Source organism: Leucobacter sp. BZR 635 (assembly GCF_048061935.2).
GTDB lineage: Bacteria > Actinomycetota > Actinomycetes > Actinomycetales > Microbacteriaceae > Leucobacter.
In genome coordinates this window covers 1-55,404 of sequence record NZ_JBLUNZ020000067.1, presented here as the reverse complement: position 1 = coordinate 55,404, position 55,404 = coordinate 1, and the positions used below count along the sequence as shown (strand labels likewise).

Below are 55,404 nucleotides of genomic sequence, written 5' to 3'. Positions count from 1 at the left end.
CGCCGCCGCGAGCACGAGTGCCATGAGCGACAGGTATGGCAGGGGCTCTACCGCGGCTGTGTGCTGCCCCTTGCGCGGGAGGGCCTTGAGCGCCACGAAACCGAGCACGACTGCAATCGCCGCGAGCGCGCCGTACGCTGATCGCCACGCCTGCAACTCGGCGAAGATGCCGCCAAGGCTTGGCCCGACGAGGGCCCCGATCCCCCACATTGCCGACACGAGCGCCGAGGCTTTCAGCCACAGCGCGCGCGGGAGCGCCGATCGGATCACCGCAAACCCGAGTCCGGCCAGCAGGCCGCCACCCATTCCCTGCAGCACCCGGCTCGCGACAAATAGCTCCATGCCGCTGCTGAGCGCTGCCGCTGCGGAGCCGAGCGCGAATCCGCCGAAGCCTAGCAGGTAGGCTCCGCGGGCCCCGAGCCCGGCGATAGCGCGGGCTACCAGCATCGACGAGACGACAGCGGCGACGAGGAAGCCCGTCGCCACCCAGGCGAACAGGTGTGCGCCGCCGACGTCAGCGACGATCGACGGCAGGAGCGCCGCCGTGAAGTAGAGGTTCATCGCGTAGAGCACCGTTCCACCCGCGAGGACGGCCACGGTGGCGGAGTGGCCGCGGGAGAAGAGTCGCTCTCGGGGATGGTTCGCTGCGGCGGCGGCAATGGGGATCGAACTGGTGTTGGGGCTGGATGTAGTCACACGAGCTACACTAAAACTTCAAGTGCACTTGAAGTCAAGCGAGGCCAGAATGCTCGAACGCAAAACACCGACCGACCTGCTCAGCGTGGGCGAGGTCGCCGAGCGGGTCGGCATCGCCACCTCCGCCGTCCGCTTCTACGAGCAGGAGGGCCTCATCGCGTCGATTCGCACGGCGGGCAACCAGCGGCGCTACCCCAGGCACGTCCTCCGGCGACTCTCGATCATCAACTACGCCAAGCGTCTGGGGATCCCACTCACCGAGGTGGCCGAAGTGTTTGCACAGCTACCTCCGGATCGGATGCCGTCGAAGCGCGACTGGAAGCGCATTTCCCAGCGCTGGACCGCGCTCCTCGATGAGCGGCGCCGTCGGCTCGATGCGCTGCAGGCTGAGCTCGCCGCGTGCATCGGCTGCGGCTGTCTCTCGCTCAACGACTGCAACGCGCTCAACCCCGGCGACGTGCTCGCCGGCCAGGGCGTTGGCGCTGTTCGCCTGGACGAGGACTTCTCCGACAGCAGGCCACCCACTCGCCGAGGCCCCGTTCAGTAACGCTTCGCGTACGTCACCGTCCGGTCCCGCTCACGAAAGCCCAGCCGCTCGTACATCGCGAGCGCACCGCTCGGGTTCGCGGCATCAACGTCGAGCACTGCGCTCGCCAACCCCCTGCGCCGGTACGCGCGCAGTGCCCGAGCAATCACGGCGGTCGACAGCCCCGCGCCACGCCACCGGCGAACCACGCCGATCGTCGCCAGGTATCCAAAGCGCTCGCCACGCAATCGCCACTCGCTCCGGTGCAGCTCCGTGAGCGCGAACGCAGCGACGCGAAGCGGCTCGTGCGTGGCGCCACCGCCCTCGACGGCGAGAACCGAGAGGCGCGGAGCGAACCCGCCGACCGCGCTCTGCCTACGCCACTCCGTGCGACCAATCGGGGCAAAGCCCCAGTGGTCCCGAAAGGCTTCGTTCAATGCGATCCGCACCGCCTCGCTATGCCCGAGGCGAAACGGCACAAGGCGTATCCCCGCCGGCAACTTGCGCTCGGGGAGCCCCGGTTCGACCTGCCGCGCAAGCGACGCCCATGAGCGCTCCAATCCAAACCCGGCGCTCACGTAGAGCGCGGTGGCTGCCACACACGCGGTACGGCTGTGCACCGCGAGCAGCCCAGGCAACGTGCTCCGCGAGGTCGCGAGGAGCTGAAGCCCGCGGGCCTCCTGCCAGGCGAGCAGCTGGCGACCGACGCCTCGCCCCCGCAGGTCGGGGTGCACCACCCCGGACAGCGCCACTTCGAGGTGCTGCGGCACGCCGCCAGGCATTGCCGACTCCGGCTCCTCACCGAGGCTCGCGTAGCCCGCGGCAAGCGCCTTGCCGTTTGGCCCGAGCCCAATCACCCCGTCACGTTGGGGGTCGAAGCGTGGCGCGCGCAACTCGTGGCGCACCGCGCCGACGCTTCCAGCATCAGCGGGGTGGTCGAGTTCACCGGCCGCTGTCTGCAGGCCGTGCAGTCGGCGCGCGTCACTGCGGCGCAGCGGACGCCAACGCAGCGGGACGTCGCCCGCCAGCGCTGGCAGCGGCGAGAGCGCCGCGGGCGGGATGATCCGATCCGACAGGGCGGGGCCGTCACTCATGAGCCACTCCTTCTCCCGCCGATTCGCGCCGGGGGAAGCAAACCTATTGAGCGTGATACGATCGTGTCAAGTTCGATAGTTACACCGAAGGAGCGATGTGGATACACCCCAGCAGCCCACAAGCGAAACAGTGCTGCGCATGTCCGGCGGCACCAAAGCACTCGTCTGGCTCACCCTTGGCGCCGCAGGCGCAGGTCTTGGGTTCGCGCTCCCGTGGCTACTGCAGCGCATCGCGACCTGGCCGATCCCCTACATCGACGCGCTGAAGTTTCTCGGCTCATTCGATGCGCCACTCATGGTCATCGGCAGACCGGCAGTACTTGCCCTCATTGGGCTCGCCATCGCATTCTTCATCACCTACGAGGCAGCCGAACTCACGATCAGTGACACCCAGATCCGCATCCGCGAGGGCGATGACGCCCGCATTGTCACGCGCGCGCAGGTCGGCGGCGTGTATCGCAAGGGCGGAAAACTGCGTATCGAGTCGGTCGAGGGCCGCATCCTCTTCAACGACGACGTCGAGGGCGGCGGCGTAGCGATCGAGCGCGCCTTCACCAAGCACGGCTACCCCTGGGAGGGCGCAGCATGAGCGCGCTGCCCAGCGCCGTCTCGGCCCGCACCATCATCGAGGGCAGTTTCGATAAAACCGGTCTAGCCGAGCTCGCGGGCGTCTACGATGTTGGACTCGCGCTCGGGGTTCCCGAGCAGACAGTGCGGCTCGCGATCCGCCGCATGGCGGCCGCTGGAGAGCTCGTTCAGGAGGGGCGCGGGCGCGCCGGGCGGATCATTCGCAGCAGCGATGCGCTGCGCCGCAGCCGCTCCGAGTCTCGGCTGATCGACTTCGCGTTCGCGCAGGACGCGGGCGCGCACCCCTGGGACGGCAACTGGCGACTCTACGCCTTCTCGGTTCCGGAGTCCGCGAGGCCCGAACGCGACGCGCTCAGGGCCGGGCTGACCGCGTTTGGTGCGGCACCAGTCGCATCGGGCCTGTATGCCACCCCGCACGATCTGCGGGAGGGGCTGCTCGACTATCTCCCGCCCGGGGTGGTCGACCGCTGGCTCATCTCCGCCGCGACGCCCGACCTCGTGCTGCCAGGCCGCCACAGCACAACCGCAATCGTCGAGCTGCTATGGCCTGCGGGCGAAACCCTCGCGGCCTACGAGCCGCTCGCGAACGTACTCGCTGGTACTGAGATCCCCCGCACCTCTGACCCGGTTGCCGCGACCGCCGCGGCGCTGTTGCTCGCCGAGGGGCTCGACAGGGCGCTGAGCGTGGATCCGCTCCTGCCGGGCGAGCTCAGACCAAGCGACTGGCCGCCAGCCACCCTGCGCGCACGCTTTCTGCACAGCTGGGAGCAGCTCCGGGCGCTGGGGTCGACGCTTCCCGTGTTCGCATAGCCGGGCGTACCGTCCGCCGTCCCCACCTGACACCTGCCGATCCAGCGCGCGTGCCCCCAGAGCACTATGCCCACCGCTCGCTGACGCGTGGCCGCCTAGGCGTCGCGCGAAACCGGACCCGCAAGGCATTCCGAGAGCGCAGCCACGAGCCAGGCACCCTTCGCGGCAACGCCAGGCACGTTCGAGGCTCGGCCAACGTCACCCGCACCGGGAAAGTGGGCGGCAACGTGGCCGTCGGGGCGCACCAGCAGGGCATCGCCCGCGCCAAGCTGGGAAAGCACCGCAGCCCCAGCGCCCGCGAGCTCCCCAGCACCCTCGCTGCCCGCAGCAAGCTCGAGCGCGACATAACCAACGGGGAGCGCCAGCGGCGCTGCCGCGATTGCCGCGATCCATTCCGCGTCCGCACCTCCCGTGACCACGCGAAACTGGCCAGCGGCCCCGTCGAGCGAGGAGGCGTCCCGACCTTCGAGCCACGCGTGCGGCAGTCGCCTGCCGAGCTCCGCCGAGGCCGAGTACACTCCCGGAGCAAGCGGGCTTGACGGCGGGTACCCGGTGCCGAGCAGTAGCTCGTCATCGATCCCGTACGCACGTGTGCTGTTCCCGAGCGATACCTCGATCACAGCGGCCCCGACCGGGCGACGCTCGACCGTATACCGGTCGAGCAGCGCTGTGCTCGCTTCGCCGCGCACCACCGCGCCGAGCTGCCACGCGAGTGTCTCCGCGTCGCCGATACCGACGTTCATGCCGTGCCCGCCCGTCGGCGGTGTCTGGTGCGCCGCATCACCGGCGAGCAGCACCCGCCCCGCGCGGTAGGTGTCTGCGATTCTGGCGTCCATTTGCCACACCATCGTGTCGCGGATCTCCAGGTGTAGTTCGGGATCCCCCACGGCGTCGCGAATCAGCTCCGTTATGGCCCCACCGTCGGCGCGCAAGGCACCAACATCCACTCCGGCACCGACCGGGTACTGATAGACCCATTCGGTGTCGTTGTCGACGGCCAGAAAGCCGCCTTTTCCACCAGCAATGAAGTACGAGGTCGCCTCGCGCCCGCGCATTGCTTCCCCGAGCGGCGCGCTGAAACGCACGGACAGAAACCTCGCAAGCCCGGTTTCCCCGGTAAGGCCGATCCCAACGGCGGCGCGCACAAGACTCCGCGCCCCGTCGCAGCCCACCACATACGCCGCGTGGTGCGACTGCTCATCCTGCGCGGTCGGCGACGAGCGCGGATGCGCCCGCACTGCGACGCCGCTCGGCCCCGGCGACAGCGACGTGACACGCTGCCCGAAGCGCACATCTGCCCCCGCGGCGGTTGCGGCCGCAAGAAGTACCGGCTCAAGCCGGTCTTGCGAGCACAGCGCGCCAGGGGCCGGCGTGTGCGGGGTGTCGGCACCCGAGAGGGGTGGACCGAGTTCGGCATTTGGGTCCAATAGGTTCGCGCCCCGGAAGAATCTCACGTGCTCACCCGGGAGCGAAGCCGCGCGTACCGCTTCCTCGAGTCCGAGCGACCGGAACGTCTCCATCGACCGCGCGGAAATTCCGCGCGCCTTGGGGTGCATCGATGTGCCGGGGTGCGCCTCAAGGACGCGGACGCTCAACCTCTCGCGGCTCAGCAGGGAGGCAAGCGTCAGCCCCACCGGGCCCGCCCCAACGATGAGAACGTCAATCTGGGCGTCTGCAACTGTAGTCATTGGGAATATCGTAACGCCTTTTTCGCGTTTTGTCGTTACACTAGTGTGATGCGCACGAAATCTCGCCCGTCGGCAACTGCGAACTCGCGGTGAGCCCCGCACAGCCTCGACAGGCTGCCAACACCGAACGCCCGCGCGGGCTACATTTCGCCGTTGCGCTCGCAAACTCAGCCCACCCCGCAGTCGAGTGGGCTGGCCTCGCGAGTGCCCACGGTGACAGCGAACTCGGCGCACGCAGAGTCGACTCTGCAGACCTCGCGCGGGCTGTCGCCGAGATTCGTGCGGTGTTCGCGATCACCGACAACACCCTCGCCGCGACCGCACTCAACCTGCTCATGGCCTCGTCCGATAGCCCGGGCGCGATAGTGGGCAAGGAAGCGCGGCCGCGAGGTACGGAGCTGACGCAGCTGGAGAATGGGCGGTGGGCCCTGCGCCCCCGGACTACCGCAGAGGAGACAGCCGCCGCGGTGTATCGCGCGCTGACGGCGTTCGCCGTCGCGGAGTGGCTCGCAGAGCGTGGCCGCTGCGCGTGGGGCGTCTGCGCCGCGGAGACGTGCACCAACGTCTTCGTTGACGAGGGTCGGCGCACGCCGCAACGGTTCTGCTCGACCCCGTGCGCGACGCGCACCCGGGTCGCGGCGCACCGCCGGGCAAGCAGCACGACCGTAGGCGAAGCACGACGGCACGCAAAAGCCGCCAGCCCCAAAGGGGGACCGGCGGCTTGAGCAGACACAGCGAGCTTACGGAATCGGAACCGGTGTGATCCCGAACTGAGCGAGACCTGCCGCTCCCCCGTCCGCCGCGGTGAGCACCCAAATTCCTTCGGCATGCACGGCAACGCTGTGCTCCCACTGCGCGCTCATTGAGCCATCCGCAATGGTCACGGTCCAGTCATCATCCTGCACGACCGTGTCGATCGTGCCCGCCGAAATAATCGGTTCGATCGCGACAACCAGGCCGGGCTTTACCTCGGGCCCGCGGCGCTGCACTGGAACGTTGAACACCGGCGGATCCTCATGCATGCTCCGGCCGATGCCGTGCCCGATGTAGTCCTCGAGCACCCCGAAGTCGCTGTGCTTGCGCACGTAACCCTGCACGGACTCGCCGACCTCGTTGAGGTGCTTCGCACGTGCGAGCCGGGCGATGCCCTGCCACATCGCCTGCTCGGTGACGTGCGAGAGCTTCTCGTTCGCCTCGGTGAGTTCGGGGCGCGAAGGATCAGGAATCACCGCGGTGAACGCCGCATCGCTGTGCCAGCCGCCAATGACCGCGCCAACGTCGAGCGACACGACGTCGCCGGGTTCGAGCGGTCGATCCGTAGGGATCGCGTGCACGACATCGGCGTTCACGTTCGCGCAGATCGTGTGCGTGTACCCGGGCTCGAGCATAAAGTTCGGCTCTCCCCCGCGGGCGCGAATCGCTGCCTCAGCGAGCGCGTCGAGCTCGAGCGTCGTAACGCCCGGGCCGACAGCCGCCCGCATGGCAGCAAGCGCGTCAACGGCTGCGAGGCCAGGCTCGACCATGAGTCGAAGCTGCGCAGGCGACTTGTAGATCGACCGGCGCAGAAATCCGCGTCGTGACACTTAGCGTCCCAGCTGCGCGTTGAGTGCGCTGGAGATGCGCTCAGCAACCTCGTCGATGCCGCCGAGCCCGTCAACGCTCACGAGGATGCCGCGCTTGGTGAACAGCTCGATGAGCGGCTCAGTCTGTTCTGCGTAGACGTTCTGCCGGTGGCGAATGACGTCCTCGGTGTCGTCAGCGCGACCCTCGAGCTCTGCACGCTTGAGCAAGCGGGCCACGACCTCATCGGTGTCAGCCTCGAGCAGCACGACAGCGTCAAGCGAGTCGCCCTCGATCATGCCGTCGAGCGCCTCGACCTGCTCCACGTTGCGGGGGTAGCCGTCAAGGAGGAAGCCGGATGCCGCGTCTGCCTGCTGCAGCCGATCCTGCACGATCTCGTTGGTGAGCGTGTCCGGGACAAGCTCACCGGCCTCGATGATCGCCTGGACGCGCTGGCCGAGCTCGGTACCGCCCTTGATGTTTGCGCGGAAGATGTCGCCCGTCGAGATCGCGGGGATCTCGTAGGTGGCGGCGATCTTCGCAGCCTGGGTTCCCTTGCCCGCGCCGGGAGGGCCGATGATGAGAAGACGGGTTACTGTCACTTGAGAAGTCCTTCGTAGTGGCGCTGCTGCAGCTGAGCGTCAATCTGCTTGACGGTCTCGAGGCCGACACCAACGATAATGAGGATCGACGCGCCACCGAACGGGAAGTTCTCGTTCGCGCCGAAGAATGAGAGTGCCACCAGCGGCATCAGCGCAATCGCGCCGAGGTAGAGCGAGCCGGCGCTGGTGATGCGCGTCAGCACATAATTCAGGTACTCGGCGGTCGGGCGGCCTGCACGGATGCCAGGAACGAAGCCCGAGTACTTCTTCATGTTGTCGGCGACCTCTTCAGGGTTGAAGGTGATCTGCACGTAGAAGAAGGTGAAGCCGATCACCAGGAGGAAGAACACCAGCATGTAGAGAGGCTGATCGCCGTACACGAGGTTGTTCTGAACCCAGACCACCCAGGCGGCAGGCTCTTCGCCAACCTTGCCCTGGTTGAACTGCGCAAGCAGCATCGGGAGGTACAGGATCGCCGAAGCGAAGATCACGGGGATCACGCCCGCCATGTTCACCTTGATCGGGATGTAGGTGCTCGAGCCGCCGTAGGTGCGACGCCCAACCACACGCTTCGCGTACTGCACCGGGATACGGCGCTGGGACTGCTCAACGAAGACGACCGCGCCAATGACGACGATGCCCACGAGGATCACGAAGAAGAAGACCTCCCAGCCACGCTGCTCCTTGATGACCCAGAGGCCACTCGGGAAGGTAGCTGCGATGGAGGTGAAGATGAGCAGCGACATACCGTTGCCGACGCCGCGCTCGGTGATGAGCTCACCGAACCACATGATGAGGCCGGTACCGGCGGTCATCGTGATGATCATGATGAGGATCGCCCACCACTCCTGCGCAACCAGGTTCTGGCAGGCCTGGTTCGAGAGGGTGCCGAAGAGCTGACCGGAACGCGCGACAGTAATCAGCGTCGTCGCTTGCAGCATTGCGAGCGCGATCGTGAGGTAGCGGGTGTACTGCGTCAGCTTCGCCTGGCCCGCCTGGCCCTCCTTGTGGAGAGTCTCGAAGTGCGGGATCACTACGCGAAGAAGCTGAGTGATAATCGACGCCGTAATGTACGGCATGATGCCGAGGGCGAAGATCGAGAGCTGCAGGAGTGCGCCACCGCTAAAGAGGTTGACCATGTCGTACAGCCCCGCGGTGCCGGTGCCCGCGTTCGATGCGAGACACGCCTGCACGTTGTTGAAGTCAACAAACGGGGTCGGGATGTGTGAACCCAGCCGGAACAGTGCAACTATTCCGAGCGTAAAAACGATCTTCCGACGGAGGTCGGGGGTACGGAAGATCCGTCCAATGGCGCTGAACAAAACTTAGCCTCCTGGATAGTTCGCCGGACGTTTCCGGCGAGGAGCAACTAGACCAGCCTACACTGGCGGCGCGTGCTGAAAAACAAGAAAAAGGGAGATGTGGGAACCTTCGGGCTCCCACACCCCCCTTTCAGACGAGCAAAGCTCGAATGGTTACTTCACTTCTCCGCCTGCAGCGACGATCTTCTGCTCAGCTGAGCTCGAGACCTTGTCGACCTGCACGGAGAGCTTGACCTTGAGGTCACCGTTGCCCAGCACCTTGACGGGCTGGTTCTTGCGCACGGCACCCTTTGCGACGAGATCCTCGATCGTGACGTCGCCACCCTTCGGGTACAGCTCCTCGAGCTTCGCGACGTTCACCACCTGGTACTCAGTCTTGAACGGGTTCTTGAACCCGCGCAGCTTCGGGGTGCGCATGTGCAGTGGCATCTGGCCACCTTCGAAGCCTGCACGGACCTGGTAGCGCGCCTTGGTGCCCTTGGTGCCGCGGCCTGCGGTCTTACCCTTAGATGCCTCACCGCGACCCACACGGGTCTTCGCAGTCTTCGAGCCGGGAGCCGGGCGAAGGTGGTGTGCCTTCAGCACGGAACCGCGCTCTTCGTTGTTCTCGCTCATTCGTCGATCTCCTCAACCTGGACCAGGTGAGCAACCGCACGAACGTAGCCGCGGTTGGCCCGGGTGTCCTCGCGAACGACCGACTGGCCGATCTTGCGGAGACCGAGGCTGCGCAGCGTGTCGCGCTGGTTCTGCTTCTCACTGATCACGGACTTCGTCTGCGTAATCTTCAGGCTCTTAGCCATTACGCACCTGCCTTTGCCTTTGCGGCAGCGTCGGCCGCGGCCTTCGCCTCAGCGCGCACGAGGCGAGCCGGAGCGACGCGGTCGAAGTCGAGCCCACGACGAGCTGCGACGGAGCGGGGCTCCTCGAGCTGACGCAGTGCCTCAACAGTCGCATGCACGATGTTCAGGGTGTTCGACGAACCGAGCGACTTGCTCAGGACGTCGTGGATGCCAGCGCACTCGAGTACGGCACGCACCGGGCCACCGGCGATAACACCGGTACCTGCTGCTGCCGGACGGAGGAGAACGACGCCGGCTGCGGCCTCGCCCTGCACCGGGTGCGGGATCGTGCTGCCGACGCGAGGCACGCGGAAGAAGTTCTTCTTCGCCTCTTCGACGCCCTTCGAGATTGCGAGGGGAACTTCCTTCGCCTTCCCGTAGCCGACGCCTACGGTGCCGTTGCCATCGCCGACCACGACAAGCGCGGTGAAGCTGAAGCGACGGCCGCCCTTGACGACCTTCGAGACGCGGTTGATGGTGACAACACGCTCGAGGAACTGGCTCTCGACGCGCTCACGGCCACCGCCACGCTCGCCACGGGTGCCGCGGTCGCGGCTACCGCGACGCTGCTCACGGGGCTCGTTGCGGTGATCACTGTTCTGCACCTCTGCGGCCGGAGCCTCGGTCTGTGCTTCAGTAGCCACTTCCTGCTCCTTAGTTTCGTTGCTCACAGCGTCAGCCCTCCCTCGCGAGCGCCATCGGCGATCGCTGCGACACGGCCGGCGTACTTGCTGCCACCGCGGTCGAATACGACTGCGTCGACGCCAGCTGCCTTTGCGCGCTCGGCGACGATCTCGCCAACCTTGCGGGCCTTAGCGGTCTTGTCGCCGTCGAACGCACGCAGATCAGCTTCCATCGTCGACGCTGAGGCCAGAGTGTGGCCCTTCGAGTCGTCGATGACCTGAACGAATACGTGACGTGCCGAACGGGTGACTGCGAGACGCGGGCGCATCTCGGTACCGACAATCTTCTTGCGCAGGCGGGCGTGGCGGCGAACGCGCGCAGCCGAACGACCCTTTGCACGGGTGATGTTAGCGGCCATGGTTACTTACCAGCCTTTCCAGCCTTGCGGCGAACAACCTCGTCGGCGTAGCGAATGCCCTTGCCCTTGTAGGGCTCCGGCTTCTTCAGCTTGCGAATGTTCGCTGCGGCTTCGCCAACTGCCTGCTTGGAGATGCCGCTGACGGTGATCTTGGTGGAACCCTCGACCGTGAGCTGGATGCCCTCGGGAGCGTCGAAAGCGACCGGGTGCGAGAAGCCGAGCGCGAACTCGAGGCCCTGGCCCTTCTGCTGCACGCGGTAACCGGTGCCGACAACCTCGAGCGACTTCTTGTAGCCCTCGGTCACACCAAGCACGTTGTTGAAGATGAGCGTGCGGGTAAGCCCGTGCAGCGCTCGTGATTCACGCTCGTCGTTGGGGCGCGAGACCAGGATCTGGCCGTCCTCAACTGCGACGCGAATGGGCTCAGCAACGACGAGCGTGAGCTCGCCCTTCGAACCCTTGACCGTGACCTTCTGGCCGTCGATCTTGACATCTACACCGCCGGGTACGGCGATGGGAAGCTTTCCAATACGTGACATAGCGAATTACCACACGTAGGCGAGAACTTCTCCGCCCACGCCCTTCTGCTCAGCCTCGCGGTCAGTAAGAAGACCAGAGGAGGTGGACAGGATCGCGATGCCAAGGCCACCGAGCACGCTCGGGATCTCAGTCGAGCCTGCGTATACGCGAAGGCCGGGCTTCGAGACGCGCTTGAGGCCCTCGATCGAGACCTCGCGGTTCGGGCCGTACTTCAGCGTCATGGTGAGGGTCGTGCCGACTCGCGCCGCCTCGACCTTCCAGTCGCTGATGTAACCCTCGCGCTTGAGGATCTCGGCGATCCGCTCCTTCAGCTTTGAGCCGGGAAGCGAAACGTCGTCATGATGTGCGCTATTTGCGTTGCGCAACCGGGTAAGCATGTCTGCTACCGGATCAGTCATCGTCATGATTGACTCTTTCTTTTTCGCCTGGTTTCACGCCCCGTTACACGGAACGCGACCTAGGTGACACGCGAACGGGGTGCCCGGTTCCCCGGGCACCCTATCCGCTTGGACTATTTAGTTGTCAGCCTTGAACGGGAAGCCGAGCGCCTTCAGCAGCGCGCGACCCTCGTCGTCGGTCTTTGCGGTGGTGACAATGGTGATGTCAAAACCACGCACGCGGTCAATCTTATCCTGATCGATCTCGTGGAACACACTCTGCTCGGTCAAACCGAACGTGTAGTTGCCCGCACCGTCGAACTGCTTGTCCGAAAGTCCGCGGAAATCGCGGATACGGGGCAGTGCGAGGTTCACCAGACGGTCAAGGAATTCCCAGGCGCGGTCGCCACGAAGCGTGACGTGTGCGCCAATGGCCTGGCCCTCACGCAGCTTGAACTGCGCGATGGACTTGCGAGCCAGGGTGACCTTCGGCTTCTGGCCGGTGATCTTCACGAGGTCAGCAATTGCGCCCTCGATCACCTTGCTGTCGCGAGCCGCCTCGCCAACGCCAGTGTTCACAACGATCTTCACGAGACCGGGAACCTGCATGACGTTTGCGTAGGAGAACTCTTCACGGAGTGCCGGGACGATTTCGCCACGGTACTTCTGCTTCAAGCGAGGCTGGATTTTGCCAGCCGCCACAGCAGCTTCAGACATTAGAGGTCCTTCCCGGACGACTTCGCGTAACGCACGCGAACCGTCTTCTTCTTGCCGTCCTTCTCAACCTCTTCGACGCGGAAGCCAACGCGAGTCGGCTTCTTGGTCGAGGGGTCAACAACAGCAACGTTCGACACGTGGATGGGAGCCTCGACGGTCTCGATGCCACCCTCCTTCGTACCGCGGTCGGACTGGCCGACGCGGACGTGCTTGGTGACGTAGTTCACACCTTCGACGATCAGACGATCGGTCTCGGTGAGAACTTCGAGCACGGTACCCTGCTTGCCACGGTAGCCACCGCGCTCCTGGGTCGGGCCCGAGATGACCTCTACGAGGTCACCCTTCTTGATCTTTGCAGCCATAGGACTAGATCACCTCCGGTGCGAGCGAGACGATCTTCATGAACTTCTTATCGCGAAGCTCACGACCGACCGGTCCGAAGATACGGGTGCCGCGAGGCTCCCCGTCTGCCTTCAGGATGACGGCGGCGTTCTCGTCGAAGCTGATGTACGAACCGTCAACGCGACGGGTCGACTTGCGGGTACGAACGATGACGGCCTTGACGACCTCACCCTTCTTGACGTTGCCGCCGGGGATTGCGTCCTTGACGGTCGCAACGATGGTGTCGCCGAGACCTGCATAGCGACGCCCTGAGCCCCCGAGGACACGGATTGTAAGCAACTCCTTGGCGCCGGTGTTATCGGCTACCTTGAGTCGGGATTCCTGCTGAATCACTTGCTACTCCTTCAGTCAGTAAGCGCGGGCGCTTACTTCGCCTTCTCGAGGATCTCGACCAGGCGCCAGTGCTTGGAAGCACTGAGCGGACGGGTCTCGTGGATGAGAACGAGATCGCCGATGCCGGCGGTGTTCTGCTCGTCGTGGGCCTTCACCTTCGATGAGCGGCGCATCACCTTGCCGTAGAGCGGGTGCTTCACGCGGTCTTCGACCTCGACGACGATGGTCTTATCCATCTTGTCGCTGACGACATAGCCACGGCGCGCCTTGCGATGCGGTCGCTGTTCCTTCTCGACCTCAGCCATGCCTAGGCCTCCTTCGTCTCGACGGCGTCGGACGCCTGCTCGGTCTTCTTGGTGGATGCCTTCTTCGCAGAAGACTTCTTCGCGGGCGCTGCCTCGGCGACGGGGGTGACCCGAATGCCGAGCTCGCGCTCACGGAGCACGGTGTAAATGCGAGCAATGTCGCGCTTCACCTGACGTACACGCCCGTGGTTCTCAAGCTGGCCGGTGGCCGACTGGAAACGCAGGTTGAAGAGCTCGGCCTTGGCCTTCTTCAGCTCCTCCGCGAGACGCTCGTTTTCGAAGCTGTCAAGCTCCGTGACAGCCAGTTCCTTAGTTCCGATCGCCATTACGCGTCGCCCTCCTCGCGCTTAATAATGCGGGCCTTGAGGGGCAGCTTGTGGATTGCACGGGTAAGTGCCTCACGCGCAAGCTCCTCATCGACACCGGCGACCTCAAAGAGGACGCGGCCCGGCTTGACATTGGCAACCCACCACTCGGGCGAGCCCTTACCGGAACCCATGCGGGTTTCAGCGGGCTTCTTCGTGAGCGGACGGTCGGGGTAGATGTTGATCCACACCTTGCCGCCACGCTTGATGTGACGGGTCATCGCGATACGAGCGGACTCGATCTGACGGTTCGTCACGTAAGCGGGGGTGAGGGCCTGGATACCAAACTCGCCAAACGAGACCTTGGTGCCACCCTTTGCCTGGCCGCTACGGCCGGGGTGATGCTGCTTGCGGTACTTGACTCGACGGGGAATCAGCATTGTTACTTCTCCGCTCCTGCTGCAGCGGGTGCAGCCTCAGCCTGAGCGCCACGGGGCGCACGGCGACGATCGCCACGCTCACGAGACGGCTTCTGGTTGGCCTGCTCACGAGCAAGTTCCTTGTTCGTGAGGTCGCCCTTGTAGATCCAGACCTTCACGCCGATACGGCCGAAGGTGGTCTTTGCCTCGTAGAAGCCGTAGTCGATGTTCGCACGAAGGGTGTGCAGCGGCACGCGACCCTCGCGGTAGAACTCCGAACGGCTCATCTCGGCGCCGCCAAGGCGGCCGGAGACCTGGATACGAACACCCTTAGCACCAGCGCGCTGAGCGCCCTGGAGACCCTTGCGCATTGCACGGCGGAACGCCACGCGAGCAGCGAGCTGCTCGGCGATGCCCTGTGCAACGAGCTGAGCGTCAGCCTCGGGGTTCTTGACCTCGAGGATGTTCAGCTGGATCTGCTTGCCGGTGAGCTTCTCGAGGTCAGCGCGAATGCGCTCAGCCTCTGCTCCACGGCGGCCAATGACGATGCCGGGGCGAGCCGTGTGGATGTCCACGCGGACACGGTCGCGGGTGCGCTCGATCTCGACACGCGAGACACCGGCGCGGTCCAGCTGGACCTGCAGGTGCTGGCGGATCTTGATGTCCTCGGCGAGGTAGTCAGCGTAACGCTGGCCCTTCTTCGTCGAGTCCGAGAACCAACGTGACACGTGGTCAGTGGTAATCCCGAGGCGGAAGCCGTAGGGATGAATCTTCTGGCCCATTCCTTAGGCTCCCTTCTTGGCAGCAGCAAGCTCATCTGCGGTCTGAAGTACGACCGTGATGTGGCTGGTCCGCTTGTTGATACGGAACGCGCGACCCTGTGCACGGGGGCGGAAACGCTTGAGCGTTGCACCCTCGTCAACAAATGCGCGCGCAATGACGAGCTCGTCCTCGTTGAAACGCAGGTTCTCGGCGTCAGCCTTCACACGTGCGTTCGCAACCGCCGAAGCGACAAGCTTGAACACGGGCTCAGCAGCAGCCTGCGGTGCGAACTTCAGGATGGCGAGTGCCTCCTGGACGTTCTTTCCGCGAACCAGGTCAACGACACGACGGGCCTTCTGGGGGGTGATGCGGATATGACGCACGCGTGCGATCGATTCCACCATTTCTCTTCCTCCTCTCGCCACCGCGTTAGCGGCGACGGCCCTTCTTGTCGTCCTTCACGTGGCCACGGAAGGTACGAGTCGGGGCGAACTCGCCCAGCTTGTGCCCAACCATGGTTTCGGTGACGAATACGGGGATGTGCTTCCGACCGTCGTGCACTGCGATGGTGTGTCCCAGCATTGCGGGGATGATCATCGAGCGGCGCGACCAGGTCTTGATCACGTTCTTGGAGCCAGCTTCGTTCTGGACAACCACCTTGTTCAGCAGGTGGTTATCGACGAAGGGGCCCTTCTTGAGACTACGAGGCATCTTCTATTCTCCTACCTGCCGACTAGCGCTTCTTGCCGACGTTACGGCGGCGCACAATGAGCTTGTCGCTTTCCTTGTTCGGACGGCGCGTACGGCCTTCCTTCTGGCCCCAGGGGCTGACCGGGTGACGGCCACCCGAGGTGCGGCCTTCGCCACCACCGTGGGGGTGATCCACCGGGTTCATGACGACACCACGCACGGTCGGGCGAACGCCCTTCCAGCGCATACGGCCGGCCTTACCCCAGTTGATGTTCGACTGCTCAGCGTTGCCGACCTCGCCGACGGTTGCCCGGCAGCGTGCGTCAACGTTGCGGATCTCGCCCGAGGGGAGACGCAGCTGAGCGTAAGGGCCATCCTTCGCGACGAGGCGAACCGAAGAACCAGCGGAACGAGCGAGCTTCGCTCCCCCACCGGGCTTGAGCTCGATCGCGTGAATGACGGTACCGGTCGGGATGTTCTTCAGCGGCAGGTTGTTACCCGGCTTGATATCCGCGGCCGCGCCAGACTCGACGATGTCGCCCTGCTTCAGCTTGTTCGGAGCGATGATGTAACGCTTCGAGCCGTCTTCGAAGTGCAGCAGCGCGATGCGTGCCGTACGGTTCGGATCGTACTCGATGTGCGCTACGCGGGCGTTGACGCCGTCCTTGTCATTGCGACGGAAGTCGATGACGCGGTACTGGCGCTTGTGGCCACCACCGATGTGACGGGTCGTGATACGTCCCTGGTTGTTACGGCCACCCGTCTTCGGGAGCGGACGCAGCAGCGACTTTTCAGGCGTGGAGCGCGTGATCTCAGCGAAATCAGCAACGCTCGACCCGCGACGACCTGGGGTCGTCGGCTTGTACTTGCGAATTGCCATGTTGTGTTCCTTTTCGCCCCTTCTACAGCGCAGCCGTGAAGATGTCGATGGAGCCCGACTTCAGCGTGACGATGGCGCGCTTGGTGTCCTTGCGCTTGCCAAGGCCGTACTTCGTGCGGCGGGTCTTGCCCTTGCGGTTCAGCGTGTTGATCGAAGCGACCTTCACATTGAACACCGACTCGATAGCAAGCTTGATCTCAGTCTTCGATGCACCGGGAGCAACCTCGAAGGTGTACTGACCGTTTGCGTCGATGAGACCGTAGCTCTTCTCAGAGACGATCGGGCGGATGATGACGTCGTGTGCAGCCTTGTTCATGCTCACTTCGTGTCCTCCTTAGCGGCGCGACCGGCGACGAAGCCGTCGAAGGCCGCCTTGGTGAAGACGAGGTCGTCGCTGACGATCACGTCGTAGGCGTTGAGCTGATCCTGGAACAGCACGTGAACGTTCGGAAGGTTCCGAACGCTGAGAGCGGTGAGCTCGTCCTCACGGTCGATGATCACGAGCACACGGTTGCCCGGTGCGACCGAAGCGAGGAACTCGCGAGCGGCCTTCGTGCTGGGCTTGTCGGCGATGCCGAAGCCCTCGACTACGTGCATGCGGTTCGCGCGGACGCGATCCGAAAGCACACCGATGAGTGCAGCAGCGATCATCTTCTTGGGGGTGCGCTGCGAGTAATCGCGGGGCACGGGCCCGTGGACGATGCCGCCACCGCGGTGCTGCGGCATGCGGACCGAGCCCTGGCGTGCACGGCCAGTGCCCTTCTGCTTGAACGGCTTGACGCCGGAGCCCGCGCGCTCGCCACGGGTCTTAACCTTGTGCGTACCCTGACGGGCAGCTGCAAGCTGTGCCGTGACCACCTGGTGGATCAGCGGAACGTTGGTCTCTGCGCCGAAGATAGCTTCGGGAAGGTCAACCGACCCAGCCTTCTTGCCCTTCGCGTCGAAAACCTCGAGCTTGGTAGCGGTAGTCATGAACTACGCCCCCTTCACTGCGTTGCGGACGAAAACGAGACGACCACGCGCACCAGGAACAGCACCCTTTACCAGGATGAGGCCCTTCTCTGCGTCGATCGCCTGCACGGTGAGGTTCTGAACGGTAACCCGCTCCCCACCCATGCGGCCGGCCATCTTCTTGCCACGGAACACGCGACCGGGGGTCGCAGCGCCGCCGATGGAGCCAGGCTTACGGTGGTTACGGTGCGCACCGTGCGATGCCTGAGCGCCACCGAAGTTGTGGCGCTTCATGACGCCCGCAAAGCCCTTGCCCTTCGAGGTGCCTACGACGTCGATCTGCTGACCGGCTTCGAAAGCGCCATCGATGGTGAGCTCCTGGCCGAGGCTGTAGTCAGCCGCGTCCGAGGTGCGGATCTCCGTGATGTGGCGGCGAGGCGTAACGCCTGCCTTCTCGAAGTGACCAGCGGAGGGCTGGTTCACCTTGCGGGGATCGATCTGACCCGCGGCGATCTGCACGGCGCTGTAGCCGTCGACCTCGGGGGTACGGATCTGTGTGACAACGTTCGGTGCCACCTCGATGACGGTCACGGGAACGACGTTGCCGTTCTCGTCCCATACCTGAGTCATGCCGAGCTTGGTGCCCAGGAGACCCTTCACATTACGTACTGCAGTCATGTCTGGATCCCCCCTTAGAGCTTGATCTCGATGTTGACATCGGCCGGGAGATCGAGACGCATGAGCGAATCGACGGCCTTCGGGGTGGGATCGACGATGTCGATCAGGCGCTTGTGCGTGCGCTTTTCAAAGTGCTCGCGGCTGTCCTTGTACTTGTGCGGCGAACGGATCACAGCGATCACGTTCTTTTCCGTGGGGAGCGGCACTGGGCCGATCACGGTTGCGCCGGCGCGGGTGACCGTATCTACGATCTTGCGCGCGGAGCTATCAATGACCTCGTGGTCATACGACTTGAGTCGAATGCGGATCTTTTGTCCCGCCATGACATCTCTACTTTCTACTTGCGTCTTACTCTCGGCTTGTGGCCGACAGCATTGGACGTCTTGCGTACCAGCGCCCTTGGCAGACGGACGCCTCGCGGCGTCTTGTGCTGGGTCTCTGTTCACCTATCAATTTCTGCACGCGAAAACGGCCGGACTATCGTCTGGCCGCCGAAGCGTGCAGGCTGTGTTCGCTGCCCGCGGCCCCACCTCCCCGAACATGTCGAGTGGCGATGCACAACCTGGCAGTGATCCGCATGCACGGAGTACTGAACCTGTCTATTCTGACACAGGGTTTGGCATGGTGCAACCCGGGCGTGTCGCGTCGGCGCGCCTTGCCGCGCCATCCAGCTCCGCCCCGCCGCCCCCCTGGCGCTCAGTCGGTATCAATCCAGCAAGATGGCCCAGTTTCTGCAGCACAAAAGCCATGACCTCGCCGAACACATACTGTGTCGGCGGCGGGGCAGGTGGGCAGGCAAGCAGGGGCGGGGCTGGGCTGGGCAGGCAGGGGCGGGGCAGGCAGGGGCTCGCTAGATGCGGCGGTAGGCGAGGTCGCGGATGTCGCGGCCCTTGGCGATGCCCTTATTCTCGAACGCAGTGAGCACGCGGCCCTCAAAGCGCTCAGCCCACTCCCCTTCGAAGTCGCGCTCGAAGCCAGGGGCCTCGTCCATGACCACGCGCATGTGGTCGGCGTAGTTCTGCCAGTCGGTGCCCAGGCGCAAGACGCCACCCGGCTGCAGCGCACGGTGCGCGATCCGCGCGAAGTCTGCGCTGATCAGCCGGCGCTTGTGATGCTTCGCCTTCTTCCACGGGTCCGGGAAGAACACCCAGATCTCCGAGACCGAGCCCTCGGGCAGATAGTGCTCGAGCAGCTCTGGCGCATTCACCTCTGCGAGGCGCAGGTTCGTGAGCCCCGCGTCGGCCGCGCGGATCACGGTGCGCGCGAGCCCTGCGCGAAACACCTCAACGGCAAGGAAGTTCTTCTCGGGGTGGGCAGTCGCGGCAGCGATGATCTGATGTCCCTGCCCCGATCCAACCTCAACAATGAGTTCTGCGTCTCGGCCAAAGATCTCAGCCGGGTCGCCGGTCACGCCCGCAGCGACGCTCGTCGCCGCCGGCCCGTGCTCAATCTCGATGAGGAACGCCTCGCGCGACTCCTCCCACGCCCGCACCTGAGAGTCGGTCATGCGGCCGCTGCGCCGCACAAATGAGACGGGCTTGTCGCGGAAGGTGGATGGGTCAAAGGTCTTGCCGGGCTGTTCAGTCACCTGTTAACGGTAGCCGTGCGGTTGCCGGATCGCAATTGCATCCCGCCGCGCGCCCGCCCCCGGAGTACGATGGTCGAAACATCCTTCAAATGCGAAAGAGTGCCGAAGATGAAGCGGATCCTGCTGGTGAACGGCCCAAACCTCAACCTGCTCGGCACCCGCGAGCCTGAGATTTACGGCAGCGACACCCTCACAGACATTGAGCGGCTCGTGTTCCGTGTCGCGAAGGAGTACGGCATCGAGGTGCGCGCAGTGCAGTCGAACCACGAGGGCGTGATTCTCGACGCTATCCACGAGGCCAGGCACGACTGCTCGGCGATCATCATCAACCCGGCGGGCCTCACGCACACCTCGGTGGTGCTGCGCGACGCGCTCGCGGGTGTACCGTTGCCGTTCGCCGAGATCCACATCTCGAATGTCTTCTCGCGCGAGGAGTTTCGTCACCACTCGTTCATCTCGCCGCTCGCGGAGTTTGTGATTACGGGTGCCGGGATCCAGGGCTATGAGTTCGCGGTGCGGCGCATCGCGGGCCTGCTCGCGCGCTAAGCAGCGTCGCCGCTCGGCGCCGCTCGGCGCCGCCACCCCCAGCGGTGGATCGCGGCGCTACGGCGCCGTCGGAAACACGTTAAACAGCGCTGGGTTGTGCGCGTGCACGAGCACCGCGAACACGACGGCGTCGAATAACAGATGCACGGTGACCACGTAGCTGAGTGATCGGGTGCGCAGGAAGATGAATCCCTGCACGAGTGCGAACGGGATCGTCAGCGCCGGGCCCCAGGCCCGGTAGCCAAGCTCCCACAGGAACGCCACGAACACGACAGCCTGCAGCGCGTTCGCGGTCCACGCCGGGAAGTGACGCAGCATCACCGCGAACACCGTGCAGATGAAGAACAGCTCATCCCAGATACCCACCGCGCCGACGCCGACGAAGAGCCGTGCGATGAGATCTGGCGTCGTCACCGCAGGCCAGTTTGCGTACACGCCCGATGAGATGAAGTAGTACGGCAGCAGCAGCCACCCGATGACGAGTACGCCGACGAGCCACCCCCAGTGCAGGGCGCCCCAGCGCCGCCCAGTCTCGCCGCGCCACGGGAACCCTGTCGCGCGATCGCGGTACACGAACCGCGAGACAAGGTACGGCACGAGCACCGCCCCGCCGAGCGCGAGGGTAAAGCGCAGCATCGCGAGGTTATCGAGCTCGGCCGCGAGCGGGATGGTGCGCACGATCGCGAGCCCCAGCGCGACGAGCGAGAGGTCGCGCACGAGCGAGGGTACCCGCTCGGGGCCGGCGGGCGCGTTGCGCGGGAGGATCGGGATCCCCGCCCTGCGATCTGACGCCCACGCCACGGCGAGGCCTGCGAGGAGCAGCGCCGCACCCAGCCACACGACCTCGGCGACGAAGAAGGCCGGAGCAGCCAGCACCGTGAGCAGCGCTGCCGAGAGCGGGAGCGCGGTGAGCCGGGGTGCCTGGCGAGTGTCCACGGGTTCAGCGTAACTGAGCGGGATCTCAGGGTGCCACGGATTCAGAGGGCACCGCGGACTCGGCCCGCTCACCCCAGGCGATGAATGCGGCAGCCCCGACGATCGCGAGCAGACCGCCAGCCCACCAGGTGCCGATCACCAGGAGCCCAGGGATGAACACGGTGAGCATCAGGGTGACGAGCCCGAGCAGCGCGGCAACGAGGCCCGCCAGCCGAAGCCCGGCGGCGAGGCACACAGCCACGCCAACGGCGATCCCGACAATCGCCCAGCCGATGACCTCAAGCTCGACCGTTCCCGTGAGCGCGCCCGCGATGAGCAGCAGCCCCGGCAGCGCAATCGCGAGGGCGCACACGAGCCGCCACGGCAGCGAGTTCGCGAGGGCAAAGCCGTGCGAGACGCGCCACGGCACCAGCACGCGCAGCCACGCGAGCAAGACGAGCGGTGCGAGCAGCAGGCCAGCATCGAGCCCGGAGAACACGGCGGCGAGCGTCGCTGTTGCGGCGACGGCGAGCGCGAACCGTGGCCGCAACGGCGCGGGCACCACGAGCGGAATCACCGTGAGCGCCGCGAGCGCGAGGCCGATCGCCCCGACCGCGATCGACGTGGTGAGACGCCAGAACAGCACGGCGGTGAGTACGGCAAGCACGGCGAGAGATACTCCCAATGTCTGGCTCGCGCGGGCGATCGCAACGGTGTCAGGGGTCGCGGTGCTATGCATTCGCGGCTCCTCTCGTGTCTCAGTGGTCAACTCACTCAAGGCTAGCTTCAGTCGGTGATGTCTGGGGCGTTCTGTCCGAGGAACGGCTGCACCCGGCGTTCGAACTCGGCGCGGTCGGCTTCGTGGATCGCGGAGACTCCATAGAACAGGGAGATCCCTGCCACGAACGGGCCGAACTCCTCGGCCTCGGCAAGTGCCTCCGGGTCGAGCGAAGAGTCGCGCACGGTCACGTCGAGAAACTCGCCGCCGAGCAAGAACGTCGCAGCCTGTGTAGTAGCGCTGAGTGGCGGCTCGAGGTCTGCATCGAGACGCTCGGTCAGTCCGTGCGCCTCGGCGATGCCCTCGACGATGGCGATCACCTCGGGCCAGTCCTCGCGAGGTACGCGAACCTCGAGTTCGGAGATCGGCGAGTTGAAGATGTACAGGAGCGAGTCGCCGCCGTAGCCATTGCTGGTGGCCTGCCACTCGTCGCCAGCCTGTCCCCCGTCTTCGTCGGGTGTCCAGTCGCCGCCGAATCGCTCCGACAGGGCGTCTCGCGCCTCCGTGAGCAGTAGCCGCGACCTCGCCTCGCCCGTCTCAACGGTCGGGCCGTCGAGCACGGCTTGCGGGTCGAGCCCACCGTTTCCCGGGAACTCTCGCCAGTCGAGCCGCACGGTCTCGCCGCCTTCGTCGACGTACGTGGTCGTCGGTGCCGAGAACACCATTGCTAGGCAGCCAGACAGCGAGAACAGCAGCGCGAGCGGTGCCGCGAGCAGCAAGCGGGTGGCGGTGCGGGCGGTCTGCGAATGCATACGCTCACACTACTTTGTGAGCCGGGCATTGCGTCGCATGGTCAGATTTTGCTGTGACATAAAGCCGCGCGCACTACGATTTCCGTATGAGCAATCAGGCAGCGATCCACCCCGCCGATTCACACGACCGCATCCGCGTCTACGGCGCGCGCGAGAACAACCTCAAAGACGTCAGCGTAGAACTCCCCAAGCGCCGACTCACCGCGTTCACCGGCGTCTCAGGCTCCGGCAAGAGCTCACTCGTGTTCGCGACCATCGCCGCCGAGTCCCAGCGCCTCATCAACGAGACCTACTCGACGTTCGTACAGGGCTTCATGCCCACGCTCGCAAGGCCCGACGTCGACCTGCTCGACGGGGTGACCACCGCGATCCTCGTCGACCAGCAGCGCATGGGTGCCGATCCACGATCCACCGTCGGCACCGCGACCGACGCGAACGCCATGCTGCGGATCCTCTTCAGCCGGCTTGGCACCCCGCATGTCGGAACCGCCAAGGCATTCTCCTTCAACGTCGCCTCCGTGTCGGGCGCGGGGGCCGTCACGTTCGAGAAGGGTGGGCGCACGACGAAGGAGCGTCGCTCGTTCAACGTCGTCGGCGGCATGTGCCCGCGCTGCGAGGGCCGCGGCAAGGTGAGCGACTTCGACCTCACCGCACTCTACGACTCGTCAAAGACGCTCAACGAGGGCGCGCTCACGATCCCCGGGTACTCGATGGACGGCTGGTACGGCCGCATCTTCGGCTCGGGCGACTTCTTCGACGCCGACACCCCGATCAAGGACTTCAGCGCGAAGGAGCTCGACGCGCTGCTGTACCAGGAGCCGACGAAGATCAAGGTCGACGGTATCAACGTCACCTTCGAGGGGCTCATCCCCCGCATCCAGAAGTCCATGCTCGTGAAGGATCGCGAGGCGATGCAACCCCACATCCGCGCGTTCGTGGATCGCGCGATCACCTTCGACACCTGCCCCGAGTGTGAGGGCACCCGCCTCACCGCTCTCGCGCGCTCCTCGAAGATCAGGGGTATCTCGATCGCCGACGCATGCCAGATGCAGATCTCAGACCTCGCGGCCTGGGTCGCGGATCTCGAGGAGCCGTCGGTCGCCCCGCTGCTCGCGAGCCTGCGCGACACCCTCGACTCCTTCGTCGAGATCGGCCTCGGATACCTCTCGCTCGATCGCCCGGCCGGCACCCTGTCGGGCGGCGAGTCGCAGCGCACCAAGATGATCCGGCACCTCGGTTCCTCACTCACCGACGTCACCTACATCTTCGATGAACCCTCCATCGGGCTCCACCCGCACGACATCCAGCGCATGAACGGGCTCCTGCTGCGCCTGCGCGACAAGGGCAACACGGTGCTCGTCGTCGAGCACAAGCCCGAGATGATCCGCATCGCAGACCACGTCGTGGATCTCGGGCCGGCAGCGGGATCGGGCGGCGGCGAGATCTGCTTCGAGGGCACCGTCGCTGAGCTCGAGGCCTCAGACACGGTCACCGGGCGACACTTCGGCGACCGCGCCGCGCTCAAGGAGACCGTGCGCGTGGCGACCGGTGCGATGGAGATCCGCGGGGCCTCGCTGAACAACCTCCAGGACGTCGATGTCGACGTGCCGCTCGGCGTGCTCTGCGCGATCACGGGCGTCGCCGGCTCGGGCAAGTCCTCACTCATTCACGGCTACGTGTCGAAGCGCGAGGGCGTCATCGCGGTGGACCAGTCCCCCATCAAGGGATCCCGCCGCTCAAACCCCGCGACCTACACGGGCGTACTCGACCCGATCCGCACCGCGTTCGCGAAGGCAAACGGCGTGAAGCCTGCGCTGTTCTCCGCAAACTCCGAGGGCGCCTGCCCCGTGTGCAAGGGCGCGGGCGTCATCTACACCGACCTTGTGATGATGGCCGGCGTCGCTTCTGTCTGCGACGAGTGCGAGGGCCGCAGGTACCAGGCTGATGTGCTGCAGTACGAGTTGGGCGGGGGTGGATCCTCCGCTGGATCCACCGCCGGCACCGGCACCGGCAAGAACATCGCCGAGGTGCTCGAAATGTCGATCACCGACGCGCACGCTTTCTTCGCCGGGACCTCGCCGGCCGGTGCCGGTGCGAAGGTGCCGAAGGCCGCAAAGATCCTCTCCCGCCTCGTCGACGTCGGCGTCGGCTATCTCACGCTCGGCCAGCCCCTCACCACGCTGTCCGGCGGCGAGCGCCAGCGCGTGAAGCTCGCGATCGCGATGAGCGAAGACGCCGATGTGTACGTGCTCGACGAGCCGACCACCGGACTGCACCTTGCAGACGTCGAGCAGCTGCTCGGGGTGCTCGACCAGCTCGTCGATTCGGGCAAGAGCGTCATCGTCATCGAGCACCATCAGGCAGTGATGGCGCACGCCGACTGGATCATCGACATCGGCCCGGGCGCGGGCCAGCAGGGTGGCCGGGTGGTCTTCGAGGGCACGCCGCGCGAGCTCGTGACGGCGGCCTCGACCCTCACGGCCGAGCACCTCGCGGACTACGTGGCGTAAATCGGTCAGACACCCTGGCAGCATCGCATCGCCCAACTCAGCAATTCTGAAAACTATCTGTAACTACAGGGAATACTTGACGGGCGGGCCTCGTTGACCCCAGTATGACCACGACAGCTCCCTCACCAGCACCAGCAGCCCTTCCCCGCCTGACCCTCGACGTTTGGTTGGATATTGCCTGCCCGTGGTGCGCAGTCGGGGAGCTGCGCCTCACCCACGCAATCAGCTCCCTCCCGTTTGCCGAGCAGATCGACGTGCGCTTCCGGTCCTTCCAGCTAGCCCCCGATGCCCCCGAGCGGTCAGACATGCTGCAGCCCGAGTTTCTTGCGAGCCGTGGCATGGACATGACCCGGTTCCGCGCCGCGCAGCAACAACTCGTTGCGATGGGCAACGAGTTCGGGTTCGCGTTTGATCAGGATGCGACCGTACCTTCGAACACGCACACGGCGCATCGCCTCATCCAGGCAGCAGGCCATGCGGGAGTGCAGGCCGCAGTAGTCGAGGCGTTGTTCTCGGCCTACTTCGAGACAGGCAAGGATCTCGGCGATCCTTCCGTGCTACGGGAGACCGTGATCGCGGCGGGGCTCTCCGCCAGCGAGGCGGATCAGGTCCTCGCCAATGCAGAGGCCCACAGCGATGCGGTCGCCCAGGACATCGCTCGGGCAGCCGAACTCGGAATCTCCGGGGTGCCGTTCGTTGTTATCGATAACCGCTACGGGCTCTCAGGGGCCCAGCCAAGTGAGACGTTTGCGGAGGCACTCACGACCGCGTATTCGGAGCTCACCGCGGCCCAAGCTCAGCCTCACTCGGCACGCTAGCGCGCGGTGGAGTCGGGCGCAGACCGCACCCCCTCGTGCTCAGCGAGCCTGCGGGCAAAGCCCAACAGTGGGGCGACGTCCATGTCTCCGATGAGCGGTTCGAACTCGATCGCGAGGTCAGCAACATGCTGCTCAGTTGCTCGAACAATGAGATCGGAGCCAGCGTCAGTGAGCGAAACCTGCTGTGTGCGCGCGTCCGAAGTCCCTGTCTCACGCCGAACAAGGCCACGCTCTTCAAGCCGCTTCACCAGGTTCGTAGAAGACCCTGAACTGTATTGCAGCTCTCCCGCAAGCTTCGTCGCCGACAGCGTTTTCCCTGGGCTTTGGAGCAGCGCAAGCAGCGCCTCGTACTGCGCGATCGACAACGCAAAGTCACGCTTCAATCGCACCCCCAGCCGCAACAGCATCGCGCGCTGGCCGTGGAGCAAGCCTCGCCAGATTTCCTGGCGCGGTGTGAGCGGCATCGTCATCTGAACTCCTTGTTTAGCTCGGCTCCCAGGATACGGCCACGCGGGAACACCGCGCACTCATTCGATCTCACCGATCAGCCACAGTGGTTCACCCACACCAACACACCGAAGGATTGACTCACATGACAACCACACAGCGGCTGGATTCCCTCCGCGCGCAACGAGCGGTCGTGCTCGGCGGAACCGGGTCGGTTGGCGAGCACTTCGTCCGGGGCTACCTTGCTGCGGGTGCCGAGGTCATTGTGCCGTCGCGTACGGCAGAGAAAGCCGCAATGCTGCTCGGAGATGCGACTTTCGCAGGTCCCGTCAGGGCACCTGTCGCCCGCGTTGGCGACTACACGTCTTTCGCTGGCGCGAGGGATACCGCCGACGCGATCGTAGCCGAACACGGTGAAGTAGATCATGTCGTTGTCGCGCTCGGAAGCTGGTGGAGTGGCGCACCATTGTGGAATGTCGACGAAGACACCTTCGAACACTTCTTCACGGACGTCACCTCCGCGTACATCGCCTCCGCGCGGGCATGGCTCCCGATCCTGCCGGCCCACGGAAGCCTGCAGCTCGTGCTCGGTGCTTCCGGTATCGTGCCGGTCCCTGGGGCCTCAATTATTTCGATGGCACAGGCGAGTCTGGTCATGATGCGGCGGGTACTAGCGGAAGAAGCGGGCGCACGCCGACGCATATTCTCGATTGTTCTCGGGAATCTGAATCTCCGCCGCAGGGGCTGGAGCCGCGAGGACTTCGTTGACGCGGACGACGCGGTCAGGGTGTCATTGGGCCTCGCCGCTGGCTCGCAACCATCGGCCGACGTCGTGCTACGCAAGCCTGACCAGGCCCGTGCAGCCATCAGGGAGTTCACCCAATGAGTACCGCACCCCAAGAAGACGCGCAAGCGCTGGTTTCCGATCACAGCACAACACTGGCTTGGCCGGATGTTCCTCAACCACTCGCCGCGATTCGTTCCCTGCCGCGCGACCCGCGCTATGCCGCGCTGAGTTCGACCTATATGCGCAGCGGCCGCCCGGCAGTCGTGTTCTCGGCACGCGATGACGAAGACGTGAGCGCCGTAGTCACGTACGCTGCAGAGGTACGGCGGCTGACAGGTGGGCGCGTCCCCTTGAGCATACGATCGGGTGGCCACGGCATCTCGGGAGCGGCGACGAATACCGGCGGTATCGTGCTCGACCTTTCTGGGTTGAACCGCATCGCGGCCGGTGACGCAGAGGACGGTCTGTTTCTGGCGCAGGCAGGCGCAACATGGGGGGCCGTTGCTCGCGCGCTCGCGCCGTGTGACCGGGCGCTTACAAGCGGGAACTTTGGCGGCACCGGGGTCGGTGGCCTGGTGACTGCCGGTGGCATCGGGTTCTTTGCGCGGTCACAAGGACTCACCCTCGACAATGTCACGCGGCTCCGCGTCGTCACCGCCGACGGCAGCGCTCGCTGGGTAGACCAACGGCACGAGCCCGACCTCTTTTGGGCGCTGCGCGGCGGGGCAACTCAGGGCGGCATCGTCGTCGACGCTGAGCTTCACGCCCCACGCCTCGGATCGATCGGCGGTGGGGCCACCGTCATCCACCACGAAGTGCAGTATCTTGTTGACGATCTCCCGGGGTTCGTGAACGATTGGGGGGCATGGGTACGTGAATCGCCCCGCGAGCTCGAGAGCTTTCTCATGCTGCAACCAGCGGGCGACAGGCGAACCGTCGTGCAGGCGAGACACCTTTGGGCGAACGACAGGATCGATGAGGCCCAGCCGACGCTCGAAGCCGGTTTGAACATCGCCCGGGTGCTTGAGCAGCGGGCCATAGCCACGCCGTATGCGCGGCTTGTCCCACCCCCAGGCCGCACAAGCACCCGCCCTCCGCTCGAGATGCGTTCGGCCCTAGTCGATCGCTCCGATGCCCGGCTCGGCATGGCGATTCGCGACGCACTCACGCACGAGGCGACGCTCCTTGTCGAGCTTCGCGCCCTCGGAGGTGCCGTGAGCGATGTTGCCGTACCCGAAACCGCGTGGGCAGGACGACATCAGGAGGCTTTCGTAGCTACCTGGGCCCACCCGTTCGGCGAGGCGAGCGTGCGCGCGAGTTTCTCCAGCGTGGACGAACTCGCAACGGGCAGCTACGGTGCCTACTCAACTGACACGACCGCTGCCGCGGCCAATCGCGTGTGGCCTGGAGTCACTGGCGATCGACTGCGCGCAGTCTCGGATCGCTACGACCCCGAACGCCTCTTTGACCAGGGGCTCGTGCTTCCACGGTGACGACAGGTTAGCGCCGCAGGCTCGCGCACGGCACGCAGCGAGTCGCGAAGGGGCGCACCTCGAGGCGCTCGACAGGTATCGGCTCGCCGCAACGCCCGCAGACGCCGTAGCTGCCCGCTTCCCAGCGTTCGAGTGCGGCGTCGATCTCGGCGAGCTCCGCACGCGCTGCGTCGGCGAGGCCACTCAGCCGCGACCACTCGGAGGAGAGCGTCACGCCCTCAGGGTCGTGCTCGTCGTCATCGTTCGAGGACTCGCGGCTCCGCACGAGCTCGGCGAGCGTCGCGTCGAGGTCCGCGGCGCGGGAGACAACGGCCTCACGCTCAGCGAGCAGCAGGGCATGCAACCGGTCCCGGTCCGCGCCCGCCCCGGCCACGGCTACCGCCCCTCGCCAACCGGCCCCGTCGGGTCGGTCTCCGGTAGCTCGTTGAGCGCCCAGATGAGCCGGTACAGTTCCCCGATCGCGTGCGGCCGCGGAACGAGGCGCACCCGCGCAAACTCGGCGTTCTCAGAGCCCTCCTCGGGGTACGGGTCTGCGAGCGTGATCGCGCCCGAGTCGAGCATGTATCCGAAGCGCTCGTTGAGGTCGGCGAGCTGCGCGTCGGTCGGAGCGACGCGCGTGTAGAGCAGCAGCGCGTCGCGTTCGCCAGGCACGTCGGTGGGGAACCAGCGCAGGTCGGTGTAATTGCTCCAGAACGCGTGCACGTGCTCGACGGCGGCGTCTGCAGAGTCGGTAATGAGCACGCGGTCGAGGTCGCCCGCGGTGACGTAACCACCGCCCTCAAGCTCGTCGACAACAAAATCGCGAAACCCCGCCCAATAGCTGCCGCCGGGCCGGTCGAGCAGCACGATCGGCACGGGCACCATTTTCCCGGTCTGCTGCAGCGTCAGCAGCTCGAAGGTCTCGTCCATCGTGCCGAAGCCGCCGGGCAGGCAGATGAACGCGCTCGATTCCTTCACGAGCATGAGCTTGCGCGTGAAGAAGTACTTCATCGCGACGTGGTGCGCCTCGTGTGCGACGAACGCGTTCGGCTCTTCTTCGAACGGCAGGCGGATCGACACCCCGAGCGAGCGCTCGACACCGGCACCGAGGGCCGCTGCCTCCATAATTCCCGGCCCCGCGCCGGTGACGACCATCCAGTTATCCTCCGCAAGCGCCCGTGCGCTCTCCTCCGCGGCGGTGTACAGCAGGTCGCCGGGCTTCGTGCGGGCGGAGCCGAAGATGGATGCCTTGCGCACTCCCGTGTAGGGCGCGAACAGCGCAAAGGCCTGCCGCATCTCTTCAAGCGCGGAGGCCGAGATCTTCAGGTCGAGGCGGGAGGCGCCGTCGGTGGCGAGGCCGAGGGCGGCGGCCATGATGCGGCGGATCAGTCCCCGCTGATGCGTGACGCCGGCGTCGCGGAGCAGGCTGTCGATGGCTTCGGCTGTCTGGTCGTTCACTGGCGCAGTCATGCTCACAGTCTAGGAGTTTGCGGGGCGCGGCGGATAGGCTGTGGCCATGCCAGCACGGCGCACACACCTTGCCCCTGAGACCACCCGTGGCTCGCTCGCCGCCGCGCTCACCGCTCTTCGTGACAAGAACGGCGTCGCCGACGAGTTCCCGGACGAGGTGCTCGCCGAGGCGCGCCTCGCGGCCGCACCGATCCCCGCTCTCGATCTGCGCGAGATCCCGTTCGTGACGCTCGATCCGCCGGACTCCCGGGATCTCGATCAGGCGTTCCACCTCGAGCGCACAGGCAACGGCTTCACCCTGCGGTACGCGATTGCGGACGTTCCCGGCGTCGTCCGGCCCGGCGGCGCGCTCGACGCCGAGGCGCGGCGGCGGGGGCAGACGCTCTACCTGCCCGACGGGTCAGTGCCGCTGCATCCGCGCGAGCTCAGCGAGGATCGCGCCTCGCTGCTCCCCGATGTGGATCGCGTCGCCTACGTCTGGACTATCCCGGTTGACGCCATGGGGGCCGCGGCGTTTGAGAGTGGCGAGGCAGCTGCGGCGTCCGTCGAGCGCGCGCTCATCCGCTCTCGCGCGAAGCTCGGTTACGGCTCCGCGCAAGCAAGCCTCGACGCAGGCACCGCCTCAGGCGCGCTCGCGCTGCTCCCCGAGTTCGCGGCACTCCGCATCGCCCAGGAGCAGCGTCGTGGCGGCGCGAGCCTGAACATGGCCGACGAGGAGGTCGTGCGAGACGAGACTGGCTACCGCATCGAGCGCCGCTTCCCGCTGCCCGTGGAGGAATGGAACTCGCAGCTGTCGCTGCTCACCGGGATGCTCGCCGGAAGGATGATGCTCGACGGCGGGATCGGGATCCTCCGCACGATGGCCGCCCCCGACGAGCAGGCGCTCGCAGAGTTCCGCGGCAGGGTCGCGGTGCTTGGCGTGCCCTGGCGGGAGGCGCTCACCTACGGCGAGTATCTGCGCGAGCTCCCCCGCGGCACCCCGCAGGCGGCGGCCGTGCTCCACGCAGCGTCGAGCCTATTTCGCGGGGCCGACTACGCGGCGTTCGGCGTCGAACGCAACGGAGAGATGCTTCCCCCGCCGCCGCTTCCTGAGCAGGCCGCGATCGCCGCGCCGTACGCGCACGTGACCGCTCCGCTCAGGCGGCTCGTGGATCGCTGGGGCCTCGTCGTGTGCGAGGCGTTGAGCGCGGGCAAGCCGGTCCCCGAGTGGGCGCTCGCGAGCCTCGCGGAGGTTCCCGCGCTCATGCGTTCGTCGTCGGGGCTCGCGAGCAGGCTCGGGTCTGCGGCGCTCGACCGGGTCGAGGCCGCGCTCGTGCGGGATCGGGTCGGCGAGACGTTCCGTGTCGTGGTCGTCGAGTCGAAGGGCGGCAGCGCCCGCGTGCAGATCACGGATCCTCCGATCACGACGCGCTGCCCCGACCCCGCCGGGATCCTCATCCCCGGCAAGACGGGGACCGTGCGCGTCGTGAGCGTCGACGTAGCGAAAGGCGAGATCGAGATCGATGCGGTGGATCAGCGGACCGCTCAGCCGAGAGCAGCGCGGTCCGCCTCGTAACCGGGCTACTCGAAGCGAGTCGCTGCGAGCGGGAGTTCGGAGCGCACGCTGCGGAGCACAACGAGCACCGCAGCCGCGGCGAGGCCGAAGCACAGAGCGAGCAGCCCGAGGTAGCTCGTGTCAGGCATGGTCACGTTGCGTTCTCCCGTGCTCAGGCCGACAACGATGCCCCATGCAGTCGCGAATCCCAGGCCAATCGTGACGAGAAAGACCGTCGCTAGCGGAAGCACCGTTTCGACGACGATCATGCGCCGCAGGGTCCGCGTCGGCATTCCGCTGAGCCGGAGCAGGCCGAGCACCCGCTTTCTGTCGATCATGCCCGCGATGGTTGAGACGGTGAGCGAGACCACAGAGATGAGCGTGGCGATGAGGATCCCGATCCACGCGAGGCCGGCGTACTGTCTAGCAAAACTCGTCTCCCCGACGTCGGCCTGTTCTGCGCGCGTCGTCGGGAGCATCTGAACTGGGAACTCGCTCGCACTGACCGCGGTTCGGGCCCGCTCGAGCGCGCCCGCGCTGCCGTCGGTCATGACGAGCGCCATCGACGGGTACGCGAGGGCCGCGTCCGCCTCGGAGATCGCCTCCGTCTGCGCGGGACCACCCGATGGGAAGGAGTCGAAGTATGACGGCTCCACCCACGTGCGCGCCCCGTCTCCCGGAGTGAGTCCGAGCGCTCGCGCGTCGGCGTTGTCCAACACGAAGCCACCGTCGAGGGTCTCATCGCCGTCGAACCAGTCGGCAATGATGACGCGTTCCACGCCGGGGGTATCTGCGACCGGGGCGAGTAGGTGCGCGTTCCCGTCGCTGCCGGGCTCCTCCGCGAAGATGAGGTTGAGCATCAGTGTGTCGGGCGGGACGATTTCAGATGCCGGGGCGTCGACGACGCTGTCGCGCGTCTCCGTCGTCGTGCCGACTGCGAACAGGGTGACGACGAACAGCGCAAGCACGAGCCCGCTCACCGAGCGGAATGTCGCGCGCGGGTGGCGCGAGATCCGACTCATCGCGAGGAGCCCCGCGGCGCCGGACACCCTGGCCGCACCTGCGCGGCTGACGAGCCACGCGAGATACGGGCCGGCCAGCACGAGCCCGACCGTGATGAGCACGAAGCCTCCAAGAATCATGATCCAGTGGAACGGCAACACGAGGCCGAGCTTCGCCGAGATCGCCGGAGCGACGATGACGAGCGTGCCGAGTGCGAGCGGGATCAGCGAGGCAATGCGCGGCGCTCGCTCCCGCTGCTCTCTGCTGCCGCCGAGAGGCCCCAACTCCGAGCGGAGCGCGGTGACGTAGGCGACGACCGCTGCGAGGGCCGCGGTGCCCAGGGCGACGGCAAGGATCCCAGGCCAGGCGACGTTCAGGTCCGTGACGAAGAACCGGGTGCCCTCGACCGGGAGGAGTGCGGCGATCGGACGCAGCGCGTAGAACAGCACGACGCCCACGAGACTGCCGCCGAGCGCGGGCACGAACGACTCCACCGTGGCGATGCGCGCGACGAGCCGCGGCTTCGCTCCGATGAGGCGGATCGTGGAGAATCGCTCCGTCCGCGCGGCCTGTCCGAGTTTGGTGACGATGGCGATGAGCACGGTGACGGGGAAGAGCACGGCGAAGCCGCCGACAATGGCAATAATCTGGTAGTTGAGGTTGGGGTAGCTGTAGCCAGTGAGCTCGTCGCGGTTCACCGCACCGAGCATTCCGGTCACCTTCTCAGCGTCCTCGCCGACGACGACGAGCAACTGCTCTGGACCGATGAGCCCTGCTCGGTCGATGATCCCGGCGGGGGTACCGTAGCGGTCCGCGAGCTCATCAGAGGGTGCCGCCTTGATGAGCTCGGCGAGCGCGGGTGAGGCGAAGAACTCCCCCGGCGCTGGTGGCGTCCCGATCCCTGGAACTTCGATCGTCGACTTCGGGGTCGCCGCAATGGCTATCCTGGTGATGCGCTGACCGCTGAAGTAATCGCCGGGCGACCCGAAGTTACCGTGGACCGCGACGAACACGGTGTCGTCTGTGGGTGTGCCCTCAGCCGGGATGGTCTCGGCGCTGAAGTGTGGGAGAGCCCAGGTCGAACGGGCGGAGCGCTCCCCCAGTGCGGAGTAAGCCGCGAGCACGAGGAGCAGCAGCGCGACGCCGACGGCCACGCCCGCGGCGATCCCGACGAGCCGTCGCCAGGCACCGCGTTCTCGGCCCGTCACGAGGGAGGTGAGGGTGAGCGTGTTCACGCGCCGGCCCCCGAGATTCTCCCGTCGCGCACGACGATCTCGCGGTCCGCGTACGCTGCGGTTCGCGCATCGTGCGTGACCAGCACGACAGTGGTGCCCGAGGCGCGCGAGAGCTCGGTGAGCATCACCATCACCTGCTCGGCGGAGAACGAGTCGAGCGAGCCGGTCGGCTCGTCCGCGAAGACCACGCGGGGCGCGGTGACGAGTGCGCGTGCGATCGCGACCCGCTGGGCCTGACCGCCCGACAGCTCGGATGGGAGCTTCGCTGCGTGCTCGGCGAGTCCGAGCCGGTCGAGCCAGGTCGCCGCTTGCCGGAGCGCAGCCTTCCGCTTCTGCCCGGCGAGCAACAGCGGCAGCGAGACGTTGTCGACCGCGCTGAGGTCTGGTAACAGCTGTCCGAACTGGAAGATGAACCCGAACTCGCTCAGCCGCAGCTCGGCCCGCGCCGCCTCGTTCAGGTCGCTGACCGAGTTGCCGCGGTAGCTCGCCGTGCCAGAGTCGGGGGTGAGCACGCCCGCGAGGATGTGCAGCAGCGTGGACTTTCCCGAGCCCGAGGGCCCCATGACTGCGAGCATCTCCCCCGCGAACACGTCGAGGTCGACGCCGCGCAGCGCGGTGTCCATGCCGAAGGAGCGGTGCACGCCGCGCACCGAAAGGATGGGCTGGGCGAGTGTGGTGCCTGGGGTGGCCGCACCAGCGCCTGCGTCTGCGTCTGCGTCTGCGTCTGCCTGAAAGAGTGTGGCTTCGTTCATCGTGTCACTTCCTCGCCAAGCTCGCTCAGGCGGGCGCTGGTGAGCTCGATCCAGCGCAGATCGGCTTCGATGTGGAACAGGGCGTGATCGCACATGAGGATCGTTCCAAGATCTGCCCCGAGCTTCCGCCTCGTGAGTTCGCGCATCCGTTCGAGGTGCGCTGCGCGCTGCAGGTCCAGGAGCCGGGCGGCATCGTCGCCGAGCAACAGCGCGATGACTGTTTTGGCGAACAGGTTGCTCTGCAGCGATGCGGAGGGGACGTCGGCGGAGAAGAGCCACTCCTCGAGCCGCTCGCGGCCGGCCTCGGTGATCTCGTAGCGTTTACGATCGGGCCCGCCCCCAGCTTCGTCGCCGAGTAACTCGATGAGGCCGTGCTTGAGCAGCCGCGCGAGGGTCGCGTACACCTGGCCAAAGGCGAGCGGTTTCTCGCTGCCGAAGTGTTTGTCGTAGTCGTGCTTCAGATCGTAGCCGTAGCCCGAGCCTGTTCCGAGGAGCCCGAGGAGGGCTGTGGATGAGTCCATCGTTGCCATACACCGAGCGTATACTCGCAGTGTATAGTTGCGCAAGTGGAATCGTGCTCCGCTAGCGACGAACGCAGCTGGCGCTTCACCCCCGAAGGAGGCTCTTCAAAGTAGAAGGTCTAGGGAATCGGCGGGGAATCCGTAACGAGTGCGGCATTTCCCCACTCGCTGAAAGGCCAGAACCACCTGACCCGGAGAATGCACCTGGGGAGCTGCGACAGGCACACGGCCCGCGCCCATCTGCTCTGCCCGGAAAGGGCGCGAAGCGCCCGCGGCAGCCGCCAGCACGGGGCTCGGCACGAGGACGAGTTGAAGCTGGGCGGCTCCGGCGTGAGTGCTGCGGGCGACTCCCGAGCTCACTACGCCAGCTGGCTGCACCCGATTGCGCTGGTCGGCTTCCTCCGCACCATTGGACCGCGGCGAAGCCCTGTCTCGCTACGGCCACCACCAACCCAAGGAGACGGCACACCCAGCTTGAGTCGCTCAGAACCCATGACCTCAGCGAAGTCAGGAGTGATTTACCGCAAAAACACCATGACCTCGCTGAGGTCATGGCTGTTGAGCGGGCTTCAGCACGGAGGTCCAGACCCCCAATTGTGCAGAGCCCCGGAGGTGCTCGCCCAGCGCCCCGCCCACACCCAAAGCCGCCCCACCGCCGGCATCCTCTCCGACCCGATTCATTCAGGCCGACCCTTGCGAGGGCCGGACAAGGGTCGGATTTGATTAATCGGGGGTGTCGGGAATGCTGGGTGGGCGCGCCGCGTCGCGGGTTGGTGCTGGTCGCTTGGTGCACACCCCAGGGTGTGAACCAACAGACGAGCGACCGCACGTAAAACGGCGGAGGCCGGGAACGCACACTGTGCGATTCCCGGCTTCCGCCGCACGAAGAAGCGTGTCTGGCGCGACCGAGCTAGCCGGTCACGACCTCGGGTGCGCCCGACTCGGTCGTGTGCCCGATCTCCTCAGCGATACGGTTCGCCTCCTCGATGAGGGTGGCGACGATCTCCGACTCGGGCACAGTCTTGATGACCTCACCCTTCACGAAGATCTGACCCTTGCCGTTACCCGAGGCAACACCGAGGTCGGCCTCGCGGGCCTCGCCCGGGCCGTTCACAACACAGCCCATGACGGCGACACGCAGCGGCACGGTCATGCCCTCGAGGCCCTTGGTGACCTCGTCGGCGAGCGTGTACACGTCGACCTGCGCGCGGCCACACGACGGGCACGAGACGATCTCAAGCTTGCGCTCGCGGAGGTTCAGCGACTGCAGAATCTGCAGGCCGACCTTCACCTCTTCGACGGGCGGGGCCGAGAGCGAGACGCGGATCGTGTCGCCGATGCCCTCGGAGAGCAGGATGCCGAACGCGGTCGCGCTCTTGATCGTGCCCTGAAACGCGGGGCCCGCCTCGGTCACGCCGAGGTGCAGCGGCCAGTCACCCTGCGCGGCGAGCTGCCGATAGGCCTTCGTCATGACGATCGGGTCGTTGTGCTTCACGGAAATCTTAAAGTCGTGGAAGTCGTGCTCTTCGAAGAGCGAGGCCTCCCAGACGGCGCTCTCGACGAGCGCTTCGGCGGTCGGCTTGCCGTACTTCTGCAGCAGACGCGGATCAAGCGAGCCAGCGTTCACGCCGATGCGGAGCGACACGCCCGCGTCCTTCGCGGCCTTCGCAATCGCGCCCACGTTGCCGTCGAACTGCCGGATGTTTCCCGGGTTCACGCGCACCGCGGCGCAGCCGGCGTCAATCGCCGCGTAGATGTAGCGCGGCTGGAAGTGGATGTCAGCGATCACCGGGATCTGGCTCTTCTTCGCAATGATGTGCAACACATCTGCGTCGTCCTGGCTCGGCACCGCGACGCGCACGATGTCGCAACCGGCCGCCGTGAGCTCGGCGATCTGCTGAAGCGTTCCGTTGATGTCGGTCGTTGGAGTCGTGGTCATCGACTGCACAGATACCTGCGAGTTGCTGCCCACGCCGATTGAACCGACCTTGATTTGACGGGTCTTGCGCCGCGGTGCCAATACTTCGGCTACCTTCGGCATTCCCAAATTCACTGCTGCCACGAAAACGAGTCTACCGGGCGCAGCCGTGCGTTAGCCGAATAGCGCGACAGGCTTCACAATATCTGCGTACATCAGCAGCAAACTCATCGCCCCCAGAGCGATGACGACGACGAACGTGATCGGCACCATCTTCGCGGTGTCGACCGGACCGGGATCCGGCTTGCGCCGCAGCTTCGCCCAGCCGCGCTTGATCGCCTCATAGATCGCTCCCGCGATGTGCCCGCCGTCGAGCGGCATGAGCGGCACGAGGTTGAACACGAACAGCGCGACGTTGAGTGAGCCCGCGAGGCTGAACAGGAACTGTGCCCGAGCCGAGAACGGCATCTCCTCCATGCTCGCGACCTCGCCCGCGAGCCTGCCGACGCCAACGACTCCCATGGGGCCGTTGGGATCGCGCTCCTCAGTACCGAACGCGGCATTCCAGACGTCGACCATGCGCGCCGGGAGCTTCACGATCACACCGGCGACGTTTTTCACGTTTTCACCGACAAAGGCGGGGATCGCGGTGAGCGGCTGCTGCACGATCTCCGTGCCGGCGATCGCGCCGATCATTCCAACGGTCGCGGTCTTCGGGGTGCCGTCCTCATTGAGCACGGCCTTCCCGTCTGTGTCGACGACGACGGCCTCGTTCGGTTCGGGGGTCAGCGTGACAGTCTCGGTGGTACCCGCACGCTCGAAATCGACCGACAACGCCGCCCCGGGGGAGGCCGCAACGACGCCACGGAACTGCTCCCAGCTCTCGATCGGCGTGCCGTCAACGGCGAGCAGCTTGTCGCCGGGGCGGAGGCCAGCAGCAGCAGCGGGGGCTGCCGGGTCATCGGTGCCGCACTCGGTCTGCGTGCTGCCGGCGGGCACGAGGCATTCGTTGACGTGCCCGAGCGTCGTGCTCGTCTGGGCGATGCCGAAGCCAGAGATCACGATCCCGAAGAACAGGAACGCGAGCAGCAAGTTCATGAGCGGCCCGCCCGCCATGACGATGATCTTCTTCCAGACGGGAAGCCGGTAGAAGGTGCGGTGATCTTCCCCCTCGGGGATCGTCTCTGCGCTCGCGTCGCGCGCCTCGTCGACCCAGCCCGCGAGCCCGCGGCGGTACTCGATCTCGTCGACGTCGTCGTCGGCTGCTGCTGGCCCGCGCCCCTCGGGCAACGCGTCGTTGCCCGCAGCCTGCACGTCGCCGACGCGAGTGATCTCGTCGACGATTCCCTCGACGCCCCGGCTCTTCGTCTTCACCGGTGCCTCATCGACGACGGAGTTCAAGAACCCGGTCGTCGATTCGCGCGGAGCCTCCCCCGGCTTCGCGGGCGGATACATGCCGATCATCGCGACGTAGCCGCCGAGCGGCAGCAGCTTCACGCCGTACTCGGTGTCGCCCTTTTTGCGCGACCAGATCGTCCTGCCGAAGCCGATCATGTACTGCGTCACTTTCACGCCGAACAGCTTCGCCGGCACGAGGTGCCCGATTTCGTGCAGCGCGATCGAGATGCCGAGCAGGAGCACGACGATGAGGATGCCGAGGGCGTAGAGCAAGACGGAAGTCACCGGATCAGCGTACCGGCGAACGCTGTGTTTCGGCCCTCAGCGCCCGATGCGCGACAGCGCCCGATGCGATCCGCCGTCCGATGCGATCCGCCGCGCGATACTTGGCGCGACAGTGCGCCCGCCCGCCTCAGCACTCGATGACGTTGACGGCGAGCCCGCCGCGCGCGGTCTCCTTGTACTTGTCGCTCATGTCCTTGCCGGTCTCGCGCATCGTGATGATGACCTCGTCGAGCGTGACGTGGTGCGCCCCGTCACCCATGAGCGCCATCTTCGCGGCGTTGATCGCCTTCGATGCCGCGATCGCGTTGCGCTCGATGCAGGGGATCTGCACGAGCCCGCCGATCGGGTCGCAGGTCAGCCCGAGGTTGTGCTCCATCGCGATCTCCGCGGCGTTCTCGACCTGCTGCGGGGTACCGCCGAGGATCTGTGCGAGCCCGGCGGCCGCCATCGAGGACGCGGATCCCACCTCGCCCTGGCAACCAACCTCGGCACCCGAGATCGAGGCCTGCTCCTTATAGAGCACTCCGACGGCTGCTGCCGCGAGCAGGAAGTCGACGACGACGCGCTGCTTCTGCTCCGGGCTCAGCGAGACCGCGCGCGGGGCTGCGGCTCCCCCGCCGAGGCCCGGCTGCCGGGCGGTGCCGAGCTCGGGGATCTGCGCGTAGTGCGTCGCGTAGAAGAGCACGGCGGGGATGATGCCGGCCGCCCCGTTCGTGGGGGCGGTGACGACGCGACCGCCCGACGCGTTCTCCTCGTTGACGGCGAGGGCCACGAGGTTCACCCACTCCTGCCAGAAGACGGGGTCGCGGTGCGGATCCTGCTCGGTGAGCTTGCGGTGCCACTCGGGCGCGCGGCGCCGCACGTTCAGCCCGCCCGGCAGCACGCCGGTGCGGGTGAGGGCGGAGTTCTTGCACTCCTCCATGACGTCCCAGATGTGGGCGAGGCCGGACCTCACGCTCGCCTCATCGCGGGTGGCGAGCTCGTTGGCGAGCATCACGCCTGCGATGCTCAGTCCGCTCGACTCGGCGTGCACGAGGAGCTCGGCTCCGGTCGTGAACGGGTAGGGCTGATCGGCGAGCTGCTGCTCAAGCCGGTCAAGGATCTTCTCCTCGGCCCCCTCGCGCACGATGAAGCCGCCGCCAACGGAATAGTAGGTCTGTTCTTCGAGCGTCTCGCCCGCCGCGTCGACCGCCGCGAAGCGCATGCCATTCGTGTGCGTTTCGAGCACCGTGAGCGGCCGGAGCACCATGTCGGCGACGCCGAACTTCACGATTGCGGGGGCCGCGCCGTGCAGGTCGGAGAGCTCAGCTCCGACGCGCAGCTCGCCGGTCTCCTCGATGCGCGCGAGCGCCGCATCGACCTCGCTCGGCAGCACGGTTTCGGGATCGAATCCCTCGAGCCCGAGCAGCACAGCGGTGAAGGTGCCGTGGCCGTGGCCGGTGGCTGCGAGGGACCCGAAGAGGTCCACCCGCAGCCCGGCGACACGGTCAAGCAGGCCGTGGTTCACGAGCCCCGCCGCGAAGGCGTGGCTCGCACGCATCGGCCCCACCGTGTGCGAGCTCGATGGCCCGATCCCTACGGTGAAGAGGTCGAATACGCTGATCGCCACGTTGCGGCCTGCCTTTCGTGTGGGTGAGTTAGACGGTTACGTCGTTTGCTGCGGCGTATTCCTCAGCCGACAGCAGCGGGCCGAACTCGGTGACGGCGACCTTGAACAGCCATGCTGCTCCGTAGGGGTCGCTGTTCACGAGCGCAGGGTCGGCGACAACGGCGTCGTTGATCTCGACGACCTCTCCCGAGACCGGGGTGTAGAGGTCGGAGACCGACTTCGTCGACTCGATCTCACCGCAGACCTCGCCTGCGGTGAGGGTCTGGCCGACCTCGGGCAGCTCGATGTAGACGACGTCGCCGAGCGCGTCGGCTGCGACCTGGCTGACGCCAACGGTCGCGGGGCTGTTCTCGTCGATCCACTCGTGCTCTACGGAGTAGCGGAATCCGGCGTGTACCTGGCTCATGATGTTTCTTGTCTTTCTTGTGGGGGTGGGTGCGTGCGCCTGGGCGGCGTTACGCGTTTCGCTTGTAGAACGGGAGTGCGATGACCTCGAAGGCCTCGCGCTTGCCGCGCAGGTCGACGTCGACAACGGTGCCGACCTCGGCGTAGTCGGTGTCGAGCTGCGCAAGCGCGATCGGGTAGCCGAGCGTCGGGCTCGGCTGACCGCTCGTGATCACGCCGATCTCGCGCGGAGCTTCGTCGGTGACACCGTCGGTCTGCGCGAAGACGGCGTAGCCGCCGCGCCCTGCGCGGCGACCGAGGCCCTTGAGACCGACGAGCACGCGACGGGGACCAGCGGCCTTCGCGGCCTCGAGCGCTGCGCGACCGACGAAGTCCTCCTCCTTCTTGAAGGAGACCACGCCGCCGAGGTTCGCGTCGTAGGGGGTCGTGTGCACGCCGAGCTCGTTGCCGTACAGCGGCATGCCCGCCTCGAGGCGGAGCGAGTCGCGCGCCGCGAGACCGCAGGGTACGAGGCCGTGGCCCTCGCCCGCGGCGAGCAGCAGCTGCCAGAGCTCGGGCGAGCGCTCGGCCGGAATGTAGAGTTCGAAGCCGTCCTCGCCCGTGTAGCCGGTGCGGGCGAGCAGCACGTCGATGCCGCCAACTGTGACCTGTGTCCATGCGTAGTAGGCGAGATCCACAACCGCCTGGCGCTCGGAATCGTCCGCGACCACCGCGCGCACGATCGCCTCGGAGTTCGGCCCCTGCACGGCGATGAGCCCGGTCTCGGCCGAGGCGTCGTGCACCTCGACGTCGAAGCCCGCCGAGCGCTCGGTGAGGAGTTTGGCGACGACCGGCGCGTTGCCCGCGTTCGGCACCACGAGGTAGCGGGTGTCGGCGACTCGGTAGACGATGAGGTCATCGACGATGCCGCCGTCAGCGTTGCAGAGCAGCGAGTACTTTGCCTTGCCGACCGCGGTGACCGCGAAGTTGCCGACGAGCGCGGTGTTCAGGAAACGGGCAGCGTCAGCGCCCGAGATCCACACCTCGCCCATGTGCGACAGGTCGAAGAGACCTGCGGCCTCGCGGACGGCGCGGTGCTCGGCGAGCTCGCTGCCGTACTTCAGGGGCATGTCCCAACCACCGAAGTCGGTGAACGAGGCGCCCAGCTTCTCATGCTCGGCGTGGAGCGCGGTGTGCAGTGGAGTGTTCGCAGTCATGATTAGTCCTCGTAGGCTTCGATGGGCGGGCAGGAGCAGACCAGGTTGCGGTCTCCGAATGCGCCGTCAATGCGGCTCACCGGCGGGAAGTACTTGTCGACGCGCAGCCGCTCGCTCGGGAACGCGGCCTGCTCGCGCGTGTACGCCCGATCCCAGCTGTCGCTCACGACGACCGCAGCGGGGTGCGGCGAGTTCCGCAGCACCGACGCCTCGATCGCGACAGAGCCCGCGATAACCTCTTCGATCTCGGCGCGAATCTGGATCATCGCCTCGATGAAACGCTCGATTTCGACGAGATCCTCCGACTCGGTCGGCTCGACCATGAGCGTGCCCGGAACCGGGAACGCGAGGGTCGGGGCGTGGAAGCCGAAGTCGATGAGGCGCTTCGCGACGTCCTCGGCGGTGACGCCCGACTTCGCGGTGAGGTCGCGCAGGTCGAGGATGCACTCGTGCGCGACGAGGCCGGTCTCGCCCGTGAACAGCACCGGGAAGTGCTCGCGGAGGCGCTTCGCGATGTAGTTCGCCGACAGCAGCGCCGACTCGGTCGCGCGGGTGAGGCCGTCGCCGCCCATCATCGCGACGTAGGCGTAGGAGATGGGGAGCACGCCAGCCGATCCGAACAGCGTCGCCGCGACCGGGATGCCGTCGGTGGTCTGGATGCCGTCGGTCGTCGTGCCGGTCGGGTTGCCCGGGAGGTACGCTTTGAGGTGCTCGGCGACCGCGACGGGGCCGACACCGGGGCCGCCACCACCGTGCGGGATCGCGAACGTCTTGTGCAGGTTCAGGTGCGACACGTCGCCGCCGAACTCGCCGGGCTTGCCGAGGCCGACGAGCGCGTTCATGTTTGCGCCGTCGATGTAGACCTGGCCGCCAGCGACGTGCACGCGATCGCAGACGTCGCGCACGTCGGCGTCGTACACGCCGTAGGTCGACGGGTAGGTGATCATGATCGCCGAGAGCGCAGCCGCGTGCTTCTCGATCTTCGCGTCGAGATCAACCATGTCGATCGCGCCCGACTCGGTGTTCTTCACGATGACGACGCGCATGCCCGCGAGCACCGCAGACGCGGCGTTCGTGCCGTGCGCGGACTCGGGGATGAGGCAGATGTCGCGCTCGGTGTCACCGTTCGCAAGGTGGTAGCTGCGGATCGCGAGCAGGCCCGCGTATTCGCCCTGCGAGCCGGCGTTCGGCTGCAGCGAGATGCCAGCGTAGCCGGTGATCTCGAGCAGCCAGTTCTCGAGGCGGCCGATGAGCTCGCGCCAGCCCTGGCTCTGCTCGGCGGGAACGTACGGGTGGATCCCGGCGAACTCGGGCCACGAGATCGACTCCATCTCGGCGGTCGAGTTGAGCTTCATGGTGCACGAGCCGAGCGGGATCATCGTGCGGTCAAGCGCGAGGTCGCGGTCTGCGAGGCGGCGGAGGTAGCGGAGCATCTGCGTCTCCGAGCGCACCGAGTGGAAGATCGGGTGCGTCATGTACTCGCTCTCGCGCACGAGCGCGCCCGAGAACGCGTAGTTGCCAGCGGCGACGGCCTCGGGGGCCTGCGCGCCGAAGACGCCCGCAACCGCGGCGACGGTTGCCGCGGTCGTGGTCTCGTCGAACGAGATGCCGACGGTGTCTGCGTCGACCTGGCGGAAGTTCAGGCCAGCCTCGGCAGCAGCCGCGACGGTCTGCGCCGCCTTGCCCGGCACGCGCGCCCAGAGCGTGTCGAAGAACACGTCGCGCGCGAGCTCGACGCCGGCACCCGTGAGGGCTGCCGCGAGCGACCGGGTGTGCGCGTGGGTGCGCTCAGCGATCTGCTTCAGCCCGTCCGGGCCGTGGTAGACGGCGTACATCGACGCCGTGATCGCGAGCAGCGCCTGCGCGGTACAAATGTTGCTCGTGGCCTTCTCGCGACGGATGTGCTGCTCGCGGGTCTGCAGCGCGAGGCGGTAGGCGGTGCGGCCCTCGGCGTCCTTCGAGACACCAACGAGGCGGCCGGGAAGCGAGCGCTCGAGGCCCTCGCGCACGGCGAGGAACGCGGCGTGCGGGCCGCCGAAAAAGAGCGGAACGCCGAAGCGCTGCGTGTTGCCGACCGCGATGTCCGCGCCCTGCTCGCCGGGCGAGGTGATGAGGGTGAGCGCGAGGAGATCCGCTGCGACGGTGACCATCGCGCCGCGTTCCTTGGCGGCGGCGATGACCGCGGTGTGATCCACCACTGCCCCGTCGTTACCCGGCTGCTGGAGCACGATGCCCGAGATCTCCCCGTCGGGCAGACCCTCGGAGAGATCCGCGATCTCGACCTCGAAGCCGAGCGCCTCGGCGCGGCCCTGGATCACAGCGATCGTCTGCGGGAAGAGGTTCTCGTCGATGACGGTCTTCGCGTCGGCCTTCTTCTTGTTCGCGCGGCGCATGAGCAGCACGGCCTCGGCGGCCGACGACGCCTCGTCGAGCATCGACGCGTTCGCGACGGGCAGGCCCGTGAGGTCTGCGACCATCGTCTGGAAGTTCAGGAGCGCCTCGAGGCGGCCCTGCGAAATCTCGGGCTGGTACGGCGTGTAGGCCGTGTACCAGGAGGGGCTCTCGAGGACGTTGCGGCGGATCACCGGCGGCGTGTGCGTGCCGTAGAAGCCCTGGCCGATGAGCTGGGTCTTCACGACGTTCTTCGAGGCGAGGCTGCGGAGCTCGGCGAGCACGCCCTCCTCGCTGAGTGCCTCGGGGAGGTCGAGACCGTCTGCCGAGCGAATCGCGGCGGGAACGGCTGCGTCGACGAGGGAAGCGCGGCTGTCAAAGCCGAGCTCGTCGAGCATGACGCGCTGGTCGGCGTCAGACGCGATGCCGATATGGCGATTCGCGAAGGGTACGGAAAGAGCTGATGATGTCAAAAGAGGATCTCCGATGTCGGGGTCGCACGCGACCAGCTAAAGATCCTCCCCGCTCTGTACCGTGACCTGAGAGATTCGAGCGCGAGTGAATAACCATCACTGCGCCCTTGCACCTTCGGTGAGCGAGCAAGCTCGCTGCTTTTCAGAGTTGCCTACGCGTTGCGGTACGGGTGCCTGAGAGTTTCCCGGGGAGGGTTTGCTCCTACGGCGCCGAGTCGAGCTCGGTCTCTCCCGCAATGCCTAAGCGGCGTGTTCAGTTGTTACGGGGAGAGTCTACCCTAGACGGCCTCGGCTGAGGTGGGGGTTCGCTGGCTTCCTGCGGTCGGCGCGTGGCTTGACCGCCCCTCCTCCTCCCCGAGTTTTCTATTCCGAGCCCTGCGTGGGGCGATTTGGGGTCGGAATAGATTAATCGGGGGTGGGAGGTGTGCGGGCGCGGCAGAGCACTCCAGAGGGTGCAGCCGGGAACCCGCAGCGCGGGAGCGCCTCAGACGGCGAAGACCGCGTGCGCCTCCGCGCGCGCCCAGGCCTCAGCCGCGGCGAGCGTCTCGAGCGTGAGCGAGCCTGGCGCGTCGTGCCGCTCGACGACCTCGCTCACGGCATCGACGATGCCGGTGAACGGGATCTTGCCGTCGTGGAAGGCGTCGACCGCCTCCTCGTTCGCGGCGTTGAACACGGCCGGGTACGTTCCGCGGGCCTCACCGACCTGCTTCGCGAGGTTGAGCGCGGGGAACGCGTCGTTGTCTACGGGCTCAAACTCCCAGGTCGCCGCCCGCGTCCAGTCGATGGGCTCGCCGATGTTCGAGAGTCGCTCAGGCCAGGTGAGGCCGAGCGCGATCGGCAAGCGCATGTCTGGCGGCGATGCCTGCGCGATGGTGGATCCGTCGATGAACTCGACCATCGAATGCACGATGGACTGCGGGTGCACGACCACGTCGATGTGCGCATAGGCGATGTCGAAGAGGAGGTGTGCCTCGATCACCTCGAGCCCCTTGTTCACGAGGGTTGCGGAGTTCGTCGTGACGACGCGGCCCATGTCCCACGTCGGGTGCGCGAGCGCCTCGGCGGGGGTCACGTTCGCGAGCTCGGCACGTGTGCGGCCGCGGAAGGGCCCGCCCGAGGCGGTGAGCACGAGCCTGCGTACCTCCTCGTGCGTCCCGGATCGAAGCGCCTGGGCGATCGCCGAGTGCTCCGAGTCGACGGGCACGATCTGTCCCGGGGCCGCGAGGCGTTTCACGAGGTCGCCGCCGACGATGAGCGACTCCTTATTTGCGAGCGCGAGGGTGCGGCCCGCCTCGAGCGCGGCGATCGTGGGCGCGAGCCCCACGGAGCCGGTGATGCCGTTGAGCACGACATCGGCCTCGACGTCGCGCACAATCTGCACGGCCGCGTCGACGCCGAGCCCCGTGTGCTCGACCCCAAACTCGGCGGCCTGCTCTGCCATCCTCGCCGCGTTCGAGCCGGTCACCAGCCCGACGATCTCAAACCTGTCGGGGTGCCGCCGCACAACATCGAGCGCCTGCTCGCCGATCGAACCGGTGGACCCCAAAATGACAACGCGCCTCATGCATCTATTGTGCATGAGGCGCGCTGGGTGTTCTGCCGCGAACGACTACTCGGGGCTGACCGCTCCGAGGATGTCGAGCACGAACACCATCACGTCGTCTGGCTTGTGGCCCATTTCCTCAAGCTTGAGTGCTCCGTATCCACCGTCTTCGGCGGGCACAACCGAGATGACCTGTGAGCCAACCTTCTGCCCCTCGAGCGCCTTCGTGAACCCGGGAATCACTTCATTCGTGCGGAAGGGCACCGGCGCGCCACGCTTCCAGCTCGAGTCGAACTCCTCGCCGGTGCGCCAGATCACGCCACGGTAGTGCACGTACACACGGTCTCCGGGCTCGACGACAGCGCCGTCGCCCTCGATGAGCGTCGCGACCGAAAGCTCGGTCGGTGCCTCGACGCCCTCGGGCATCGTGATCTCAGGCTTGCCGTCGGCGTCAAGCTTCACGGCCGGGAAGTCCTTGGGAGCGGCCTGCTCCTTGCCCTCGGCCTTCTTGAGCAGGTCACCCGGCTCGAGCGTTCCCGGCTCTGCCTGAGTCTTCGAGATCTCGCCGAACTCCATGACGACGACGACCGCGTCTTCCTTAGTCATATCGGCGACGGACATCTGCTCGGGCTCGACGCCGTCGTACATCTCGTTGAACGACGCGGTGAGCGCAACCTGCTGGCCTGGTACCGCGCAGCGGAATGCCTCATTGGCCCAGTCGAGCATCGTGCCCTTCGCGTAGGCCATCGGGGCGGTTGGCTGCTGCTGCAGCGGTTCACCACTCTTGCCGTTGAACAGCGACAGTGCGACGTCGACGGTCTGGCCGTCTTCGATGACCTTGCCCTTGCCCTCGGTGAGCACGGTGCGCTCGAGCTTGTCAGCCTTGAGCGGCAGCTTGTTGGTGAGTTCGAGGTCGACGCCGACGTCTCCCTTCACCGCGATTGCATCGCTTGCTGCGCCGGAGGCGAGGCAGTCAGCGCCGGAGGCGTCCTGAGTGGTGCCGCCGCCAGTGGTGCAACCGGTCAGCAGCAGCGCGCCGACGATCGCAGAAGGGAGGAGTACGCGGGAGAGTTTCACTGTGGGCCTGTTCTTGAGTCGGAAAGTCGTTCGATGTGCTCTCCTAGTCTGGGGTATATGAGGCTCCCCGGACTGAGAACGCACCCGGTTCGAGCGAAATCGCTGCGTCATGCTGGGGCGAGTGGGCTCACTTCGGATGCACCTCGTCTCGTTCGTCGGCTCGAAAACACGCCACCCGATGCGCGGGGTCACGCAGGCCGCTCACCTCAAGTTGGGGTCGGTTCTGCGCGCACGCTTCGACCGCTCGCCAGCACCGCGTACGGAACGGGCAGCCGGAGGGTGGGTCGATCGGGCTCGGCACCTCGCCGGTGAGCAGGATCCGCCCTGAGTTCTCCCGCCGGTCAGGGTCGGGAATCGGCGACGACGAGAGCAGCGCACGCGTGTAGGGGTGGGTCGGCGCGCTGTAGACCCGCTCCGTCGGCCCCTCCTCGACGATCCGCCCGAGGTACATCACCGCTACCCGGTCGGCCATGCTGCGCACCACCGCGAGGTCGTGCGAGATGAACAGGTAGGCGAGGCCGAGCCTGGCCTGCAGATCCTTGAGCAGCGTCACGATCTGCGCTTGGACTGAGACGTCGAGCGCGGAGAGCGGCTCGTCGAGCACGAGCACCCGCGGCTCGACGGCGAGCGCACGCGCGATGCTGATGCGCTGCCGCTGCCCGCCGGAGAACTCGTGCGGGTAGCGTTCGAGTTGCTCCGCGCCCAGTCCGACAAGTTCGAGCAGCTCGATCGCGCGGGCGCGCCAGGCCTCACGCGGGAGCAGGTCGCTGTGGATCTCAAACGGCTCCCGCAGAATCGCTTCGATGGTCATGCGCGGGTTCAGTGATGCGAAGGGATCCTGAAGCACAATCTGGACGTCACGCCTGAACTGCAGGCGCGATCGGCGATCCTTCGCGACCGGCTCTCCGTTGAAGCGCACCTCCCCCGCCGTGGCGGTGTCGAGATGGCTCACGAGCGCGGCGAGGGCGCTCTTACCGCAGCCGGACTCGCCGACGAGCGCGAGGCACTCCCCCGGTCGGATCGAAATATCAACGCCATCGACAGCCCGCACGAGGGCTTTGCCCCGCTTCTCACCGCCGCTGCGCTTCACCTCGAAGTGCTTCGTGAGGTTCGTGCCTGTGAACAATGCTGCTGTGGTCACGCTGCGCCTTTCGTTCCGTCTACATCTTCCAGGTGGCAGGCGAGTTCCCGCCCGGTCGCGCCCTGCTGGGTCGTGGGTTGCGTCGTCGCGCAGAGCGACGTGGCGATCGGGCAGCGGGGCGCGAACACGCAGCCCTCGGGCAGCCGCCGGGGATCGGGGAGCCCACCGGGTATCGGCGTGGGAAGCGAAGTGAGGTCGAGCCGTGGAACCGAGCCCAGGAGCCCGCGGGTGTAGGGGTGTTTCGGGTGTTTGAGGATCTCGTGCACCGTGCCGACCTCCACGATCTTGCCCGCGTACATCACGACGATGCGATCGGCCATCTCGGCAGCAACTCCGACGTCGTGGGTGATCATCAGCAGGGACATGCCCCGCTCGGCGCACATGTCACGCAGCAGCTGGAGAATCTGCAGCTGCACGGTCACGTCGAGCGCCGTGGTTGGTTCATCGGCGATGAGCAGCTCGGGTTCGAGCGCGAGCGCCATCGCAATCATGATTCGCTGCCGCATGCCGCCGGAGAGCTGGTGCGGGTAGTTTCTCGCGCGGCGTTCCGGGTCGGGGATCTGCATGGCGCGCATGAGCTCAACGGCCCGCGCGTTCGCCTCTTTCTTGCGCATTCCCCGGTGCACGATCAGTGCCTCGGCGATCTGTTGTCCGACCCGGTGGACCGGGTTGAGGGCTGACAGCGCGTCTTGGAAGACCATCGCGATTCTGTCGCCGCGGATGCGGTTGAGATCACCGATGAGCAGGTTCTCACCGTCGAGTTCGAGGCCTTCCGCGCGAATCGTCGTGCTCTCCGGGTCGTGGAGGCCGAGGATCGATTGGGCCGTTACGGACTTGCCGGATCCTGACTCGCCCAGCACGACGACGCACTCGCCCTTTCCGACGGTGAACGAGACCTCGCGCACCGCAGGGATCGGTTCCTGATCCTCGCGCCCGAAGCTCACGCTCAAGCGGTCGATGGTGAGAAGTGGTGTGGTCATGAGCGAACCTTCGGGTCGAGCATGTCGCGGACGGTGTCGCCGAGGACCACGAAGGCCAGCACCGTCACGCACAGGAATAGGGAGGGAAATAGCAGCAGGTGCGGGTGCGAGTTGAAGTAGCTTTGGGCGGTGTTCAGTTGGAGCCCCCAGGAAATCGCGGGGGCCTGCAGCCCGACGCCCAGGTAGGTGAGTCCGGCTTCGCCAGCGATGATGCCGCCGACGCTCAGGCTGCTCAGCACGATCACGGGCTGCACGGCGTTCGGGAAGATGTGCTTCCGCATGAGGCGGCCGTTCGATGCTCCGAGGGCACGGGCGGCCCGAACGTATTCCATGTTCTTGACGCTCATGACCGTCGAGCGCATGACGCGGGTTTGCGTGGGCCAGGAGAAGATCGCGAGGGTGATACACACGGTGAGGATGTTGCGCACGCCGATCGCGGTGAGGATCACGATTGCCGCGACCATGAACGGGAAGCCGTAGAACACGTCGGTGATGCGGCCGAGGACGTTGTCGAACCAGCCACCGTAAAAGCCGGAGAGCAGTCCCAGGACGATGGCGATCGCCATGGTGGTTGCGGTCACCAGGATCGCGATGGTGATTGACGGGCGGGCCCCGTAGATGACGTTCGCGTAGAGGTCGCATCCCTGCACGTCGAAGCCGAACGGGTGGCCCGCTTCCGGTGCCATCCCGGAGAACGCGAGATCGCAGTCTCGTGGGTCCCCGTTGCCGAAGATCGAGGCGAAGGGGGCTGGCACGAGCGAGATCACAAGAAACAGCAGCACGATCGCTGCGGGGATCATGAATCCCGGCCTGCGCAGGTGCGCGAGGAAGGCGGGGGCCTTCCGCCTGGACGCGGTCACGATTGCCTCGGTGCGAGGCGCGGATACTGGTTTAGGCATGACGGATCCTCGGGTCAAGGTAGGCGTAGAGCACGTCGACGAGGAGATTCACGACCAAGAAGACGATGACGAGCAGCGTTGAGATGCCCACCACGGTTGGTCCGTTCTGCTGGCCGATGGCGAGGAAGATCTGGTTTCCAAGACCAGGGAGGTTGAAGATTCCTTCGATGATGATCGCGCCGCCCATGAGCCCTCCGAATTCGATGCCCAGGAAGGTAACGACCGGGATGAGCGAGTTGCGCAGCGCGTGGTTCATGATGATCCGCCGCTGTGGCATCCCCTTCGAGATCGCGGTGCGGACGTAGTTCGACTGGAGATTCTCGATGAGGCTCGACCTCGTCAGGCGGGCAGTCGCCGCGAGGCCCATGATCGCGAGCGCCGCGGCAGGAACAATGAATGCGACCGGCCACCCCGCCGATACTCCAGCGACGGGGAACCATTTCAGCTGCACCCCGAAGAGGAGTTGCGCCACGTAAGCGATAACGAACACGGGAACAGCGAAGGCGAGGGTGGTCACGACCCCCACCAGGTGATCGGCGAACTTGCCGCGGTTCAGCGCGGCCCACACGCCGAGGGGGATGCCGACGACGACCTGCATCGCCCAGGCTGTGACGCCGAGGATGATGCTTGTCGGCCAATTCCGCGCGATGATCGCGGAGACTTCGTGTCCCTGGAAGTCCGTGCCGAAGTTCCCCTGGAACAGGTTGAACATGTACTTTCCATACTGCACGAGCAGCGGATCGTCGAGGTTGTAGCGCTGCCGAAGCTCGTTGTAGACGGACTCGGAGAGATGCTGTTTTCCGCCGCCAAGGGCGGCGATCGGGTCGCCGGGAAGGGCGTAGACCACGACAAAAATCAGGAAGGTGGTCCCGAAAAACACGGGGATCACCTGGAGCAATCGTTTGACGATGTAACCGGCCATCGTTTCCTCTCGAAAGGGGAGCTGGTGCCCGATGCCGCGCACCGGGCACCAGCTCCGCGGATCGCTCCGCGCCTAGTTAACCTTCACGTCGCGCAGGTCACCGAGGCCGCTGAAGCCCACGGGGATCGACTGCACGTTGTCCGACCAGGCGGCTGTGTAGTAGCCGTAGTAGAGCGGGATGACCGGCTGGTCCTCCCACAGGAGACGCTCTGCTTCTTCGAAGAGCGGCAGTCCCTCCTCCATCGGGAGGCCGTTGGCCTCGGCGATGAGCGCGTCAACCTCGGGGTTGCTGTAGCCACTCTTGTTTCCGTAGCCGTCGGTCGTGACGAGCGGGCCAAGGAAATCGGAGATGTGCGGGTAGTAGGCGCCCATGTAGAGCTGGAACGGCCCCTTCGCTTGCTTCGCATCGACGATCTCCGAGTGCTTCGCGTAGCTGCTGAGTTCGAAGGTCACGCCATCAATGCCGAGCACCTTCTTGAACTGGTTCGCCATGGCCTGGAGCTCCTGGTCGCGGCCCGCGTACTGGTCGCCGTAGAGCACCATCTCGCCGGACCAACCGCCAGCTTCCTCGAGCAGCTGCTTCGCACCTTCGGGGTCGAAGGTGCAGGCCTCACACACGTTCTCCTGCGCGCCGACAACGGTGTCGGGCGCGATCGAGGTCGCGGGAGCCCCGGCTCCGTTGAGGATTTTCTCGGTGAAGGCATCGCGATCAATCGCCTTGGAGAGCGCCTTGCGCACACGCACGTCGCTGTAGCGCTCGTCCCAGAGCGGCAGCCCCAGGTAGTTGATGTTCGGAATCTTCGAGACCGCAGTGCGACCGTCGACAAGCGAGTCAACTTCGGAGAGGCGGTCCGGCGGCACCGGGTAGACAACGTCAAGGTTGCCAGCGAGCAGGTCATTGAACGCGGTGTCCTGGCTCTGGTACGGAACGAATGTGATCTCGTCGCTCGCGCCGGCTTTGCCCTGGTATTCCTCAAACCGGGTGACGTCCACGGCCTGGTTCGGTTCGTACGAGTTCACGATCGCGTACGGGCCGTTGCCGATCGGCTTCTTCCCGAAGGCATCAAGGTCGTCGAATGCTGCGTCCGGGAGCGGGGCAAAGGCGTTCGAGGTCAACAGGTAAGGGAACAGTCCGAAAGGCTCGGAGAGTGTCACGGTGAACTCGGTGTCGCTCACTGCTGTGAGCCCGGAGAGCTCAGTGGCTGTCGGGTCGCCCTCTGCTGGGTTGAGGTCGTCGTAGCCCTTGATCTTGTTGAAGCTGCCGTTCTGAACCCAGGCGTTCTTTCCGAGCGCGACGGCATTCCAGGCGTTGATGAAGCTCTCCGAGGTCACGGGTTCGCCGTTGTGGAAGGTCCATCCCTCCTGCAACGTAACCGTCCACGTTGTCTGGTCGTCGGATTCCACAGACTTCGCTGCTGCGGGCTCCGGTTCACCGGTCTCTGCGTTGAGCTCCATCGGTGTCGTGAACAGCATCTTGCTGAGGTTGTAATCCCAGGTGTTCCCAGGGAGGAGGGTGATCGGATCGTACATCGAGATCTTAAAACTCGAGGCACCATCGCTGCCTGATCCCCCGCCGGTGCCAGGCACCGAGCAGCCCGCGAGCAAGGAAAGCGCGAGCACCGCGCCACCTGCGGCAAACGCTACTCTGCGCCTGCCTGTCTTTGCATACTTCACTATGCGGCTCCATTTCCGTGATGTGGTGTGGTTGAGGTGTGTGCGATCCCCCATGCGGCGAACGCCAGAACAGCCGAGCGCTCCGCGACCGTGTCGTTGAACGAGCGGCCAGTTGCGTGGCCTGCGTTGCGGGTCACGCTGAGGTAGGTGCGTGTGTCGCCGTCGCGCGTCTCGCGAAGCGCGGCAGCGAGCGGGTAGGCGTGCGGGCCAGGCGGGACGCGGTCGTCCATATCTGCGGTCAGCACGAGCGTCGGGGCGTACTGCCGGTCTGCATGCACGTTGTGCAGCGGCGAATACGCGGCCAGGAATTCCCGGTCCGCTGGCACATCCGGGTCACCGTACTCGGCAATCCAACCGTGCGCGGCGGTGTAGCGGTGAAAGTTCAGCATGTCGGCGACGGGAACCTCGGTGACGACTGCTCCGAAGAGCTCCGGTCGCTGCACGAGTGCGGCCGCCGTCATCAGGCCGCCGTTCGACATGCCGTTGATGGCCACGCTGTGCGGCGCGCTCCACCCCGAGGCCTCAAACCATTCGGCGCAGGCGATGAGGTCTTCGATGCCCTGCTGCTTGCGCTCACGGCGCGCGGCCTGGTGCCAGGCCTCACCGAGTTCTCCCCCGCCGCGAACGCCAGCGTACGCCAGCACTCCGCCAGAGCGGACCCAGGCCAGCTGCCACGAGCTGAAGCCGTTCGTGAGAAACGGCACAGCGTACCCGCCGTAGACGGATAGGAATACCCGTGCGCTCCGCTCAGGAACGGCGCCGTGCTGACGGACCACGCGCATCGGTACCCGCGTGCCGTCGGCGCTCGTCACCCAGTGGGTTTCAACGAGCAGCGGGGCCGCGGTCCCGGCCGACAGCTCTGAGAGATCGGAGAGTGCAACGATTGCGACCTCTCGCTCGCCCCCGATCACCTCAATGTCGACCGCGAGCGCCGTGTCGTTGACCGCCCGGATCGACTGCAGCACATATCCGGCCGGCAGGGTCTCACGCTGCGTCACGCTGCCATCGGCGAGCGCGAACACTGTGATCCGGCTGCCCTCAAGCGTATGCGCCACGACAACGCCGTGGTCTCCGAGCTGGAACGCATCGGAGAGGGGCTCGCTGTCGGGCGACTCGTAGAGCACCCGCTCGGGAGACGCAGCGGCTCCTGCTGCGGCTGGATCCGAAGCGCCGATGGCGAGGAAGCGTCCCGCGGAATGCCCGCGATAGCTGAGCACAAGCGTGCTGCCCTCGTGCACGCCCACGAGCGAATCGGGGCCTTCCTCGTCGAGTACCGTCTCCCAGGCATCCGCTTCGCGAAGCGGGAGCGGTTTGCGGAAAATGGTGGCGGGCACGATGCCCTTCATCTGCTCAAGCAGCAGCCACTTGCCATCTGCCGATGCGGTCGGAATCACCCAGGTGGTCTCGCTGGGCTCGTAGATCACCGGATCAGTCGCCTGATCGGTCCCGATCGTGTGCACGCGAATCGTCGCGCCCGAGTTCAGCGCGGTGAGCTCTTCGCCAGCGACCGGGATCGCCCACGACATATATGCGAACGACTCGTCATCAAGCCAGGCGAGATCCGGCCACTTCATTCCCGTGAGCTCATCGCTGAGGTCGCGCCCCGAGGCCACGTCACGAATGCGGGCGAGCTGCCAGTCCGCGCCGCCCGTAGAGGCAGTCCAGACCACTTTCGTGCCGTCGGGAGTCGGCGAGAACGTCGCAATGGAGTCCGTCGCGGTGGCCAACTCGCTCGCGGCCACGAGCACGCGGTCGCCGGCCTCGTCGCTCACCCACAGGGAGTGCTGTTCTTCCCCGGGCCCTCTGCGCAGCTGGAAGCTTCGGCCGCCGGCGACCTTGGGGAGTGAGCGGTGCTCTGCCCCGAGGATCTCGACGAGCTCGTCGTGGATCTGTGCGAAGCCTTCGATGCTTTCGATGTGCGCGCGACTTCTCGCGTTCTCCGTGTCAATCCACGTCTCCACGTCGGTTCCTGGCTGATTCAGCCACGCGTACGTGTCGGTCGGGGTTTCGTTCCACCCATTGGGGGCGGGGTGCATACGGTCCGTCATTGGCTCACCTTCGAGTCGAGATTTAGTAGACAGTATCACTAGTTTCAGAAATTACTGAAACTATCGTATTCACATTGTCACTTCTTGGTGACTCACGGTAGAGTCGTCCGAATAACGAGCGTGAGGATGCTATTGGACAACGAGACAGAATCCCGCGAGATGTCGCAGGAAGCACGCGGCCAGGAAGCGCGA

60 protein-coding genes and 1 riboswitch are annotated in these 55,404 nt (G+C 66.1%); of the genes, 10 read left to right on the top strand and 50 right to left on the bottom strand.

Translation table 11 applies throughout. The features are described 5' to 3' along the window. A partial coding sequence (locus ACI1US_RS13390; protein ID WP_461640899.1) for an MFS transporter occupies positions 1-696 on the bottom strand: 696 nt, incomplete at its 3' end. Between the two features lie 49 nt (positions 697-745). Between ACI1US_RS13390 and soxR the strand changes: the two genes are divergently transcribed. Beyond that, positions 746-1,243, top strand: a complete 498-nt coding sequence (soxR, locus tag ACI1US_RS13385) for a redox-sensitive transcriptional activator SoxR (protein ID WP_461640898.1) — start codon at positions 746-748, stop codon at positions 1,241-1,243. Here soxR and ACI1US_RS13380 read toward each other — a convergent pair. Continuing rightward, positions 1,237-2,316 carry a GNAT family N-acetyltransferase gene (locus ACI1US_RS13380; RefSeq protein ID WP_461640897.1) on the bottom strand — a complete coding sequence of 360 codons (1,080 nt, stop codon included), beginning with the start codon at positions 2,314-2,316 and terminating at the stop codon, positions 1,237-1,239. The genes soxR and ACI1US_RS13380 overlap by 7 nt on opposite strands. 97 nt (positions 2,317-2,413) lie before the next feature. Between ACI1US_RS13380 and ACI1US_RS13375 the strand changes: the two genes are divergently transcribed. Together ACI1US_RS13375 and ACI1US_RS13370 are read left to right on the top strand one after the other, a co-directional pair. Continuing rightward, a complete protein-coding gene (locus tag ACI1US_RS13375; RefSeq protein WP_461640896.1) occupies positions 2,414-2,905 on the top strand; it encodes a YqeB family protein in 492 nt (163 codons plus the stop codon). Further along, a complete protein-coding gene (locus tag ACI1US_RS13370; protein ID WP_461640895.1) occupies positions 2,902-3,714 on the top strand; it encodes a PaaX family transcriptional regulator C-terminal domain-containing protein in 813 nt (270 codons plus the stop codon). The genes ACI1US_RS13375 and ACI1US_RS13370 overlap by 4 nt, the downstream gene beginning before the upstream one ends. A 95-nt stretch (positions 3,715-3,809) precedes the next feature. Here the strand turns inward: ACI1US_RS13370 and ACI1US_RS13365 are convergent, their stop codons facing one another. Next, a complete protein-coding gene (locus ACI1US_RS13365) occupies positions 3,810-5,402 on the bottom strand; it encodes an FAD-dependent monooxygenase (protein ID WP_461640894.1) in 1,593 nt (530 codons plus the stop codon). 89 nt (positions 5,403-5,491) lie between these two features. On the opposite strand from ACI1US_RS13365, the gene ACI1US_RS13360 reads away from it, so the two are divergent. Next, positions 5,492-6,127 carry a CGNR zinc finger domain-containing protein gene (locus ACI1US_RS13360; RefSeq protein WP_461640893.1) on the top strand — a complete coding sequence of 212 codons (636 nt, stop codon included), beginning with the start codon at positions 5,492-5,494 and terminating at the stop codon, positions 6,125-6,127. A gap of 15 nt (positions 6,128-6,142) precedes the next feature. Here the strand turns inward: ACI1US_RS13360 and map are convergent, their stop codons facing one another. The 24 genes from map to trmB all read right to left on the bottom strand — a co-directional run bounded on the left by map (position 6,143) and on the right by trmB (position 19,714). Next, positions 6,143-6,985 (bottom strand): type I methionyl aminopeptidase, encoded by an 843-nt coding sequence (gene map, locus ACI1US_RS13355; RefSeq protein ID WP_461640892.1) that lies wholly within the window; start codon positions 6,983-6,985, stop codon positions 6,143-6,145. Beyond that, positions 6,986-7,564, bottom strand: coding sequence for an adenylate kinase (locus ACI1US_RS13350; protein ID WP_416550227.1), 579 nt, complete (start codon positions 7,562-7,564; stop codon positions 6,986-6,988). Then, positions 7,561-8,886, bottom strand: coding sequence for a preprotein translocase subunit SecY (secY, locus tag ACI1US_RS13345; protein WP_416550228.1), 1,326 nt, complete (start codon positions 8,884-8,886; stop codon positions 7,561-7,563). The genes ACI1US_RS13350 and secY overlap by 4 nt, the downstream gene beginning before the upstream one ends. A gap of 153 nt (positions 8,887-9,039) precedes the next feature. After that, a complete protein-coding gene (gene rplO, locus ACI1US_RS13340) occupies positions 9,040-9,501 on the bottom strand; it encodes a 50S ribosomal protein L15 (protein WP_416550229.1) in 462 nt (153 codons plus the stop codon). After that, entirely contained in the window at positions 9,498-9,686 is a 189-nt protein-coding gene (gene rpmD, locus ACI1US_RS13335) for a 50S ribosomal protein L30 (protein WP_416550230.1), read from the bottom strand. Before rpmD ends, rplO begins: the two co-directional genes overlap by 4 nt. After that, positions 9,686-10,396, bottom strand: a complete 711-nt coding sequence (gene rpsE, locus ACI1US_RS13330; protein WP_416550231.1) for a 30S ribosomal protein S5 — start codon at positions 10,394-10,396, stop codon at positions 9,686-9,688. Before rpsE ends, rpmD begins: the two co-directional genes overlap by 1 nt. Beyond that, positions 10,393-10,767 carry a 50S ribosomal protein L18 gene (rplR, locus tag ACI1US_RS13325; protein ID WP_416550232.1) on the bottom strand — a complete coding sequence of 125 codons (375 nt, stop codon included), beginning with the start codon at positions 10,765-10,767 and terminating at the stop codon, positions 10,393-10,395. Before rplR ends, rpsE begins: the two co-directional genes overlap by 4 nt. A gap of 2 nt (positions 10,768-10,769) precedes the next feature. After that, positions 10,770-11,306 carry a 50S ribosomal protein L6 gene (gene rplF, locus ACI1US_RS13320; protein ID WP_416550233.1) on the bottom strand — a complete coding sequence of 179 codons (537 nt, stop codon included), beginning with the start codon at positions 11,304-11,306 and terminating at the stop codon, positions 10,770-10,772. Positions 11,307-11,312: 6 nt separating this feature from the next. Then, entirely contained in the window at positions 11,313-11,711 is a 399-nt protein-coding gene (gene rpsH, locus ACI1US_RS13315; RefSeq protein WP_059063313.1) for a 30S ribosomal protein S8, read from the bottom strand. A 111-nt stretch (positions 11,712-11,822) separates the two neighbouring features. Then, entirely contained in the window at positions 11,823-12,401 is a 579-nt protein-coding gene (gene rplE / locus ACI1US_RS13310; RefSeq protein ID WP_416550234.1) for a 50S ribosomal protein L5, read from the bottom strand. Beyond that, entirely contained in the window at positions 12,401-12,763 is a 363-nt protein-coding gene (rplX, locus tag ACI1US_RS13305) for a 50S ribosomal protein L24 (RefSeq protein ID WP_416550235.1), read from the bottom strand. The genes rplE and rplX overlap by 1 nt, the downstream gene beginning before the upstream one ends. Positions 12,764-12,767: 4 nt before the next feature. Then, positions 12,768-13,136: a 50S ribosomal protein L14 gene (gene rplN / locus ACI1US_RS13300; protein ID WP_059063306.1), complete on the bottom strand. Its 369-nt coding sequence runs from the start codon at positions 13,134-13,136 to the stop codon at positions 12,768-12,770. A gap of 32 nt (positions 13,137-13,168) precedes the next feature. After that, positions 13,169-13,441, bottom strand: coding sequence for a 30S ribosomal protein S17 (rpsQ, locus tag ACI1US_RS13295; RefSeq protein ID WP_416550236.1), 273 nt, complete (start codon positions 13,439-13,441; stop codon positions 13,169-13,171). Between the two features lie 2 nt (positions 13,442-13,443). Further along, positions 13,444-13,767 carry a 50S ribosomal protein L29 gene (gene rpmC, locus ACI1US_RS13290; RefSeq protein WP_416550237.1) on the bottom strand — a complete coding sequence of 108 codons (324 nt, stop codon included), beginning with the start codon at positions 13,765-13,767 and terminating at the stop codon, positions 13,444-13,446. After that, entirely contained in the window at positions 13,767-14,186 is a 420-nt protein-coding gene (gene rplP, locus ACI1US_RS13285) for a 50S ribosomal protein L16 (protein ID WP_017793373.1), read from the bottom strand. Before rplP ends, rpmC begins: the two co-directional genes overlap by 1 nt. A gap of 2 nt (positions 14,187-14,188) precedes the next feature. After that, positions 14,189-14,947: a 30S ribosomal protein S3 gene (gene rpsC / locus ACI1US_RS13280; RefSeq protein WP_042544411.1), complete on the bottom strand. Its 759-nt coding sequence runs from the start codon at positions 14,945-14,947 to the stop codon at positions 14,189-14,191. Between the two features lie 3 nt (positions 14,948-14,950). Beyond that, positions 14,951-15,331 (bottom strand): 50S ribosomal protein L22, encoded by a 381-nt coding sequence (gene rplV, locus ACI1US_RS13275; protein ID WP_059063298.1) that lies wholly within the window; start codon positions 15,329-15,331, stop codon positions 14,951-14,953. Positions 15,332-15,356: 25 nt separating this feature from the next. Next, the gene (gene rpsS / locus ACI1US_RS13270) at positions 15,357-15,638 is read right to left on the bottom strand and encodes a 30S ribosomal protein S19 (RefSeq protein ID WP_382447197.1); all 282 of its coding nucleotides are present in this window, start codon (positions 15,636-15,638) and stop codon (positions 15,357-15,359) included. Positions 15,639-15,660: 22 nt separating this feature from the next. Beyond that, positions 15,661-16,497 carry a 50S ribosomal protein L2 gene (gene rplB / locus ACI1US_RS13265; RefSeq protein ID WP_416550238.1) on the bottom strand — a complete coding sequence of 279 codons (837 nt, stop codon included), beginning with the start codon at positions 16,495-16,497 and terminating at the stop codon, positions 15,661-15,663. 22 nt (positions 16,498-16,519) lie between these two features. Further along, positions 16,520-16,813, bottom strand: a complete 294-nt coding sequence (gene rplW, locus ACI1US_RS13260) for a 50S ribosomal protein L23 (RefSeq protein ID WP_059063293.1) — start codon at positions 16,811-16,813, stop codon at positions 16,520-16,522. A 2-nt stretch (positions 16,814-16,815) separates the two neighbouring features. Further along, complete coding sequence (rplD, locus tag ACI1US_RS13255; RefSeq protein ID WP_416550239.1) at positions 16,816-17,469, bottom strand: 50S ribosomal protein L4; 654 nt, start codon at positions 17,467-17,469, stop codon at positions 16,816-16,818. A gap of 3 nt (positions 17,470-17,472) precedes the next feature. After that, entirely contained in the window at positions 17,473-18,126 is a 654-nt protein-coding gene (gene rplC, locus ACI1US_RS13250) for a 50S ribosomal protein L3 (protein WP_416550240.1), read from the bottom strand. Between the two features lie 14 nt (positions 18,127-18,140). Next, positions 18,141-18,449, bottom strand: coding sequence for a 30S ribosomal protein S10 (gene rpsJ, locus ACI1US_RS13245; RefSeq protein WP_010156393.1), 309 nt, complete (start codon positions 18,447-18,449; stop codon positions 18,141-18,143). A gap of 527 nt (positions 18,450-18,976) precedes the next feature. Next, on the bottom strand, positions 18,977-19,714 hold the full coding sequence (trmB, locus tag ACI1US_RS13240; protein WP_461640891.1) for a tRNA (guanosine(46)-N7)-methyltransferase TrmB: 738 nt from the start codon (positions 19,712-19,714) through the stop codon (positions 18,977-18,979). Positions 19,715-19,822: 108 nt separating this feature from the next. Between trmB and aroQ the strand changes: the two genes are divergently transcribed. Then, positions 19,823-20,260: a type II 3-dehydroquinate dehydratase gene (gene aroQ, locus ACI1US_RS13235; protein ID WP_461640890.1), complete on the top strand. Its 438-nt coding sequence runs from the start codon at positions 19,823-19,825 to the stop codon at positions 20,258-20,260. A 57-nt stretch (positions 20,261-20,317) separates the two neighbouring features. Here aroQ and ACI1US_RS13230 read toward each other — a convergent pair whose 3' ends face one another. Genes ACI1US_RS13230 through ACI1US_RS13220 form a run of 3 tightly spaced genes read right to left on the bottom strand, consistent with a single transcriptional unit; the run spans position 20,318 to position 22,705 of the window. Further along, positions 20,318-21,196, bottom strand: a complete 879-nt coding sequence (locus tag ACI1US_RS13230; RefSeq protein WP_461640889.1) for a CPBP family intramembrane glutamic endopeptidase — start codon at positions 21,194-21,196, stop codon at positions 20,318-20,320. A 25-nt stretch (positions 21,197-21,221) separates the two neighbouring features. After that, positions 21,222-21,914: a hypothetical protein gene (locus ACI1US_RS13225; RefSeq protein ID WP_461640888.1), complete on the bottom strand. Its 693-nt coding sequence runs from the start codon at positions 21,912-21,914 to the stop codon at positions 21,222-21,224. 47 nt (positions 21,915-21,961) lie between these two features. Beyond that, positions 21,962-22,705: a hypothetical protein gene (locus ACI1US_RS13220; protein WP_461640887.1), complete on the bottom strand. Its 744-nt coding sequence runs from the start codon at positions 22,703-22,705 to the stop codon at positions 21,962-21,964. Positions 22,706-22,791: 86 nt separating this feature from the next. Between ACI1US_RS13220 and ACI1US_RS13215 the strand changes: the two genes are divergently transcribed. Next, complete coding sequence (locus tag ACI1US_RS13215) at positions 22,792-25,215, top strand: ATP-binding cassette domain-containing protein (protein WP_461640886.1); 2,424 nt, start codon at positions 22,792-22,794, stop codon at positions 25,213-25,215. A 104-nt stretch (positions 25,216-25,319) separates the two neighbouring features. Then, the gene (locus ACI1US_RS13210) at positions 25,320-26,033 is read left to right on the top strand and encodes a DsbA family oxidoreductase (protein WP_461640885.1); all 714 of its coding nucleotides are present in this window, start codon (positions 25,320-25,322) and stop codon (positions 26,031-26,033) included. Here the strand turns inward: ACI1US_RS13210 and ACI1US_RS13205 are convergent. Continuing rightward, the gene (locus tag ACI1US_RS13205) at positions 26,030-26,503 is read right to left on the bottom strand and encodes a MarR family winged helix-turn-helix transcriptional regulator (RefSeq protein WP_461640884.1); all 474 of its coding nucleotides are present in this window, start codon (positions 26,501-26,503) and stop codon (positions 26,030-26,032) included. The two genes, ACI1US_RS13210 and ACI1US_RS13205, sit on opposite strands and share 4 nt — an antisense overlap. Positions 26,504-26,625: 122 nt before the next feature. Between ACI1US_RS13205 and ACI1US_RS13200 the strand changes: the two genes are divergently transcribed. Together ACI1US_RS13200 and ACI1US_RS13195 are read left to right on the top strand one after the other, a co-directional pair. Next, positions 26,626-27,366, top strand: a complete 741-nt coding sequence (locus ACI1US_RS13200; protein ID WP_461640883.1) for an SDR family oxidoreductase — start codon at positions 26,626-26,628, stop codon at positions 27,364-27,366. Next, positions 27,363-28,760 (top strand): FAD-binding oxidoreductase, encoded by a 1,398-nt coding sequence (locus ACI1US_RS13195; protein WP_461640882.1) that lies wholly within the window; start codon positions 27,363-27,365, stop codon positions 28,758-28,760. Before ACI1US_RS13200 ends, ACI1US_RS13195 begins: the two co-directional genes overlap by 4 nt. A 7-nt stretch (positions 28,761-28,767) precedes the next feature. Here the strand turns inward: ACI1US_RS13195 and ACI1US_RS13190 are convergent, their stop codons facing one another. Both ACI1US_RS13190 and ACI1US_RS13185 read right to left on the bottom strand, forming a co-directional pair. After that, complete coding sequence (locus ACI1US_RS13190; protein ID WP_461640881.1) at positions 28,768-29,133, bottom strand: TraR/DksA family transcriptional regulator; 366 nt, start codon at positions 29,131-29,133, stop codon at positions 28,768-28,770. Between the two features lie 2 nt (positions 29,134-29,135). Further along, positions 29,136-30,209 carry an LOG family protein gene (locus ACI1US_RS13185; RefSeq protein WP_461640880.1) on the bottom strand — a complete coding sequence of 358 codons (1,074 nt, stop codon included), beginning with the start codon at positions 30,207-30,209 and terminating at the stop codon, positions 29,136-29,138. Positions 30,210-30,255: 46 nt separating this feature from the next. Here ACI1US_RS13185 and ACI1US_RS13180 point away from each other — a divergent pair, with 46 nt between their 5' ends. Continuing rightward, positions 30,256-31,764 carry an RNB domain-containing ribonuclease gene (locus tag ACI1US_RS13180; RefSeq protein WP_461640879.1) on the top strand — a complete coding sequence of 503 codons (1,509 nt, stop codon included), beginning with the start codon at positions 30,256-30,258 and terminating at the stop codon, positions 31,762-31,764. A 5-nt stretch (positions 31,765-31,769) separates the two neighbouring features. Here the strand turns inward: ACI1US_RS13180 and ACI1US_RS13175 are convergent, their stop codons facing one another. The 17 genes from ACI1US_RS13175 to ACI1US_RS13095 form a co-directional block, all read right to left on the bottom strand. Continuing rightward, the gene (locus ACI1US_RS13175; RefSeq protein WP_461640878.1) at positions 31,770-33,980 is read right to left on the bottom strand and encodes an ABC transporter permease; all 2,211 of its coding nucleotides are present in this window, start codon (positions 33,978-33,980) and stop codon (positions 31,770-31,772) included. After that, the gene (locus tag ACI1US_RS13170) at positions 33,977-34,732 is read right to left on the bottom strand and encodes an ABC transporter ATP-binding protein (protein WP_461640877.1); all 756 of its coding nucleotides are present in this window, start codon (positions 34,730-34,732) and stop codon (positions 33,977-33,979) included. Before ACI1US_RS13170 ends, ACI1US_RS13175 begins: the two co-directional genes overlap by 4 nt. After that, positions 34,729-35,262 carry a PadR family transcriptional regulator gene (locus ACI1US_RS13165; protein WP_461640876.1) on the bottom strand — a complete coding sequence of 178 codons (534 nt, stop codon included), beginning with the start codon at positions 35,260-35,262 and terminating at the stop codon, positions 34,729-34,731. Before ACI1US_RS13165 ends, ACI1US_RS13170 begins: the two co-directional genes overlap by 4 nt. A 901-nt stretch (positions 35,263-36,163) precedes the next feature. Beyond that, positions 36,164-37,294 carry a flavodoxin-dependent (E)-4-hydroxy-3-methylbut-2-enyl-diphosphate synthase gene (gene ispG, locus ACI1US_RS13160; RefSeq protein WP_416550241.1) on the bottom strand — a complete coding sequence of 377 codons (1,131 nt, stop codon included), beginning with the start codon at positions 37,292-37,294 and terminating at the stop codon, positions 36,164-36,166. Positions 37,295-37,345: 51 nt separating this feature from the next. After that, positions 37,346-38,854, bottom strand: a complete 1,509-nt coding sequence (locus ACI1US_RS13155; protein WP_461640875.1) for a M50 family metallopeptidase — start codon at positions 38,852-38,854, stop codon at positions 37,346-37,348. 127 nt (positions 38,855-38,981) lie between these two features. Beyond that, positions 38,982-40,463, bottom strand: coding sequence for an L-serine ammonia-lyase (locus ACI1US_RS13150; protein ID WP_416550244.1), 1,482 nt, complete (start codon positions 40,461-40,463; stop codon positions 38,982-38,984). Between the two features lie 28 nt (positions 40,464-40,491). Next, positions 40,492-40,869 (bottom strand): glycine cleavage system protein GcvH, encoded by a 378-nt coding sequence (gene gcvH, locus ACI1US_RS13145; protein ID WP_416550245.1) that lies wholly within the window; start codon positions 40,867-40,869, stop codon positions 40,492-40,494. Positions 40,870-40,918: 49 nt separating this feature from the next. Further along, positions 40,919-42,064, bottom strand: a complete 1,146-nt coding sequence (gene gcvT / locus ACI1US_RS13140) for a glycine cleavage system aminomethyltransferase GcvT (protein WP_416550246.1) — start codon at positions 42,062-42,064, stop codon at positions 40,919-40,921. 2 nt (positions 42,065-42,066) lie between these two features. Next, entirely contained in the window at positions 42,067-44,928 is a 2,862-nt protein-coding gene (gene gcvP / locus ACI1US_RS13135) for an aminomethyl-transferring glycine dehydrogenase (RefSeq protein WP_416550247.1), read from the bottom strand. Positions 44,929-45,080: 152 nt separating this feature from the next. Beyond that, positions 45,081-45,172, bottom strand: a riboswitch (glycine riboswitch). Between the two features lie 240 nt (positions 45,173-45,412). Then, positions 45,413-46,492, bottom strand: a complete 1,080-nt coding sequence (gene dxr, locus ACI1US_RS13130) for a 1-deoxy-D-xylulose-5-phosphate reductoisomerase (protein ID WP_461640874.1) — start codon at positions 46,490-46,492, stop codon at positions 45,413-45,415. 45 nt (positions 46,493-46,537) lie between these two features. Next, a complete protein-coding gene (locus ACI1US_RS13125; RefSeq protein WP_461640873.1) occupies positions 46,538-47,548 on the bottom strand; it encodes an FKBP-type peptidyl-prolyl cis-trans isomerase in 1,011 nt (336 codons plus the stop codon). 127 nt (positions 47,549-47,675) lie between these two features. Beyond that, positions 47,676-48,689 carry an ABC transporter ATP-binding protein gene (locus ACI1US_RS13120; RefSeq protein ID WP_461640872.1) on the bottom strand — a complete coding sequence of 338 codons (1,014 nt, stop codon included), beginning with the start codon at positions 48,687-48,689 and terminating at the stop codon, positions 47,676-47,678. After that, complete coding sequence (locus tag ACI1US_RS13115) at positions 48,686-49,669, bottom strand: ABC transporter ATP-binding protein (protein ID WP_461640871.1); 984 nt, start codon at positions 49,667-49,669, stop codon at positions 48,686-48,688. Before ACI1US_RS13115 ends, ACI1US_RS13120 begins: the two co-directional genes overlap by 4 nt. Then, positions 49,666-50,568, bottom strand: coding sequence for an ABC transporter permease (locus ACI1US_RS13110; RefSeq protein ID WP_461640870.1), 903 nt, complete (start codon positions 50,566-50,568; stop codon positions 49,666-49,668). Before ACI1US_RS13110 ends, ACI1US_RS13115 begins: the two co-directional genes overlap by 4 nt. After that, positions 50,561-51,490, bottom strand: coding sequence for an ABC transporter permease (locus ACI1US_RS13105; protein ID WP_461640869.1), 930 nt, complete (start codon positions 51,488-51,490; stop codon positions 50,561-50,563). The genes ACI1US_RS13110 and ACI1US_RS13105 overlap by 8 nt, the downstream gene beginning before the upstream one ends. Before the next feature lie 72 nt (positions 51,491-51,562). Beyond that, positions 51,563-53,164, bottom strand: coding sequence for a peptide ABC transporter substrate-binding protein (locus ACI1US_RS13100; RefSeq protein ID WP_461640868.1), 1,602 nt, complete (start codon positions 53,162-53,164; stop codon positions 51,563-51,565). Next, a complete protein-coding gene (locus ACI1US_RS13095; RefSeq protein ID WP_461640867.1) occupies positions 53,164-55,212 on the bottom strand; it encodes a prolyl oligopeptidase family serine peptidase in 2,049 nt (682 codons plus the stop codon). The genes ACI1US_RS13100 and ACI1US_RS13095 overlap by 1 nt, the downstream gene beginning before the upstream one ends. Positions 55,213-55,404: the final 192 nt, after the last annotated feature.

What these genes read in the sequence shown, in the direction of transcription:
- soxR (WP_461640898.1), top strand. Translation starts at nt 746, where the DNA reads ATGCTCGAACGCAAAACACCGACCGACCTGCTCAGCGTGGGCGAGGTC.
- ACI1US_RS13380 (WP_461640897.1), bottom strand. Translation starts at nt 2,316, where the DNA reads ATGAGTGACGGCCCCGCCCTGTCGGATCGGATCATCCCGCCCGCGGCG.
- ACI1US_RS13370 (WP_461640895.1), top strand. Translation starts at nt 2,902, where the DNA reads ATGAGCGCGCTGCCCAGCGCCGTCTCGGCCCGCACCATCATCGAGGGC.
- ACI1US_RS13365 (WP_461640894.1), bottom strand. Translation starts at nt 5,402, where the DNA reads ATGACTACAGTTGCAGACGCCCAGATTGACGTTCTCATCGTTGGGGCG.
- rplO (WP_416550229.1), bottom strand. Translation starts at nt 9,501, where the DNA reads ATGAGCGAGAACAACGAAGAGCGCGGTTCCGTGCTGAAGGCACACCAC.
- rpmD (WP_416550230.1), bottom strand. Translation starts at nt 9,686, where the DNA reads ATGGCTAAGAGCCTGAAGATTACGCAGACGAAGTCCGTGATCAGTGAG.
- rplR (WP_416550232.1), bottom strand. Translation starts at nt 10,767, where the DNA reads ATGGCCGCTAACATCACCCGTGCAAAGGGTCGTTCGGCTGCGCGCGTT.
- rplF (WP_416550233.1), bottom strand. Translation starts at nt 11,306, where the DNA reads ATGTCACGTATTGGAAAGCTTCCCATCGCCGTACCCGGCGGTGTAGAT.
- rpsH (WP_059063313.1), bottom strand. Translation starts at nt 11,711, where the DNA reads ATGACGATGACTGATCCGGTAGCAGACATGCTTACCCGGTTGCGCAAC.
- rplE (WP_416550234.1), bottom strand. Translation starts at nt 12,401, where the DNA reads ATGTCTGAAGCTGCTGTGGCGGCTGGCAAAATCCAGCCTCGCTTGAAG.
- rplX (WP_416550235.1), bottom strand. Translation starts at nt 12,763, where the DNA reads ATGGCTGCAAAGATCAAGAAGGGTGACCTCGTAGAGGTCATCTCGGGC.
- rpsQ (WP_416550236.1), bottom strand. Translation starts at nt 13,441, where the DNA reads ATGGCTGAGGTCGAGAAGGAACAGCGACCGCATCGCAAGGCGCGCCGT.
- rpmC (WP_416550237.1), bottom strand. Translation starts at nt 13,767, where the DNA reads ATGGCGATCGGAACTAAGGAACTGGCTGTCACGGAGCTTGACAGCTTC.
- rplP (WP_017793373.1), bottom strand. Translation starts at nt 14,186, where the DNA reads ATGCTGATTCCCCGTCGAGTCAAGTACCGCAAGCAGCATCACCCCGGC.
- rpsC (WP_042544411.1), bottom strand. Translation starts at nt 14,947, where the DNA reads ATGGGCCAGAAGATTCATCCCTACGGCTTCCGCCTCGGGATTACCACT.
- rplV (WP_059063298.1), bottom strand. Translation starts at nt 15,331, where the DNA reads ATGGTGGAATCGATCGCACGCGTGCGTCATATCCGCATCACCCCCCAG.
- rpsS (WP_382447197.1), bottom strand. Translation starts at nt 15,638, where the DNA reads ATGCCTCGTAGTCTCAAGAAGGGCCCCTTCGTCGATAACCACCTGCTG.
- rplB (WP_416550238.1), bottom strand. Translation starts at nt 16,497, where the DNA reads ATGGCAATTCGCAAGTACAAGCCGACGACCCCAGGTCGTCGCGGGTCG.
- rplW (WP_059063293.1), bottom strand. Translation starts at nt 16,813, where the DNA reads ATGAACAAGGCTGCACACGACGTCATCATCCGCCCGATCGTCTCTGAG.
- rplD (WP_416550239.1), bottom strand. Translation starts at nt 17,469, where the DNA reads ATGACTACCGCTACCAAGCTCGAGGTTTTCGACGCGAAGGGCAAGAAG.
- rplC (WP_416550240.1), bottom strand. Translation starts at nt 18,126, where the DNA reads ATGACTGCAGTACGTAATGTGAAGGGTCTCCTGGGCACCAAGCTCGGC.
- rpsJ (WP_010156393.1), bottom strand. Translation starts at nt 18,449, where the DNA reads ATGGCGGGACAAAAGATCCGCATTCGACTCAAGTCGTATGACCACGAG.
- aroQ (WP_461640890.1), top strand. Translation starts at nt 19,823, where the DNA reads ATGAAGCGGATCCTGCTGGTGAACGGCCCAAACCTCAACCTGCTCGGC.
- ACI1US_RS13225 (WP_461640888.1), bottom strand. Translation starts at nt 21,914, where the DNA reads ATGCATAGCACCGCGACCCCTGACACCGTTGCGATCGCCCGCGCGAGC.
- ACI1US_RS13220 (WP_461640887.1), bottom strand. Translation starts at nt 22,705, where the DNA reads ATGCATTCGCAGACCGCCCGCACCGCCACCCGCTTGCTGCTCGCGGCA.
- ACI1US_RS13215 (WP_461640886.1), top strand. Translation starts at nt 22,792, where the DNA reads ATGAGCAATCAGGCAGCGATCCACCCCGCCGATTCACACGACCGCATC.
- ACI1US_RS13210 (WP_461640885.1), top strand. Translation starts at nt 25,320, where the DNA reads ATGACCACGACAGCTCCCTCACCAGCACCAGCAGCCCTTCCCCGCCTG.
- ACI1US_RS13205 (WP_461640884.1), bottom strand. Translation starts at nt 26,503, where the DNA reads ATGACGATGCCGCTCACACCGCGCCAGGAAATCTGGCGAGGCTTGCTC.
- ACI1US_RS13200 (WP_461640883.1), top strand. Translation starts at nt 26,626, where the DNA reads ATGACAACCACACAGCGGCTGGATTCCCTCCGCGCGCAACGAGCGGTC.
- ACI1US_RS13195 (WP_461640882.1), top strand. Translation starts at nt 27,363, where the DNA reads ATGAGTACCGCACCCCAAGAAGACGCGCAAGCGCTGGTTTCCGATCAC.
- ACI1US_RS13185 (WP_461640880.1), bottom strand. Translation starts at nt 30,209, where the DNA reads ATGACTGCGCCAGTGAACGACCAGACAGCCGAAGCCATCGACAGCCTG.
- ACI1US_RS13180 (WP_461640879.1), top strand. Translation starts at nt 30,256, where the DNA reads ATGCCAGCACGGCGCACACACCTTGCCCCTGAGACCACCCGTGGCTCG.
- ACI1US_RS13170 (WP_461640877.1), bottom strand. Translation starts at nt 34,732, where the DNA reads ATGAACGAAGCCACACTCTTTCAGGCAGACGCAGACGCAGACGCAGAC.
- ACI1US_RS13165 (WP_461640876.1), bottom strand. Translation starts at nt 35,262, where the DNA reads ATGGCAACGATGGACTCATCCACAGCCCTCCTCGGGCTCCTCGGAACA.
- ispG (WP_416550241.1), bottom strand. Translation starts at nt 37,294, where the DNA reads ATGCCGAAGGTAGCCGAAGTATTGGCACCGCGGCGCAAGACCCGTCAA.
- gcvH (WP_416550245.1), bottom strand. Translation starts at nt 40,869, where the DNA reads ATGAGCCAGGTACACGCCGGATTCCGCTACTCCGTAGAGCACGAGTGG.
- gcvT (WP_416550246.1), bottom strand. Translation starts at nt 42,064, where the DNA reads ATGACTGCGAACACTCCACTGCACACCGCGCTCCACGCCGAGCATGAG.
- dxr (WP_461640874.1), bottom strand. Translation starts at nt 46,492, where the DNA reads ATGAGGCGCGTTGTCATTTTGGGGTCCACCGGTTCGATCGGCGAGCAG.
- ACI1US_RS13115 (WP_461640871.1), bottom strand. Translation starts at nt 49,669, where the DNA reads ATGACCACACCACTTCTCACCATCGACCGCTTGAGCGTGAGCTTCGGG.
- ACI1US_RS13110 (WP_461640870.1), bottom strand. Translation starts at nt 50,568, where the DNA reads ATGCCTAAACCAGTATCCGCGCCTCGCACCGAGGCAATCGTGACCGCG.
- ACI1US_RS13105 (WP_461640869.1), bottom strand. Translation starts at nt 51,490, where the DNA reads ATGGCCGGTTACATCGTCAAACGATTGCTCCAGGTGATCCCCGTGTTT.
- ACI1US_RS13095 (WP_461640867.1), bottom strand. Translation starts at nt 55,212, where the DNA reads ATGACGGACCGTATGCACCCCGCCCCCAATGGGTGGAACGAAACCCCG.